This is a genomic window from Kriegella aquimaris (assembly GCF_900103215.1).
Classification (GTDB): Bacteria; Bacteroidota; Bacteroidia; order Flavobacteriales; family Flavobacteriaceae; genus Kriegella; species Kriegella aquimaris.
Genome location: NZ_FNGV01000003.1, coordinates 288357 through 346027 on the forward strand (window position 1 = coordinate 288357; position 57671 = coordinate 346027).

Annotated in this window: 45 protein-coding genes and 1 pseudogene (2 of these 46 cut by a window edge); 34 read left to right on the forward strand and 12 right to left on the reverse strand. The window is 39.4% G+C overall.

The genetic code is table 11. The features are described from left to right. Positions 1 to 835, reverse strand: partial view of a molecular chaperone DnaK gene (gene dnaK, locus BLS33_RS09075; protein ID WP_089887697.1) — the beginning only. The gene continues 1082 nt to the left of window position 1, outside the view; the window shows 835 of its 1917 coding nt (coding positions 1-835); its start codon is at positions 833 to 835; its stop codon lies beyond the left edge, outside the window. Positions 836 to 1492: 657 nt separating this feature from the next. Between dnaK and BLS33_RS09085 the strand changes: the two genes are divergently transcribed. From BLS33_RS09085 to BLS33_RS09145, 13 genes and pseudogenes are all read left to right on the forward strand, one after another. Beyond that, positions 1493 to 2692, forward strand: coding sequence for a PAS domain-containing sensor histidine kinase (locus BLS33_RS09085; RefSeq protein ID WP_089887702.1), 1200 nt, complete (start codon positions 1493 to 1495; stop codon positions 2690 to 2692). 132 nt (positions 2693 to 2824) lie between these two features. After that, a complete protein-coding gene (locus BLS33_RS09090) occupies positions 2825 to 3649 on the forward strand; it encodes a class I SAM-dependent methyltransferase (RefSeq protein ID WP_089887705.1) in 825 nt (274 codons plus the stop codon). A gap of 144 nt (positions 3650 to 3793) precedes the next feature. Next, positions 3794 to 4639: a sialate O-acetylesterase gene (locus tag BLS33_RS09095; RefSeq protein ID WP_089887708.1), complete on the forward strand. Its 846-nt coding sequence runs from the start codon at positions 3794 to 3796 to the stop codon at positions 4637 to 4639. Between the two features lie 190 nt (positions 4640 to 4829). Then, on the forward strand, positions 4830 to 5726 hold the full coding sequence (locus BLS33_RS09100) for a toll/interleukin-1 receptor domain-containing protein (protein WP_089887711.1): 897 nt from the start codon (positions 4830 to 4832) through the stop codon (positions 5724 to 5726). A 244-nt stretch (positions 5727 to 5970) separates the two neighbouring features. Then, positions 5971 to 6698: pseudogene (bla, locus tag BLS33_RS09105) on the forward strand (subclass B1 metallo-beta-lactamase). An 87-nt stretch (positions 6699 to 6785) separates the two neighbouring features. Next, a complete protein-coding gene (locus BLS33_RS09110; protein ID WP_089887715.1) occupies positions 6786 to 7625 on the forward strand; it encodes a sugar phosphate isomerase/epimerase family protein in 840 nt (279 codons plus the stop codon). Positions 7626 to 7852: 227 nt separating this feature from the next. Further along, positions 7853 to 9580: an OstA-like protein gene (locus tag BLS33_RS09115; protein WP_245731349.1), complete on the forward strand. Its 1728-nt coding sequence runs from the start codon at positions 7853 to 7855 to the stop codon at positions 9578 to 9580. A gap of 54 nt (positions 9581 to 9634) precedes the next feature. Then, a complete protein-coding gene (locus BLS33_RS09120) occupies positions 9635 to 10816 on the forward strand; it encodes an aspartate aminotransferase family protein (RefSeq protein ID WP_089887717.1) in 1182 nt (393 codons plus the stop codon). 97 nt (positions 10817 to 10913) lie between these two features. Next, positions 10914 to 12314: a tetratricopeptide repeat protein gene (locus BLS33_RS09125; protein WP_089887718.1), complete on the forward strand. Its 1401-nt coding sequence runs from the start codon at positions 10914 to 10916 to the stop codon at positions 12312 to 12314. Positions 12315 to 12340: 26 nt separating this feature from the next. After that, on the forward strand, positions 12341 to 13258 hold the full coding sequence (locus BLS33_RS09130) for a polyprenyl-phosphate transporter (protein WP_089887720.1): 918 nt from the start codon (positions 12341 to 12343) through the stop codon (positions 13256 to 13258). Positions 13259 to 13269: 11 nt separating this feature from the next. Continuing rightward, positions 13270 to 14289 (forward strand): DUF368 domain-containing protein, encoded by a 1020-nt coding sequence (locus tag BLS33_RS09135; RefSeq protein ID WP_089887722.1) that lies wholly within the window; start codon positions 13270 to 13272, stop codon positions 14287 to 14289. Then, positions 14261 to 15016 carry a shikimate dehydrogenase family protein gene (locus BLS33_RS09140; RefSeq protein ID WP_089887724.1) on the forward strand — a complete coding sequence of 252 codons (756 nt, stop codon included), beginning with the start codon at positions 14261 to 14263 and terminating at the stop codon, positions 15014 to 15016. Before BLS33_RS09135 ends, BLS33_RS09140 begins: the two co-directional genes overlap by 29 nt. A 186-nt stretch (positions 15017 to 15202) precedes the next feature. Further along, on the forward strand, positions 15203 to 17539 hold the full coding sequence (locus BLS33_RS09145; RefSeq protein WP_089888170.1) for a DUF349 domain-containing protein: 2337 nt from the start codon (positions 15203 to 15205) through the stop codon (positions 17537 to 17539). A 55-nt stretch (positions 17540 to 17594) separates the two neighbouring features. Here the strand turns inward: BLS33_RS09145 and BLS33_RS09150 are convergent, their stop codons facing one another. Next, the gene (locus BLS33_RS09150; RefSeq protein ID WP_089887726.1) at positions 17595 to 18290 is read right to left on the reverse strand and encodes a DUF975 family protein; all 696 of its coding nucleotides are present in this window, start codon (positions 18288 to 18290) and stop codon (positions 17595 to 17597) included. A 156-nt stretch (positions 18291 to 18446) separates the two neighbouring features. Here BLS33_RS09150 and BLS33_RS09155 point away from each other — a divergent pair, with 156 nt between their 5' ends. Continuing rightward, positions 18447 to 19400, forward strand: coding sequence for a helix-turn-helix domain-containing protein (locus BLS33_RS09155; RefSeq protein ID WP_143017595.1), 954 nt, complete (start codon positions 18447 to 18449; stop codon positions 19398 to 19400). Between the two features lie 83 nt (positions 19401 to 19483). On the opposite strand, the gene carB is transcribed toward BLS33_RS09155, so the two are convergent. Both carB and rpmH read right to left on the reverse strand, forming a co-directional pair. Further along, positions 19484 to 22336 (reverse strand): carbamoyl-phosphate synthase large subunit, encoded by a 2853-nt coding sequence (carB, locus tag BLS33_RS09160; protein ID WP_089887730.1) that lies wholly within the window; start codon positions 22334 to 22336, stop codon positions 19484 to 19486. 144 nt (positions 22337 to 22480) lie between these two features. Next, a complete protein-coding gene (gene rpmH, locus BLS33_RS09165) occupies positions 22481 to 22639 on the reverse strand; it encodes a 50S ribosomal protein L34 (RefSeq protein WP_089887732.1) in 159 nt (52 codons plus the stop codon). Between the two features lie 286 nt (positions 22640 to 22925). Between rpmH and BLS33_RS09170 the strand changes: the two genes are divergently transcribed. Next, positions 22926 to 23807: a DUF6263 family protein gene (locus BLS33_RS09170; protein ID WP_089887734.1), complete on the forward strand. Its 882-nt coding sequence runs from the start codon at positions 22926 to 22928 to the stop codon at positions 23805 to 23807. 5 nt (positions 23808 to 23812) lie between these two features. Next, complete coding sequence (locus tag BLS33_RS09175; protein ID WP_089887736.1) at positions 23813 to 24328, forward strand: tetratricopeptide repeat protein; 516 nt, start codon at positions 23813 to 23815, stop codon at positions 24326 to 24328. Positions 24329 to 24383: 55 nt separating this feature from the next. Here the strand turns inward: BLS33_RS09175 and cls are convergent, their stop codons facing one another. From cls to BLS33_RS09190, 3 genes are read right to left on the reverse strand one after another with little or no spacing between them, the layout of a single operon-like run. After that, positions 24384 to 25847, reverse strand: a complete 1464-nt coding sequence (gene cls, locus BLS33_RS09180; protein ID WP_089887739.1) for a cardiolipin synthase — start codon at positions 25845 to 25847, stop codon at positions 24384 to 24386. Further along, positions 25847 to 26809, reverse strand: a complete 963-nt coding sequence (locus BLS33_RS09185) for a lytic transglycosylase domain-containing protein (protein WP_089887741.1) — start codon at positions 26807 to 26809, stop codon at positions 25847 to 25849. Before BLS33_RS09185 ends, cls begins: the two co-directional genes overlap by 1 nt. Positions 26810 to 26869: 60 nt before the next feature. After that, positions 26870 to 27535, reverse strand: a complete 666-nt coding sequence (locus tag BLS33_RS09190) for an alpha/beta hydrolase (protein ID WP_089887743.1) — start codon at positions 27533 to 27535, stop codon at positions 26870 to 26872. A 171-nt stretch (positions 27536 to 27706) separates the two neighbouring features. Here BLS33_RS09190 and BLS33_RS09195 point away from each other — a divergent pair, with 171 nt between their 5' ends. Next, positions 27707 to 28000 carry a GNAT family N-acetyltransferase gene (locus tag BLS33_RS09195; protein WP_089887745.1) on the forward strand — a complete coding sequence of 98 codons (294 nt, stop codon included), beginning with the start codon at positions 27707 to 27709 and terminating at the stop codon, positions 27998 to 28000. Between the two features lie 139 nt (positions 28001 to 28139). Here the strand turns inward: BLS33_RS09195 and mtaB are convergent, their stop codons facing one another. The 3 genes from mtaB to BLS33_RS09210 all read right to left on the reverse strand — a co-directional run bounded on the left by mtaB (position 28140) and on the right by BLS33_RS09210 (position 31065). Beyond that, a complete protein-coding gene (gene mtaB, locus BLS33_RS09200) occupies positions 28140 to 29468 on the reverse strand; it encodes a tRNA (N(6)-L-threonylcarbamoyladenosine(37)-C(2))-methylthiotransferase MtaB (RefSeq protein WP_089888172.1) in 1329 nt (442 codons plus the stop codon). Positions 29469 to 29493: 25 nt separating this feature from the next. After that, a complete protein-coding gene (locus BLS33_RS09205) occupies positions 29494 to 30669 on the reverse strand; it encodes a GlmU family protein (RefSeq protein ID WP_089887747.1) in 1176 nt (391 codons plus the stop codon). 84 nt (positions 30670 to 30753) lie between these two features. Next, the gene (locus BLS33_RS09210) at positions 30754 to 31065 is read right to left on the reverse strand and encodes a type B 50S ribosomal protein L31 (protein ID WP_089888175.1); all 312 of its coding nucleotides are present in this window, start codon (positions 31063 to 31065) and stop codon (positions 30754 to 30756) included. A 184-nt stretch (positions 31066 to 31249) separates the two neighbouring features. On the opposite strand from BLS33_RS09210, the gene BLS33_RS09215 reads away from it, so the two are divergent. The 7 genes from BLS33_RS09215 (at position 31250) to BLS33_RS09245 (ending at position 38098) form a co-directional block, all read left to right on the forward strand. Next, positions 31250 to 31771, forward strand: a complete 522-nt coding sequence (locus BLS33_RS09215) for a DUF4199 domain-containing protein (RefSeq protein ID WP_089887750.1) — start codon at positions 31250 to 31252, stop codon at positions 31769 to 31771. A gap of 123 nt (positions 31772 to 31894) precedes the next feature. Beyond that, positions 31895 to 32869: a glycosyltransferase family 2 protein gene (locus BLS33_RS09220; RefSeq protein WP_089887753.1), complete on the forward strand. Its 975-nt coding sequence runs from the start codon at positions 31895 to 31897 to the stop codon at positions 32867 to 32869. A 30-nt stretch (positions 32870 to 32899) separates the two neighbouring features. Further along, complete coding sequence (locus tag BLS33_RS09225; RefSeq protein ID WP_089887755.1) at positions 32900 to 34609, forward strand: phospho-sugar mutase; 1710 nt, start codon at positions 32900 to 32902, stop codon at positions 34607 to 34609. Further along, positions 34609 to 36438 carry an ABC transporter ATP-binding protein gene (locus BLS33_RS09230; RefSeq protein ID WP_089887757.1) on the forward strand — a complete coding sequence of 610 codons (1830 nt, stop codon included), beginning with the start codon at positions 34609 to 34611 and terminating at the stop codon, positions 36436 to 36438. The genes BLS33_RS09225 and BLS33_RS09230 overlap by 1 nt, the downstream gene beginning before the upstream one ends. A 108-nt stretch (positions 36439 to 36546) precedes the next feature. Continuing rightward, positions 36547 to 37089, forward strand: coding sequence for an RNA polymerase sigma factor (locus BLS33_RS09235; RefSeq protein ID WP_089887759.1), 543 nt, complete (start codon positions 36547 to 36549; stop codon positions 37087 to 37089). A 33-nt stretch (positions 37090 to 37122) separates the two neighbouring features. Next, positions 37123 to 37647, forward strand: coding sequence for a hypothetical protein (locus tag BLS33_RS09240; protein WP_089887762.1), 525 nt, complete (start codon positions 37123 to 37125; stop codon positions 37645 to 37647). Then, positions 37640 to 38098, forward strand: a complete 459-nt coding sequence (locus BLS33_RS09245; protein WP_089887764.1) for a hypothetical protein — start codon at positions 37640 to 37642, stop codon at positions 38096 to 38098. Before BLS33_RS09240 ends, BLS33_RS09245 begins: the two co-directional genes overlap by 8 nt. Before the next feature lie 27 nt (positions 38099 to 38125). On the opposite strand, the gene BLS33_RS09250 is transcribed toward BLS33_RS09245, so the two are convergent. Next, positions 38126 to 39160 (reverse strand): WD40/YVTN/BNR-like repeat-containing protein, encoded by a 1035-nt coding sequence (locus tag BLS33_RS09250; RefSeq protein WP_089888177.1) that lies wholly within the window; start codon positions 39158 to 39160, stop codon positions 38126 to 38128. Between the two features lie 71 nt (positions 39161 to 39231). Here BLS33_RS09250 and BLS33_RS09255 point away from each other — a divergent pair, with 71 nt between their 5' ends. The 9 genes from BLS33_RS09255 to BLS33_RS09295 all read left to right on the forward strand — a co-directional run bounded on the left by BLS33_RS09255 (position 39232) and on the right by BLS33_RS09295 (position 54031). After that, positions 39232 to 40443 carry an RsmB/NOP family class I SAM-dependent RNA methyltransferase gene (locus tag BLS33_RS09255; protein ID WP_089887766.1) on the forward strand — a complete coding sequence of 404 codons (1212 nt, stop codon included), beginning with the start codon at positions 39232 to 39234 and terminating at the stop codon, positions 40441 to 40443. Positions 40444 to 40574: 131 nt separating this feature from the next. Beyond that, the gene (gene purL, locus BLS33_RS09260; protein WP_089887767.1) at positions 40575 to 44270 is read left to right on the forward strand and encodes a phosphoribosylformylglycinamidine synthase; all 3696 of its coding nucleotides are present in this window, start codon (positions 40575 to 40577) and stop codon (positions 44268 to 44270) included. Between the two features lie 19 nt (positions 44271 to 44289). Further along, positions 44290 to 45342: a hypothetical protein gene (locus tag BLS33_RS09265; protein ID WP_089887769.1), complete on the forward strand. Its 1053-nt coding sequence runs from the start codon at positions 44290 to 44292 to the stop codon at positions 45340 to 45342. Continuing rightward, positions 45343 to 45795 carry a GNAT family N-acetyltransferase gene (locus tag BLS33_RS09270; protein WP_089887771.1) on the forward strand — a complete coding sequence of 151 codons (453 nt, stop codon included), beginning with the start codon at positions 45343 to 45345 and terminating at the stop codon, positions 45793 to 45795. Between the two features lie 192 nt (positions 45796 to 45987). After that, on the forward strand, positions 45988 to 47760 hold the full coding sequence (locus BLS33_RS09275) for an AMP-dependent synthetase/ligase (protein WP_089887772.1): 1773 nt from the start codon (positions 45988 to 45990) through the stop codon (positions 47758 to 47760). A 131-nt stretch (positions 47761 to 47891) separates the two neighbouring features. Then, the gene (locus BLS33_RS09280; RefSeq protein ID WP_089887774.1) at positions 47892 to 48338 is read left to right on the forward strand and encodes a MarR family winged helix-turn-helix transcriptional regulator; all 447 of its coding nucleotides are present in this window, start codon (positions 47892 to 47894) and stop codon (positions 48336 to 48338) included. Positions 48339 to 48601: 263 nt separating this feature from the next. Beyond that, positions 48602 to 51007 (forward strand): 3-hydroxyacyl-CoA dehydrogenase/enoyl-CoA hydratase family protein, encoded by a 2406-nt coding sequence (locus tag BLS33_RS09285; RefSeq protein WP_089887775.1) that lies wholly within the window; start codon positions 48602 to 48604, stop codon positions 51005 to 51007. Positions 51008 to 51011: 4 nt separating this feature from the next. Then, positions 51012 to 52202, forward strand: coding sequence for an acetyl-CoA C-acyltransferase (locus BLS33_RS09290; RefSeq protein WP_089887778.1), 1191 nt, complete (start codon positions 51012 to 51014; stop codon positions 52200 to 52202). 17 nt (positions 52203 to 52219) lie between these two features. Then, entirely contained in the window at positions 52220 to 54031 is a 1812-nt protein-coding gene (locus BLS33_RS09295; protein WP_089887780.1) for an acyl-CoA dehydrogenase family protein, read from the forward strand. Between the two features lie 168 nt (positions 54032 to 54199). Here BLS33_RS09295 and BLS33_RS09300 read toward each other — a convergent pair whose 3' ends face one another. Further along, positions 54200 to 55999 (reverse strand): glycoside hydrolase family 15 protein, encoded by a 1800-nt coding sequence (locus tag BLS33_RS09300; RefSeq protein ID WP_089887782.1) that lies wholly within the window; start codon positions 55997 to 55999, stop codon positions 54200 to 54202. A gap of 102 nt (positions 56000 to 56101) precedes the next feature. Between BLS33_RS09300 and BLS33_RS09305 the strand changes: the two genes are divergently transcribed. Then, positions 56102 to 57671, forward strand: partial view of a bifunctional alpha,alpha-trehalose-phosphate synthase (UDP-forming)/trehalose-phosphatase gene (locus BLS33_RS09305; RefSeq protein ID WP_089887784.1) — the 5' portion only. 644 nt of this gene lie beyond the right edge of the window; the window shows 1570 of its 2214 coding nt (coding positions 1-1570); its start codon is at positions 56102 to 56104; its stop codon lies beyond the right edge, outside the window.

Genomic DNA, 57671 nt, shown 5'->3' on the forward strand with positions numbered 1-57671 from the left:
AAGGTAAATTGATTTCAGTCTGTGCCGAAGAAGACAATTCAATTTTTGCCTTTTCTGCAGCCTCACGTAAACGTTGTAATGCCATGGCATCTTTACGTAGATCAATGTCTTCGTCATTTTTGAACTCTTCTGCCAACCAATCAATAATTTTTTGATCAACATCATCACCACCCAAGTGCGTATCTCCATCGGTAGACAATACTTCAAAAACACCATCGCCCAACTCTAGAATAGATACATCATGTGTACCCCCACCAAAGTCAAAAACTACTATTTTTTGATCAGTGTTCTTTTTATCCATACCATAGGCCAAAGAAGCCGCAGTAGGTTCATTGATGATTCGTTCTACGGTAAGTCCAGCAATTTCACCTGCCTCTTTCGTAGCTTGTCGCTGTGCATCGTTAAAATAAGCTGGTACCGTAATTACCGCTCGCGTCACATCTTGGCCCAAATAATCTTCAGCAGTTTTCTTCATTTTCTGAAGGATCATCGCTGATAATTCTTGTGGAGAATACAATCTTCCGTCGATATCGACACGTGGTGTATCATTGTCACCTTTAACTACTTTATAAGGTACTCGTTCTGCCTCTTTCTTAGACTCTGAGTATTTGTTACCCATAAATCGTTTGATCGAGTAGACCGTTTTTTCTGGGTTGGTCACTGCCTGCCTTTTTGCAGGGTCACCAACCTTAATCTCACCACCATCGACAAATGCGATAACTGACGGAGTCGTTCTTTTACCTTCGGCATTCGGAATTACTACTGGCTCATTACCCTCCATCACGGAGACGCAGGAGTTGGTCGTACCCAAATCTATTCCTATTATTTTGCTCATCTGTTATGTTTTAATAAATATTAGTGCTTGTTATTTTTAAGGTCGATTACTAAATGACAAACAATATGCCAAGCGAAGAAAACTGACATGATGTCATTTTTAAACATCATTTATGAGTGATAAAATAAAATCTGTCATCAGTAAAAGCGGTAATTTGCCCATTCTCACATATAACCCACTCAATCAATTGGCGGTCATATACTTGCTTACACCCTACATAAAAAAGCTTGATAAAGCTTGACGTTTTCCCATTTTTATAGAATATAAATGGGTAGGACTTATTTTTATTCATTAGGTATGGACAAGAACGGACGACCAAAAAATAAATTTAATTCATATTTTGTCAGGTAAGATAGCTATGGTTACGAGTTCAATTTTGATATTATCGGACCGAATATTCAGAATCGCAATTTATAAATAAACAATGTCAACCATATTGTCAGCCATACAGATGCGATACATAAAACCAAGAATAAGTTTGTCAACCGTAAGTGTAATTGATTAGGTTAAGGTTTTTCATTTTTGAATAGTTAAACTTGGTGCTGATTGCCAAGCCACCAAAATAAAATTTTCGCGATAGCCTCTAATCGCGATTGTTTGTTTATTTTTAGACCATATTAAGTTCCCCCAAGACCAGGTTCTAAGCTATTTCAAATAATGAAGAATAAACCGATACGTCAGGAAACGGAAAAGAGTATTCCCCAACTTAAAAAGCAGAATAAAATGCCCCGGTCAAGTTCTTTGCAGGGCTTTGATGAGGAACGAGCCGCGCAGTACACCCATACCATTTTAAACAATATGGGCGATTCGGTATTTGTGAAAGACGATCAAAGCAGATTACTTTTAGTTAATGATGCCTTTTGTGAAATATTTGGTCTGCCCAGATCTGAAATTATAGGTAGAACGCTTGCTGAACAAGTTTCTCCGGAGGAGCGGGAGAGTTTTCTGAAAATTGATGGTCAGGTTCTTGAAGACGGAATAGAAAACATTAATGAAGAAACACTTACAGTCGGTAACCAAACGCGTATAATCTCTACGCGAAAATCGCGCTTCATAGACGGGAATGGGAATAAGTTTCTGGTCGGAGTAATACGTGATATAACCGCACATAAAAAAACGAGGAAAGATTTAGAAGAAAGCGAAGCTAAATTTAAGGAGCTCAACGCTACCAAAGACAAGTTATTTTCCATCATTGGTCATGACTTAAGAAATCCGTTCAATAATATATTGGTACTATCCGAACTATTAACAGATAGCTTAAAAATGGTAGACCCTACGACTTGCAAACAATATATCGAACTAATTAATTCTACTGCAAAGAACACACTTCTATTACTTGAAAATCTTATGGGTTGGGCACAGACCCAAACTGGACAAATCCAATACTATTCCGAAAAGATAAACTTATCAAACACAATAGAAGAAATAGTAAAACTGTCTAATTCAATCGCTGCAACCAAAAAAATATCTTTAAATCATGTCGAATCTGAAACAATAGAAATTTATTCAGATGAAAAATTATTAAAAACAGTATTGCGAAATCTTATTTCAAACGCCATAAAATTTACACACCCTGGAGGAAATATAGATATCATATTGGCATCGCAACCAAATCAAATTGAAATTTGCATCTCTGATAATGGAGTAGGAATGGATGAGGAAACTTCTAACAAGCTCTTCACCGCGAACACGAAATCAACATCAAAAGGCACTGCAAATGAAAAAGGCACTGGTTTCGGGTTAATTCTTTGTAAAGAATTTGTAGAAAAACTCGGGGGCACTATTTGGGTTGAAAGTGAACTAGATAAGGGGAGTAATTTCAAATTCACCCTGCCTTTAAAAAAAAATGACAAATAGATTTTAAAAGCCGTAAACCCATGATTATAATATTTCAATGGGCTACTGTTGCGGTCTTTTTGATAAGGATTACTTATTTCATTCCCCTTTATGAGTTAAACTGCCGCACATCACCATTCGGAAAATAGTACGATGAACCACTTGAACAAAGCCATTAAAGCACATTATTATAAAGAAGGCCTGTTTGATGAAATTGTTAAACGGCTTGAGGTACAAAATATAGATTTGGGCAAGCTCACCCGATTTGATTTAAAAGGAGTTGATGAGTTTCATGTTCGGGGAGCTGAAGTATCAAAAGAACTCGCCAATTACATCGATTTAGAAGAAGCGCATGTTCTGGACGTCGGCTGCGGCATTGGCGGACCTTCCCGTATGCTTGCCGATGAATTCAATTGTACAGTTACGGGAATCGATTTGAGTGCCGAATTTATTCGAACAGCTACCAAATTTTCCAAACTTTTAAATCTAAATGATCATACCACTTTTATTCAAGGTGATGCGTGCGAATTACCTTTTAAAGACGATGTATTTGATGTGGTATGGACACAACATGTTCAGATGAATATTCTCGATAAAAACAAATTTTACTCAGAGATTGAAAGGGTTTTAAGACCCAAAGGGCACTTTATCTACTATGATATTTTCGAGAATGAAGATAGTGAAGTAACTTACCCCATGCCCTGGGCAAATACCGAAGAACAAAGCTTTCTATTTAAAACAGAAGAATTGGAGGCTATTTTGACAAAATCAGGTTTTTTCAAAGTTAAAAATACCGACCAGACTAAAGCGGGAATAAAATTCTTTGAAAACTTAATGGCAAAAGCAAAAAATATCGGACAACCAAAAATCGGGCTGGATATTTTGATGGGAGATACCACGAAACCCAAATTATCTAATTTAATGAACCACTTAAAAAGTGGGAAGCTAAAACTGGAGAGTGGTGTCTACCGCAAATAATTAGTTAGTAAATGGTGTAATCACGAATCCGAATGCCTTGTCATCCATTAAAAAACAGCTCTAAACGATTTCTTTATATTTACATTCACGAATTAAAACTATATTTTTCTGTTTACCAATAATTGTAAGCTCACCAAACAACTTATGAAAACACAACTCTTTTTTTCAATTTTCGTTTTTTTAATCTTATCAGTTAATATCAATGGACAATCGAGGACCCAAAACTTTCCGTCGACCGTTGATTATGTCGACCAGCTACCTCAAGCTGAGAATTTATGGGTATTTCTATTAACAGGTCAATCAAACATGGCCGGCCGCGGCTTCGTTGAGCCACAAGACACAATACCCAATAAGCGAATTTTAACAATCGACAAAACAGGTCAATGGATCTATGCCAAAGAACCACTACACTTCTACGAACCCAAAATGACCGGTTTAGATTGTGGCTTATCGTTCGGTCGCCAATTGTTGGAAGCCGTACCGAGCGATGTAACTATTGCCATACTACCGTGTGCCATTGGTGGTAGTTCTATTGAACAATGGTTGAACGATGACACCCATCGAGAAGTGTCATTGTTGTCAAACTTTAAAAGCAAAGTTGCTATTGCCAAAAAACAGGGCACGATAAAGGGTATATTGTGGCACCAAGGCGAAGGCGATGCCAATGAGCAACGCATTGCGAAATATTCGGGAAATTTGGACAAACTGACACTGCAGTTTCGCCAAATTGTCGGTAATGATACCTTGCCCATAATCTTGGGCCAGTTGGGCCGTTATGCTGAACCACGCAAAAAAAGACAGCATTGGAAAAGTATAAATAAGATTATAATAGACTTTGCCAAGAAAGACGCTTACATCGGGGTTATTTCTTCCAAAGGGTTAAAAGAGAAGGGTGATAAGGTGCATTTTAACGGGGCATCACAACGAGAAATGGGCAAACGGTTTGCTACCGAATACCTAAAAACTGCCAAACCGACACACTCGAATTAAATGCGCAAACCAGCTGTAATAAATTTTAAGAACCAAAATATTTTAACTTTTTGAAGTGATTTTTTACGATCTTGTTAGTTCCGTATTACTCCCCCATAATATATTGTGAATATCACAACATCAAAAACGCCATCAACGTATTTCGATCAATGTAAAGATTAGATCAACCTAATCAAAATAACACTTGTCAATGATCTGGAAAAAAAATAAGCAAGGCAGAATTTTTATAAGCTATAGGCGATCCGATACACAGGGTTATGCCGGTCGACTATCCGATTCTCTTGAAGCCTATTTTGGAGGAAAAAGAGTTTTTAGAGACATCGAAGATATTAAGGGCGGCTCAAAATACGCCAAAGATATTGAGGATCAACTAAGTACGGCAGATGCCGTAATTGTGTTAATAGGCCCCAATTGGTTATCTGTGGCCGATGAAAATGAAGAAAGACGTATCGATGACCCAGAAGATTGGGTGGTTAAAGAAATTGTTACTGCCATCGAAAACGGAACCCGAATATTCCCCGTCCTTATCGAAGGTACTGTACTTCCTCGAGAAACAGAACTCCCGGTGTATCTGTGTCCTATTTTAGACTACAATGCAGTTACAATTTCGGATCGTAACTGGGATGCCGATGTGCTCGGACTTGGTAAAATTATCTCGTTCGAAATACCAACTGCCAATGAACGTATATTATTTCGGCTTCAGGTTTTAATTTATACGGCGTTCGCCTCATCACTCATCTTTTCAACGGGCATCATAGCCACAAATGCAATAGGCATGATGAAAGATGATCCAGGTATAAAGGAATTGATTTCACTCCCTTTCGCAGGAATACCTTTTTACGTTGTAATTTGTACCTTGATTATACTTTCATCAGTAATAGGTTTGGTCGCAAAAGAAAAACAACGGTACATAATTTACGCTATTATTACTGGGGTTCTCGGATCGGCTTTTTTCTTTTTCGGTACTTATTTTATAAAAGGTGCAGATCAACTGATTTACGAATCGATGTTTGTTTTTTTTGGTTCCATTTTAGTAACAACCCTAATGTATACCTTTTTAGGCTTGTCAGGTTTCAAACCCAAATAACCAAATAAACTCCTACTATTTAGTTTGTTATAGGTTCAAGAATTTTCCTTAAAAGACAATTATACTATTTGGAAGCTATTTTTCAAATGAAACTTGTATTTTTAAATTAACGAAACTTATTTCATCCACCTGAATAAAAAAGCATGACCTTTCCCTTAATCATATTCGGAATTATTGCTAGTGCCATCGGAGGTGCGCTGGTATATATTTTGGTAAAGAAAGCCAAAGAAAAAAAGAACAACCCTTGAAAAATATTTTTCGTTTTGTTATTCTATTGCTTTTCTTGGGATGCCAAAATAAAAAGCCTAAAGACTATATTTCAGACACACTAGAAGTTCATAAAATCTCTGAAGGGTTTATCGGCACGTTTCCTTTTTAGATACGGACAGTTTCGGCAAAGTGAGCTGTAATGGTATGATTATCGTTAACGGTGATGAAGCTGTCGTATTTGACACGCCCACTACGGCTACTGCTTCGACTGAGCTAATCGATTGGATAGTCCACAGTTTGAACTGTAAAATTATCGCAATTTTACCGACTCATTTTCATTCCGATTGTTTGGGCGGGATAGCAACTTTCCATGAACGAAATATTTCTTCCTACGCCCATAAACGTACCATTGAATATGCAAATGAAAACATTAAAAACACACCAAAGAATGAATTCGAAACCCAACTTGAACTTATGGTCGGTGGAAAAAAAATCATTGCAGAGTTTTTTGGAGAAGGCCATACCAAAGATAATATTATTGGATATTTTCCAGAGGAAAAAGTTATTTTTGGCGGATGCCTTATCAAATCGCTTAACGCTCAAAAAGGATATTTAGGAGATGCCAATGTTAAAGATTGGTCATCTACGGTGCGTAAATTGAAAGCAAAATATGGCGGTGCACGTATCGTAATTCCCGGGCACGGCAAAGTAGGGGGAATCGATTTACTCGATTATACCATTAACTTGTTCGAAGACAACTAACAACCTTTACCCCATTCAAACGCTTATTTTTACTGAAAAATAAAATAGTACTTTAGGGCGCATCATCACTATATAATTGAAAACATCATGAATCTATCAAGAAAAAATTTCATCAAAACTGTAGGGCTAGGGGCTGTGGCCGCAGGAACATCATCATTTGCTGCAATAGGTAAAACCATAAACAAGACAATCGAAGACCATGAGCTGACCATTGGGCTCGCCTCATACACCTTACGAAAATACAGTCTTGACGAGGTTATTGAAATTGTACAGCGATTGAACATTAAAGATGTAGCCTTTAAAAGTTTTCATTTGCCCTATGAATCGACCAATGAAGAACTACGACAAATCACGGCTAAAGTTAAGGCAAGAGGGCTCAATCTTTATGGTGGTGGAGTTATGTACATGAAGACACCGGAAGACGTGGAAACCTATTTCAATTATGCCAAAACTGCCGGTCTTAAAATGATTATCGGTGCACCAAAACACGATTTGCTGCCTCAGATAGAAAAGAAAGTCAAAGAAACCGACATAATACTGGCCATACATAACCACGGTCCCGAAGACGAAATATTTCCCTCTCCAAAAAGTATATACGATAAAATACAACATCTGGACCCTCGTATAGGGCTATGTATCGATACCGGGCATACCTTTCGGCTCAATCTTGATGTTGCTTCCGAAATTAAAAAATATAAAGACCGTCTTTATGACGTCCATATAAAAGATATCGATGAGCAAATACCCGAAGGAAAGAGTGTAGAAATCGGTCGCGGTAAAATGGACATTCCAAGTATTATGAAAGCCTTAAAAGAAATCAAGTATAAGGGAGTTCTGGGTGTGGAGTATGAAAAAGACGGCGACCATGCCGTTTACGGTTTGACAGAATCCGTTGGGTACCTTCGAGGCGTACTAAAATTGGTGTAAACCGGAAAAACTTTGTGTATAAAACCTACTAAACGTTGCTCAGGTTTAAATACGCGATAAGTCAATACGGGTCGAAACTTGGTTTTTGCTGATTCAAAATAAGGAAGGCTCCTTTCGGTAAATTTGACCAAAGATGTTTCCCGTGGGTTGGTAAGTGATTACTAAATCTATCCTAAAGCATAGTACGCTCCCCTAAAAAATCCTATTTTTGGGCAAAATTTGAACACTTGTTTAAACACATCCTATATATATTTTTCTTTTTCGTCACTTGCGCTACTATTGCACAAGAAGAGCCGGAGAAGACAAAGCAGATCAACATTGTATATGGAGCCAACTTCACAAAAGACGAGGAACGGTTTCCCGGCGCCTCTATTTTCAGTGAAGACGGCAGACAGGTTCAGTTTGAACATGAAGGTGCAGATTTATGGTGCGATATAGCGATTCATTACCTAAAGGAAAACAAACTTAGGGCTATAGGAAACATTCGCCTGCAACAGGGCGATTCGGTCGTACTCACAAGCGGAAAGATTGACTATGATGGTAAAACGAAATTGGCCAAGGCCTGGGAAGACGTACTGTTAAAAAACAGTCAAATGACGCTGCGTACCGACACACTTTATTTTGATAGGAACAAACAGGAATCGTACTACCAAGATTTCGGAACGGTCATTGATTCGTCGAATACTCTCACCAGTCAGATCGGACGATATTTTATGGAATTAAAAAAATACCAATTTTTAGATAGTGTACATATTCAAAACCCAAAATACACCTTAGATTCTGAGCAACTTGATTATTATACAGGTACCGATAATGCCTACATGTACGGGGCTTCAACAATAACAGGTGATACTTATAAAATATATTGTGAACGCGGCTTTTATGATACAAAGGTTGAAAGCGGCTACGGTATCAAAAATACCCGTATCGATTATAACAATAGAATTATTGAAGGCGACAGCGTTTATTTTGACAAGGCTAGTGAATTTGCCTCGGCCACCAATAATATTACCGTAACGGATACCGTAAACAATGGTATCATACGTGCCCATTATGCCGAGGTCTATAAAGCCAAGGACTCGGTTTTTGCTACCAAACGTGCGGTTTCTATTTCGCTTGTAGAGCAAGACTCGCTTTATATGCACGGCGACACCCTGATGGTAACGGGCAAGCCTGAAAATCGTATTATAAGGGCCTTTCGCAATGCCAAATTTTATAAGACCGATATGAGCGGAAAATGTGATTCCATTCATTCGGCACAAAACACCGGAATCACCCAATTGATAAGAGAGCCCATATTATGGAATGGTGTCAATCAGATGACGGGAGACAGCATCCATTTAATATCCAATCTTAAGACTGAAAAACTAGATTCTTTAAAGGTGCTGAACAATGCCTTTATTGTATCGTTGGACAGCATCAGCAATGAAGGTTACAACCAAGCGAAAGGAAAAGACCTCTTCGGACAATTCGAAGAAAATGAACTTCGTATTATTGATCTAGTAAAGAATACGGAAGTCATTTATTATATGTACGACGATGACGACGCACTTATTGGTATTAATAAGACTATCTGCAGCGCCATACGAATTACCATGGCCAACAATGATATAGAAGACCTCACTTTTTTCACCAACCCGGATGGAGATATCTTTCCTGACAAAGATCTTCCGAAAGAAAGCCGAAAATTAAAAGGATTCATTTGGCGTGGCGATGAACGCATTCTCACCAAAGACGATATTTTTGATGAAGACGACAACAACATCGAACTGGTAACCATACAAGGGATCAATAATCCTATTGATATTGATGCAGAGGAAGAAGATAGAAACAAAAATGCAGGAGACCCTGTGAACAAAATCCCCTTACCACCATCGCCAATTCCATCCGATCCTAATGACGACGCATCAAAGCCCAAGGCACGGCCGAGAGTTGAAAAGGTAAAGGCGAATTAGGGCACATCTTTCAGGTTTATAACCTTACCCGTCTATCCTAATTAATCAACAATCATGAAAAAAGACTTTCTAAAATATCAGGCACAGACGAGCCCACATCCATTGGGACTGTCCATTTCACATACCCGGGGAAGTTATATCTACGATACAGATGGTAATGCCCACTTAGATTTTGTTGCAGGTGTTTCGGCCTGTAGCCTAGGCCATTGCCATCCTAGAGTAACCGAAGCGATTAAGCATCAAGTAGACCAATATATGCACGTAATGGTCTATGGGGAATTCATACAGGAACCTGCCGTAGCCTATACAAAGCTGTTGGCTTCCCTTCTCCCCGATCAACTCGAAACCACTTATTTGGTGAACTCGGGGACCGAGGCCGTCGAGGGAGCATTGAAATTAGCGCGACGCTACACGGGAAGAACCGAAATTATATCGGCTCACAGAGCCTATCATGGAAACACATTGGGCAGTTTAAGTATTATGGGCTTTGAAGAGCGTAAAGGTGCCTTTCGCCCCCTCATCCCCGATGTTTCCTTTATACATTTTAACGCTGAAACCGATATATCAAAAATAACAGAGCGAACAGCAGCAGTAGTTCTAGAGACTATTCAAGGTGGAGCGGGTTTAATACTTCCCAACCAAGGATATCTTAAAAAAATACGAGAGCGCTGTGATGAAGTTGGCGCACTTTTGATTTTAGACGAGATACAACCCGGCTTCGGTCGAACGGGAAAACTTTTCGCCTTTGAACATTACGCCTGCATACCCGATATTCTTGTCATCGGCAAAGGTATGGCATCCGGCTTGCCCGTTGGGGCATTTGTGTCATCGGAAGAAAAAATGTCCGTTTTAATGGAAAAGCCAAAATTGGGGCACATTACTACCTTTGGCGGCAACCCTGTAATTGCAGCTGCGTGCTTGGCGACCCTGCAAGAAATCACTGAAAGTCAGTTAATGCAAGAGACCTTGGAAAAGGAAAAAATAGTTAGGCAGTTGCTAAGGCATTCCGCGATTACCGAAATAAGGGGAAAAGGATTATTGCTGGCCTTAATCATGAAAAATGAGGAAATTGCCAACTATGTGATATTAGAATGCGCAAAAAAAAGCCTGATTTTATTCTGGCTTTTATTCGAACCTAGAGCGGTTCGAATTTCTCCGCCATTGACCATATCCATTGATGAAATCAAGCAAGGCTGTGAAACGATAATCCAAGTTTTAGAACAGTACAAACAATAAGATGTTAACTAATTTGTTAATAATATAGGCACATCGTGGAAAAAAAGGCAGTCACAAAAGACTACTTTTAAGTCCATAGTGTAACCAAAAACTTTCTATGGCGTTAGAACCTAACGGAAAATCAAATCGGCCTATTGCCAAATTTGAGTCCATGCTCAAAACCGATGACGTCTACTTCTTTGACGCTGAGGATTTCGAGGATATCATTCACCATTATCTTAATCATGGAAAAATTGCGCTGGCCAAAAAAGCCATTAAAATCGGGCTACAACAGCACCCAGCATCCATAGAACTAAAACTTCTTGATGTTGAGGTACTTGTCTTTGAAAATAATTTTGAAGTAGCGGAAAACTTACTTGACGAGCTTCAGCTTTTAGATTGTAATAACGAGGAAATCTACATTCAAAGGGCCAATATTTACTCTAAAAAAGACAATCACGAAGCGGCTATTACGCTTTTGAACAAAGCTTTGGAACTGGCAGATACCAGTTTTGATATTCATTCGCTCTTGGGTATGGAATACCTATTTATAGATGATTTCAAACTTGCCAAAGAGAATTTTATGATGTGTGTTTCCTTTGATGAGCAAGATTATTCTTCGCTTTACAATGTAATCTACTGCTTTGAATTTTTGGAAGATTTTGAGGGCGCCATACACTATCTCAATGATTATCTTGAAAGAAACCCCTATTGCGAAGTCGCTTGGCACCAACTGGGGAAACAGTATTTCTCCAAGGAAATGTATCCGGAGGCATTGACTTCATTTGATTTCGCCATCATCTCTGACGATTCCTTTATTGGGGCTTACTTTGAAAAAGGAAAAGTGCTTGAAAAATTGGGCAAATATAATGAGGCCATAGAAAACTATGAGACCACCATCGCGATGGACGACCCTACCTCACATGCCTATCTGCGTCTTGGTAAATGTCATGAGAAATTAAAGAATAATGACATGGCCAAATTCTATTATTACCAAACCGTACACGAAGACCCTTTACTTGATAAGGGTTGGTTGGCCATTACGGACTTTTACTATCGAAGGGGGAATTATGAAAAGGCGTTGTTCTATATAAACAAAGCGTTGAACATTGATGGTGAAAATTCTCATTACTGGAAAAAATGTGCAAGAATTTACACAGCGCTCGAAGATTACCCCCAAGCTGATTTCTCTTATAAACAAACCGTCGAACTTGGTAATTATGAACTGGACACTTGGCTTAATTGGGCCGAAATTGCCCGACGGAACGATGATTTGGAAGCTGCGCTACAAATTTTGACACAAGGCAAAGAATTTTATCCCGAAAGTGTGAAAATTCAATTTAAAATGGCAGGCTTCTATCTATTGAAACAAGACCGAATCAACGGGAGAATCAGTTTAATCGATGCGCTCAAAAACGATATTGAAAAACTGTATCTGTTCACCGATGAGTTCCCCCAATTCGAAGTCGCAGAATGGGTGCAAAACATAATCTCAGATATTAAAAGGGCTTCCAGATAAAAAAACTATTTTTGTTTTTTTGTCTTATGAAATCTAAAAACTTTTTACATTACGCAATAGTAACCCTTAAAGGTATGGCCATGGGCGCTGCCGATGTCGTACCCGGGGTTTCAGGCGGAACCATTGCCTTTATTTCTGGCATCTACGAAGAACTCATTACTTCGATAAATAATATTGAACCTTCGCTATTCAAAGTTTGGAAAAACGAAGGTTTTAACGTTTTCTGGCGAAAATTGAACGGTAATTTTTTAGTAGCCCTCTTTCTGGGTATCGCCATCAGTATTCTTTCATTGGCCAAATTCATTAGCTGGTTACTGGTCAACGAGGCCATTTTATTATGGTCATTTTTCTTTGGTCTGGTTGTGGCCAGCATTTTTTTTGTTGGAAAGGCCATTGAAAAATGGAATATTGCTGCCGTTTTAGTACTACTGATAGGTGCTGCTTTGGCCTATTATATCACTATCCTCCCCCCTAGCGAAAATGTAGAGAGTCTTCCTTTTTTATTCCTGTCAGGAGCTTTGGCCGTTTGTGCCATGATTCTTCCAGGTATTTCAGGTGCCTTTATTTTAGTGCTCCTAGGCTCATACAAAACCATTTTAGATGCCGTTCACGAAAGAAATGTCCAAATTATCGCTACAGTTGGGCTGGGCGCCATCTTCGGTCTATTAAGTTTTGCCAAACTCCTTAAATGGATGTTCAATCACTACAAAAATATCACGTTGGCCCTTTTAACAGGGTTTATCTTGGGGTCTCTGAATAAAATTTGGCCATGGAAAGAAGTCTTGGAAACCCAAACCTTCGGCGATAAAATAATTACGGTAAAAGAGCAAAATATTTCGCCCATGGCTTTCGATGGCGACGCCCAAATCACCTATGCGATAATCGCCGCCATTATTGGCTTTTCACTTATTTTCGTCCTTGAAAGAACGGCCTCAAAAAAATAAGTCTTACACCGATGTACGAACCTAGAACACTTTCCGATAAGTTCTTCCTTGTAATCAAGGGGTTATTCATGGGAGCCGCGAACAAAGTTCCGGGTGTATCAGGTGGCATTGTTGCCTTTGTTGGCGGGTTTTATGAAGAATTTATCTATTCACTTCAAAAGGTGAACGGCAAAGCCTTTAGGCTTCTCTTAAATGGAAGATTAAGGAGTTTCTATCGCTATATAAACGGTCAATTTCTTACTTTGCTGATTTTCGGAATGTTGGTCAGTTATTTTAGCATCTCAAAACTGCTCGACTATTTTCTAGAGCAAAAAGAACTCTTTGTCTGGGCCGCTTTTTTCGGAATGATTTTGGGATCAATCTATTACATCTCCAAAGACTTTGAACATTGGAATAAAAAGACCATACCAGCAGGTGTTATCGGATTAATCGTGGGCATATCTATTAGTTTTTTGAATCCGGCCAAGGAAAATGACAATCTTTTATTCATTTTTTTATGCGGAATTATTAGTGTTTCCGGAATGACACTTCCCGGACTTTCCGGATCATTTATTCTTATCCTTTTAGGCAACTATGTTCTCCTCTTGGTCGATTCGGTAAATGCATTATACGATACATTTGCGGAAGTTTTTAGTGGCGACTTTAGTTTTATCAATAACGATGAACGTCTTGACACGCTAACCATATTGGCCGTATTTACTGCTGGTTCGGCAACGGGATTGGTTACCCTATCGCACATTCTCTCCTATGTATTGAAACACTTCAAACACATTAGCACTGCAGTGATTGTTGGGTTTATTACGGGTTCGCTGGGAGTAGTGTGGCCTTGGAAAAAAACAATTTACAAAACCAACAGTTCGGGTGAAATATTTTTAGACTCTAACGGCAAAGAGATTATAATGAACTACGAACGGTATCTTCCCGATTTCGGGAAAATGGAGACTTGGTGGGCATTTTTCTTTATTGGGATTGGAATATTAATTTTATTGGGATTGGATTGGTATGGAAAACGCAGAAAACAAAAAGGTTAGATTCGGATTGGTAGGAAGAGATATCTCCTATTCTTTTTCCAAAGGTTATTTTACACAAAAGTTTCATGACCTTAAACTCAATGACCACAGTTACGAGAACTTTGACCTAGCCAAAATCGAGGAATTTGAACATCTTATAAAAACAAATACCAATATTAAGGGTTTCAATGTAACCATACCTTACAAACAAGCGGTTATGCCTTATTTGACTGAACTGGATGAAAAAGTTAAAAAGATTGGGGCAGTAAATACCATAAAGGTGGGTGAAAAAGGACTTAAAGGATACAATACCGACGCTTACGGATTTCAAAAATCATTCGAACCCCTGTTAAAACCCCATCATCAAAAAGCACTGATTTTGGGTACTGGAGGCGCATCAAAGGCAATCGCTTTCGTACTAGGTGAATTGGGAATTACCCATACATTCGTTTCCCGAAACCCTGACAAAGATCAATTATCATATAATGATCTTACGCAAAAAATAATGGAAACTAGTACTGTGATAATTAATTGTACACCTTTGGGCACCCACCCCAATGTCACGGTAAAACCCAACATTCCTTATGAATGTATCACTTCAAATCACCTACTCTACGATTTAATCTACAACCCTTCTAAAACCGCATTTCTAGCAGCCGGAGAATCGCAAGGGGCTGCGATAGGCAATGGGCAAAGAATGTTGGAATTTCAGGCAGAAAAGGCTTGGGAAATTTGGTGTAAAGAATAATACTAGCGTTACACATAGCCCATAATTCACAATTTTTGCCACTTAAATTTAGGTTGTAAAATGCAACAGTGTAATTATCGGTGCGATTGCATATATATGTAATTGCACAGCCTATTTCCCAAATAATTTTGCCATTAATACGGTTGTTGCTATCTTACCATGTACATTTACTCGAATATTAGAAAAATGCTGGAAGAAAAAGAACAAGACCTTAAAAAAAGTGGAACGGAAGAAGCTCATTTAGAGCACACTGGGTCGAATACGGGAAGGGAGAAAAGTGAGCTTACACCAATTGAAAAAGAAGCTGTAAATGATGATGCTCCTTTAGATTCAAAAATAGCTGAGGAAAATAAAGATATTCCAACAGAAGTTGAGGTGCAGCAACCCGATACCTTGGGAAAAGGTGAGAATTCTGAAGGGAAAACCGTTGCGGAGTCTCCCTCCGAAGAGAAAACTACAATGGCAACTGAAAACTCAGAAGTAAAACCTATTAAAAAGGAAGAAAAAATTCTTGATAAAATTGAATCGCCGAAACCTGAGACCCCTGAAATAGTCGGGAAGACGGAAGAAGGAACCAGTACGGAGTCACCCTCAGAAGAGAAAACAATAGTGGCAAAGGAAAAATCCGAAGCCCAACCTAAAAAAAAGGAAGAAGACGTTCTGGATGAAATTGATGAATCAAATGCAGAAGATGCCGAAGATGCCGATAATCATCATAGGCATCGCATACCTGTATTAGATTACCATGCCATGTCGATGGAAAATTTAGTCGGGGAACTACAGCGATTGGTACGTAATGAGAAAGTACAGGCTATCAAAACCCACGTCGATGGCATAAAATATGAATTCGATCAAAAATTCCAAGAATTCTTAGAAGGAAAAAAGGAAGAGTTTATCGCCAATGGCGGCAATGAAATTGATTTTCGCTATAATTCAGTGGCCAAAAGACAATTCAAGGAAGTATATGCCGACTATCGTGAAAAACGGAACCAACATTACAAAAATCTTGAAAAAAGCCACAAAGACAATCTAGCCAAAAGATTGGCACTAATTGAATCGTTGAAAGGTCTGGTGAGTATTGAAGAAGACATGAACACCACCTATAAAAGCTTCAAAGATATTCAAGAACAATGGCGTCATGCGGGTCCGGTACCTAGTGCACACTACAATAATGTTTGGAAAACCTATCACCATCATGTGGAAATATTTTATGACTTTCTGCATCTGAATCGGGAGCTTCGCGACCTTGATTTCAAACATAATCTAGAAGAAAAGCAAAAATTAGCAGAACGTGCGGAGGCATTGGCCAACCATGAAGATCTGTCTATGGCTTTTCGCGAGCTTCAGGCATTGCACAAAATTTGGAAAGAAGACATCGGCCCTGTTGGCAAAGAACACAGAGAAGAGATATGGGACCGTTTTAGCAGTGCGACAAAAATACTTCATCAAAGACGCCAAGAATATTTCAAAGACCTTGACAAGCAATACGAACAGAATTTAGAGCACAAAAAAGAGCTCATCAATAAAATTAATGCGATAGCCGAGCATGTTGCCGACAATCACAAAGGTTTACAGCAACAAATTAAGCAGGTTCAAGAACTGCGTGAAGCTTTTTTCAATGCAGGCAGAATACCCCAAAAGGATAACGGACCAACATGGACGGCATTTAAACAGGCTACACGGAACTTTAATCAAAGTAAAAATGCCTATTATAAAAATCTAAAAAAAGAACAGCACGATAATCTAGATAAAAAAAGGGCCCTGATCAAGTTGGCCCATGAGCTGGAGAATAGTGAGGATTGGGATATGGCCACATCCGAGATGAAGCGCATACAGAGCGAATGGAAGAAAATCGGGCATGTTCCTAGAAAATATTCGGATAAAATTTGGAAAGAATTTAAAAATTCCTGCAACCATTATTTTGACCGCTTGCATGCACTTAAGAATAAGGGACACAAAGAAGAAGAGGAAAATCTGGAGAAAAAGGTCGCTTGTCTTGATGAATTGAAAGCTTTTGAACTAACGGGAAATCGTGAAAAAGACTTAGCAACTCTTAAATCTTTTATTGAAACTTGGCGATCCTATGGTCGAGTACCTTTTAACAAAAAGCACATCAACCAGAAGTTTGATAAAATTCTGGATGCCATTTTCAAAAAGCTGAAAATCAGTCAGCAAGAGGCAGAACTTTTAAAATATGGAAATAAAATTCAACGATTGGCCAATGCCGATGACGCATACGCCATTTCGAAAGAGCGTAGTTTCATTCGTAAAAAAATCGATGAGAGTAAAAATGAAGTCCGTCAGTTAGAGACCAATCTACAGTTCTTTTCAAACGCTTCGGAAGACAACCCTATGGTGCAAGAGGTAATTAAGAAAGTAGAAGGCCATAAAGATGCACTGGCAACTTGGAAGGCGAAGTTAAAAAAGTTGAATATTATGGAAAATAATCTCAACAAAGAATTTGAAGAAGCCGAAGAGACAGAAGAAGCAGATACGGGATCTTCCGAGAAAGGACAGGAATAGCTTTATTATCTCTTTTGCATTTAGTAATAAAAGAAATTACCTTCCAATAAGTTTACTATGATATTTCGGGCGGTGCTGACGAATTCTCAACCAAAGCGTCGTTCGTTTCTAAATCGATGGCATGGTAGAGGGCTGCAAAAGCCAGAGAGATTAGCATCACCGAAATGACGGCCCCCACAATAAAAAAGAGCAGCCCCGCAATAAAAACAGGAATTGCGAACAACGCCATTCCAAATATGCGCCAGCCGTGGCCTTTGGTCATTTCCCAGCTTTTCTCTACAGCAGCTATGGGATCCATATTTTTATCCATGACCAGAAAGGAAACAAATACTAACCTACAAGCGATAATAATGCCCGGCACTATAAGAAAGACAAAACCGATACCGATCAATGCGAACGTGAGTAAATTTGCAAGAATAATATTGAGGTAGTTCTTTTTAAAACCATCGAAAATTCGAACGACATCCAATTTTTCGTTTCGGATAGCGCACAGTTCGAGCAAATCGCTACCATATTTGACAACGGGTAGAAACAATAGCATATACGCAGCCGCAAAAAGCTGTAGCACAACAACCCCGGCAGAGGCATCAACAGCTTCCGTATTTTTTAAAATGGATGTCGGGCTTTCCGCAACTCCCACAATAATTGCGACAAGAAGTAAGTACAGGAAATATTTCCACATTTGCTGCCAAGCATATCGATAACTTCCTGAAAGAGTTGCATTGGGTTTCCGTTCTTTTATACGTTCCATCGTCTACGGTTTTAAATTCTGAAATTTCTATGTGTAAATGTAGTCTGACATTACAAAAGAGCATTCCAACTTTAGTAGTGATTTTTAAAATCACTACTAAGGTAGGCCTCTGTATGGGCTACATTTTTATACTTTTAGAAAACAAAATCTAGCTACTTGATCAGTCTAACATTTATTATCCTATTCATTTTCTGTCTGGCCATCGCCGTGGCAAGCCTATTAATCGGTTACAAGTTTACGAATACGTACAATGACAAATTTCATAGAAATTATTTTTACTACTTAATTACATTTTTTGCTTTTGCCTTCTATGGTGTTTTGGTGCAGATATTAATTCATGCGATACTACCATTAATTGATTCAGAAAGTGGCGTAATTGAGACGATTTTAAATTTCTTACCCGTATTGAGCACCCCATTCCTTCTTGTTTCGTGGGTAATGCTGATTAAAATGGGCTATTCTTTGGTTGAAGTCAAGGAGAGAAGAAAAGAACTTAACATTCACCTTACTGTTTTTATACTGCTGCTCTTTTTGATGGGATGCCTCTACTTTCTTTTCGATTCCAATACTAATGCATACCCCGAAAAAATCGTTTATATTGAAATCGGGTTAATGACTGTTATAGAGTTGTCATATATGTTCTTTTTCGCTAGAACAGTCTTACAGTATTCAAAAAAGAAAAACATATCGAAGAATAAAATAGCGAAAAATTTTATGCTCTTTTTAGTTCTGGGAAGTTTGGTAAGAGGAGTTGTGCTTCTTTTTATGTTCACCGAATCCTGGTCGTGGATTCTTATTCCTTTGGTATTAATCTATTTTCTTTCAAATTTTGTTCCCTTACTGTATTTATATCGCAAAGCAGATATCGCATTTATACCCATTTACGCGGAATACCCCAATGAAGAGAAAAAAGTTCTGTTATTCGAAAAATATCAAATTACAAAACGGGAAAAAGAAATTATAGAGCAAATGTGCCAGGGAAAAACAAACCAACAAATAGCAGATACCCTATTTATAAGCCTTCAGACCGTAAAAGATCACACGCATCGAATCTATACGAAAATCGGTATTAGTAGTCGACTGAAACTCGTACAGATGATAAATGGCTGATTCAAACTAGTACATTCAATTATCTTTTTCAAATAATGGGAAAAGGCGTTGAATGGGGGAATAGCCATTCAACGCCCTCCTTTTTATTTGCTCAAATACATCTTTCTACGGGTATACAAATCGTAAAACTGATCATCTTTCAAGCTATCAATAAATAAGATACTCTCTCCGGTACTTTTCATTTCCGGACCCAAGTTTTTGTTTACATTCGGAAACTTATTAAAAGAGAATACCGGTTGCTTAATGGCAAAACCTTCCAATTCCGGCTTAAATGTAAAGTCTTTCACCTTTTTCTCGCCCAGCATTACTTTTGTCGCATAATTCACATAAGGTTCTTTATACGCCTTTGCAATAAAAGGTACCGTTCTCGACGCTCTTGGATTCGCTTCGATGATATAGACCATATCATCCTTAATCGCAAACTGTATGTTGATCAAACCTACCGTATTCAATGCCAAGGCAATTTTCTTGGTATGGTCTTTAATCTGCTGCATTACAAATTCGCCTAGATTAAATGGTGGCAAAGTGGCATTGGAATCCCCTGAGTGAATACCACAAGGCTCTATATGCTCCATAATACCGATAATATAGACATCTTCCCCATCACAAATAGCATCGGCCTCCGCTTCAATGGCACCATCTAAATAATGATCTAAAAGTAATTTGTTATTTGGAATCTTGCGGAGTAAATCGACTACGTGTTCTTCCAGTTCTTCTTTATTGATAACGATCTTCATACCTTGCCCTCCTAAAACATAGGATGGTCTTACTAACAACGGAAAATCTAATTTATCAGCAAGGGCTAAGGCTTCGTCGGCAGTTTCTGCAACTCCAAATTCAGGAAAAGGAATGTTATTCTCTTTCAACAATTCAGAAAAACTACCTCTATCTTCGGCCAAATCAAGAGATTGAAAACTTGTCCCTATGATTTTTATGCCATACTTGTCAAGCTTCTCGGCGAGTTTTAAGGCTGTTTGTCCGCCTAACTGAACAATTACCCCCTCGGGCTTCTCATGCCGTATGATATCGTAGATATGTTCCCAAAAAACGGGTTCAAAATAGAGTTTATCGGCCGTATCAAAATCGGTGGAAACCGTTTCGGGGTTACAATTTATCATTATGGTCTCGTAACCGCATTCGGCAGCCGCTAAAACACCATGTACACAACAGTAATCAAACTCTATCCCCTGCCCTATTCTATTGGGTCCAGATCCCAGAACGACAATCTTTTTCTTATCGGTGACAATGCTATCATTTTCAACATAGCGCTCGCCATCGGCTGTTTCAATTTCAGCTTCAAAAGTTGAATAGTAATAAGGAGTCATGGCCTTAAACTCGGCGGCGCAAGTATCTACAAGCTTATAAACACGGTTGATATTCATCTCGACCCGTTTGTTGTAAACCTCACTCTCCCAACAATCAAGCATGTGGGCAATCTGTCGATCGGCAAAACCTTTTTGTTTGGCCTCCAACATCAATTCTTTTGAAAGTGACGCTATGGTATAGGTTGAAATTTCCTTTTCAAGGTGGTATAATTCTTCGTATTGTTTCAAGAACCACATATCAATTTTGGTAATATCATGAATTCTGCTAAGCGGAATTCCCATCTGTATGGCGTCATAAATAACAAAGACCCTGTCCCAACTCGGAATGGTCAATTTACTGATAATCTGGTCATAGTCCGTATAACCTTTTCCATCGGCACCCAGTCCGTTTCTTTTGATTTCCAAAGATTGTGTTGCTTTATGCAATGCTTCCTGAAAAGAACGGCCAATACCCATCACTTCACCTACAGACTTCATTTGAAGTCCTAAAGTACGGTCTGAGCCTTCAAATTTATCAAAGTTCCAGCGTGGAATTTTCACGATTACATAATCTAAAGTCGGCTCAAATAAAGCAGATGTCGATTTGGTAATTTGATTATCCAATTCATCCAAATGATATCCGATGGCCAATTTTGAGGCTATTTTAGCAATAGGATATCCTGTGGCTTTGGAAGCCAATGCAGAGGATCTTGAAACCCTTGGATTGATTTCGATCGCAATAATGTCTTCCTTTTCATCAGGACTCACTGCAAACTGCACATTACATCCCCCTGCAAAATCACCAATACTCCGCATCATATGAATAGCCATATCCCGCATCTTCTGATAGGTTCTATCGGATAAGGTCATCGCGGGAGCAACTGTAATGGAATCTCCGGTATGTATACCCATCGGATCCATATTTTCAATGGTACAGATAATAACCACGTTGTCGTTCTTATCGCGTAAGAGTTCCAACTCATATTCTTTCCACCCCATTAGCGCTTTGTCGATCATCACCTCGTGAATAGGTGATATTTCAAGACCACGGCTCAACAATTCATCAAAATCTTCCGGTTTATAAACGATGGAGGCGCCAGCACCTCCTAAGGTGTATGAAGCACGTATAACCAAGGGAAAACCAAATTCCTGCGCAATCTCCTTTCCTTTCAAGAAAGACGTTGCCGTAGCCTGTGGAGCCATCCCTATGCCTATCTTCAACATCAGCTCACGAAACTTCTCACGATCTTCGGTAATGTTGATCGCGTCGATATCAACACCAATTATTTCTACATCAAAATCCTTCCAAATACCCTTTTCATCCGCCTCAATACAAAGGTTCAATGCCGTTTGTCCGCCCATAGTCGGCAATACCGCATCAATTTGTGGATGCTCTTTCAGTATCTCTACAATCGATTTAGTAGTCAATGGTTTTAGGTATACATGATCGGCCATGGTAGGATCAGTCATGATGGTAGCAGGGTTACTATTTATCAAAACAGTTTCGATCCCATCTTCGCGTAGACTACGAAGTGCTTGAGAACCTGAATAATCGAATTCACAGGCCTGACCTATAACAATTGGACCTGAACCTATAATCAAAATGGACTTTAAATCTTTTCTTTTTGGCATTCTTTACGTACTATATTATGGTATTGATTTTAAACTTGTTAAGCCGGCATACCAACATCAATTTGGCCAGCGGCACTCAGAAACGAGCAAAAAAAAGGTGTTACTTCCGAAAAAGTAACACCGTTATTTTGAATGATCTAATCATTATTTCTTATGTCTCGGCTCTGAAGATACAGATAATTTCTTTCTTCCTTTTGCCCTTCTTCTTGATAGCACTTTTCTGCCATTGACGGTTGCCATGCGTTCTCTAAAACCATGTTTATTCTTCCTCTTTCTTTTTGATGGCTGATATGTCCTTTTCATCCTTGAAAACCTTTAAGGTGCTTAAATTAAAAATTAGTCTGATTTTTACAAAATCTGGGCGCAAATATACGAAGAGTTTTTGCTTTGACAAACCTAATCAAAAAAATGTTCTAGATTGTTTTTATTACTTTTGCCGCCGAAGTACAATCGAGTCAGAATTAGCGGGTAGATTTTCTCACTAAATTAATTGATACATGCGCGTAAATGATTGTTCTAACTATCAAAACCTAAAGCACTTGTCAAGAAGAACGACGGGTAAAAACATATTAAAAACCACTACAAGTACATGAAGCAAGCTTTGACACTTTTCGTCATGATTACCTTAAACTACGCTGTTTTTGGCCAATTGACGTTGGAATACAAGCTAAATAAAGGTGATATTTTTACCATAAAACAAAATGCCCAACAGATTATCACACAAAATTTAGACGGCGCGACCCATGAATTGACCAATACCATTAATGGAGTTTTACAGTTAAAGGTACTAAATCAAGAGGAAGACAATTACAACATGGAGCTCATCTTCAAAGACCTAAACCTAAAAATCAATTCCAGCATACAAGGGGAGTTAATGAATGTGAACGCAAAAGAGGTTACTGCCGAGGATGTGCAGTCACAAATTTTTAATACCCTTCTCGACAATCCCGTTCAAATGACGCTCTCTAAAACAGGCGATATACTGGAGGTTCGTGGTGGCGATAGTCTCGTTCTAAAAATGGCCAATGCTTCTGGGCTTACCGATGCATTTTCGCTGAATATGATGAAAAAATCGCTTGAAAAGGAATTTGGTTCTGAAGCTCTTTCCAATAGCTACAAGCAGCTTACCTATATTTATCCCTCAAAAAAAATAAAAGTAGGCGATACCTGGGAGAATGAATATTTGGGAAAATTGAGTGCGAAAAATAGTTGGACGTTAAAATCGCTTACCGACTCGACTGCAAGCATATCAGGGAAGGCCGAAATCACTATGGATATCAAAGAACCAACAACTACGATGAAGCTTACCGGAAAACAAGAGACTGAAATCACAGCGGACAAGACTTCCGGTTTTATTCAAAAAATGAAAGTGGAAGGTGAATCGGAAGGCACATCGACCATTGTACAAATGGGAGACCAAGAAATACCCACACATATAAAATCAACAATCACCTACGAATTAATAAACTAACAATTATGTTCAATAAAATTTTCAAGCTAATCATAGCCGGACTTATTCTAGCTTATTCGGGATACCAATTTGTCGAGGGAAATATTGGTAATGGAATATTTTTAATATTGCTCTCCCTTATTTTTATTTTCCTTTATTTTAGAAACGAGATGATTTTACTAGCCTTTCTTAGAATGCGAAAGCAAGATTTGGAAGGTACACAAAAATGGCTCGATAAAATAAAGAATCCTGAAGCTGCTTTGGTCAAAAAACAGCAAGGGTACTTCAATTACCTTCACGGCATCATACACTCTCAAAAAAATCTTACCCAAGCTGAAAAGTACTTCAAAAGGGCCCTAAAGCTAGGTTTGACGATGGATTATGACGTAGCCATGGCCAAATTAAGCCTTGCCGGTATCGCAATGCAGAAACGACGTAAACGCGAGGCGACGACCCTTTTAAATGAGGCAAAAAAATTGGATAAGAACAATATGCTTACCGAGCAAATCAAAATGATGCAGCAACAAATGAAAAAAATCTAAAGCATGAGGCCCAAAGCCCGCTGCTTTCGTTTTTTGAATATAGATATACTCATTATTACAATAAGGGCGCCCAAAGTCTACTAAACGACTCCACAAGCTTACGTTTTAGACCACGTTCCTTCCACCTTTCTAAATCAACCAAATCGCATTCGGTCAAATCAGATTGAAAAATCGCTTCCATCTGTTGATTGATGTCTGCATCGTAGAGCAATGCATTTATTTCAAAATTAAGGGCAAAACTGCGATAATCGAGATTTGCGGTACCAATAATACTAAGCATATCATCGATAACCATTGTTTTGGCATGAACAAACCCTTTCGTATATCGATAAATTCGTATTCCCGACTCAAGACATTGCTCTATGTAAGAATCAGAGGCGTACTGGGCGGCCCATGAATCGGATTCATAAGGAATGATTACACGTACATCTACCCCACTGCGCGCAGACGTGGTCAAAGCCGTTAATATGGCATCGTTTGGCATAAAGTAGGGCGTGGTGATATAAACCCGCTCCCGAGCCGAATTAATGGCGCAGAACATGGCCTCCATTATATTGGCCCAATCGGTGTCAGGACCGCTGGCAGCCATCTGTACCGCAACAGGGCGCTCATTTTCAGGTGGTGTTTTAGGAAAAAGTTTTTCCTCAATTTTCATCTCGTCATTCGAGGCAAAATTCCAACTTAAAAGAAAAGAAGATTGTAAAGAGCCAACAGCGCCTCCTTCTAAACGCAAATGGGTATCTCTCCAAAAACGTTCGTTTTTAAAGGTGTTGTCGTATTTTTTATCCAAATTTATACCACCGACATAACCAATGGCCCCATCAATGACCACAATCTTTCGATGATCCCTATAATTCAATTTACTGGTAGAATTGGAAAAAAGAACAGGCATAAAAGGAAAGTGATTTACACCGCTGGCAGTTAGTTTCTTTTTGTTCTTAGAAGATATATCGCTTCCTACATCATCATAGACCAACCGAACAACAACTCCCTCTTTGGCTTTTTCACATAGAATATCAATAATTTCAGTACCCAACTCATCGTCAAAAAGCACAAAATACTCTAAATGAATATGATTTTTAGCCGCTTTCAAATCGACTCTCAATCGTTCGAATTTCTGTTCTCCGTTGACTAAAATCTCAGCGCTATTATCGAAGGTGATTACGGCTTTTTCATTGTTTTTCAACAACTTATAGATTTTAAAAATGCCTTCTCCGAATTCTTCAGCAAAATCATCTCTTTCTTTTTGGTCTAAACGGAAGTTTTTGCGCCAAGTTCTGATTTTGTCGTTGTCTAAAATATATTTCTTTTCGAATATTTTTGACTTCCTGTAATCTTGACCGAAGAAATAATAGACAAGCATACCTAAAAACGGTAGCACCGCCAAGGCAAAAAGGAAAGAAAGTGTTTTTACCGGGTTCTTATTCTTTAAAAGAATTAGTGCGGAAAAAAAGATGACCAGAATATAATTGATTCCTATCAGAAACAACCATATGTTCTGTTCAACAAACCCCCACATTACGTGCCGATTCTATAATAACCCTTGTTAGGTATTTCGATTGTGTATTTCTTCTTTGAACCATTGTTCAAGTGAGGTTCACGCAACCAAGGATTGTGCCTTTTAAGAATTTTGTAGTTGATTTCATACTTCTGGGCAAAATCTGCAAAACTAAATACCGGTTCGTCGATTTCAACTTTAAATGTGGGAACGGCGGTATACATATCTTCTTTACCGATATCGAATCCGTATTTTTCAGGATTGGATAAAATTTCTTTAATGGCCATTATCCTAAAAACATATCTACCGGTCTCTTGCCCCAATAATAGATCGTAATACCCTTCCACCTGCTGTATTCCCAAGTATTTGTTGATTGCACCAGGACCGGCATTATAAGATGCGGCGGCCAAGGTCCAACTGCCATATTTTTCTTTCCATTTATTCAAATATCTGCAGGCAACTTCAGTAGATTTCTCTAAGTGGTATCGCTCATCTACATTACTATTTACTTCAAGGCCATACTCTTTTCCAGTTCCTTTCATGATTTGCCAAAACCCGGCTGCTCCGGCATGAGACACTACATTTTGAAGTCCACTTTCAGCTACAGCCAAATACTTAAAGTCATCGGGAACCCCATTTTTTGCCAGAATCGGCTCTATTATTGGAAAATATTTGTTCGCTCTCTTAATCAATAGCACCGCATTCGATTGCCAATAGGTATTGACAAGAAACTCTCTATCGATTCGCTCCATAATCTCAGGGTCGTCTTGTGGAACCACTTCACCAGCAAAATTTAAATTTTCTGGAATTTCTATTGCCGAAATTCGGTATCCCTCCGCTACATTTTTATCTCCGTCATTTTCGACAACCTCATTCTTAATATCAATTTGGCTACTGTCTGCACTGCCCTGTACAGCGAAAATTAATGTACTTGTAACCAAAACGACACCTAAAAGCATCAGAATATTCTTTAAAAATTTCATGTCTGTAGATTTATTTACAATTCAAAGATAGTGAAGAAACACTTCACTTGAATAACTGTCTTATTGCAAAATAATTGTGGGAAGGTTTTCATTAAACCATTTTGCCCGATTAATAATCATTGTATGCGTACCATTTTTTACCGAAATACAATCTTTTATATTGGCCATAGGAAAAACGGGATCCTTTTCTCCATGAATATGAACAAGTTGTTTTAAGGGCTTTTCCGACTGTTTCCAATTTACGATTTGGTGAATGGACCAATCAATATAATATTTGTCTTTTACCGATAAGTATTCTTCGTATAACTTTAAACGTTTGTTCACCGTTTCGCCAAAAGCATATTTCGCCAAAAGTTCCATATTGTTCACCAAACCAGTAGGTAGCAACTTATGAATGTTTGTATACTTTGCAAAAATCATGCGTTTTGGCAACTCCGATTCGAACTTGACACTTGATATAACAATCAATTTTTTCACTGCGATGTGTTTGGCCATTTCTTGCACCAACATCCCCCCGAATGAAACACCTATGAGCACTGGGTTTTTGTGAACAACATTTTTGTTCATTTCTAAGGCATACTCTGCCAAGGTCATATTCTTTCTAGGAATTGACCATTCAAGAAAGTGCATTTCGAACTTTTCCTCTGGTAATTTAATGTTTTTAAAAATCGATGAATTGGCAGCCATTCCCGGCATAAAATATACATGTACTCTATCATTGGTCATAATGGCCGCTATTTGTATTTTATTGGGAAATATCCTTTTTTTTCACTACTTTTGTCAACTAGCTTGCGGATAATGTATACAATTACTATTCTTTCTATAAAAGTATCATAAAATTGCGATTGAGAACATCGTAATTTTTTTGTTTAAAGCCAATATTAAAATCAAACAAATATGAATGAAGTTGAAATTAACGACAACAGTTTTCTGCGCCAATTTGAAACAAGGGTTGACGGACACCTTGCTAAGATTGAATATTCTTCTCAAGAACGCAAAGTTTTTTTGACAAAATTGGTTGTTCCGGAAGAAATTACTCAAGATGGGTTTAAGGAGGATTTTATTAAATCGGTCCTTCATCACATTCAAGATCAAAATCTACGCGTAGTACCAACGAGTCCTCAAATCGCGGGATTTTTGAGAAAAAACAGACAATACAAAGAGATGCTTCCCGTCGGCATCAGAATCTAAAAAAAAATCAAACCCTAACAAATGTTAGGGTTTTTTTTGCTTTCTTTCTTCGAAATATATTTTGATTGCCTAAAAGTTATAACGTTACAAAAACCATTGTTTCGTTATTTTTTCTATTGCAACACGTGGGAATAAAACTTTACACCTCAACATCCATTTTAACAAAATCGAAACGCACAACGCCATCTTCATCAATTTCGGTAAGTATAATTTCATGTAAGGTATTTGTCAATTTCGGATTCCAAGGCGCTTTTACCTTTACGTAGTTCTCGGTAAATCCATGAATATACCCTTCTTTGTTTTCACCTTCAAAGAGAGCGGTTCTCGTGGTACCAATTTGACTTTCATAAAAAGCTCTGCGCTTTTTTACCGACAAACCTCTCAGCATTCTACTGCGCTTATTTCTCACATTTTTCGGAACAACGCCGTCCATACTGGCCGCTGTAGTATTATCACGTTCAGAATAGGTAAATACATGAAGATAGGAAATATCGAGCTCGTTAAGAAAATGATAGGTTTTCAAGAAATGATCTTCGGTTTCCCCTGGGAAGCCGACGATAACATCAACTCCGATGCACGCATTTGGCATTACCTCTTTTATCTTATTCACCCTGTCAATATAGAGATGTGTCAAGTAACGTCTGCGCATCAACTTCAAAATCTCATCGCTACCACTTTGTAGCGGAATGTGAAAATGGGGCACGAAAGAATTACTTTGTGCCACAAAATCAATGGTCTCGTTTCTTAATAGGTTGGGTTCAATAGATGATATTCTAAGTCTATGAATGCCTTTTACCTTATCTAAAGCCCGAACCAGGTCTAAGAAGGTATGTTCATGTTTTTTATTTCCAAACTCCCCTTTACCATAATCACCGATATTCACGCCTGTCAAGACAATTTCCTTGATACCTTTTGCCGATATTTCAGCGGCATTATTTAAGACGTTTTGAAGGGTATCACTACGGGAAATCCCCCTTGCCAAAGGAATGGTACAGTACGTACATTTATAATCACAACCATCTTGTACTTTTAGAAAAGCTCGTGTTCGATCTCCGATGGCGTAGCTTCCCACATAAAAATCAGCTTCCACTATTTCACAAGAATGTATTTCACCAAAATCGTTTTTGGTCAAATCATTGATATAGTCGGTAATCTTAAATTTCTCGGTAGCACCGAGTACGAGGTCAACGCCATCGACTGCCGCCAAGTCTTCTGGCTTTAATTGGGCATAGCACCCAATAGCCGCAACAAAAGCATCGGCATTTTTCTTTTGGGCCTGCTTTACGATGGTCTTAAAACGCTTATCGGCGTTCTCTGTAACCGAACAGGTATTGATTACATACATATCGGCCGGTTCAGAAAAATCGACACGCTCGAAACCCTCTTCCACAAAACTTCGTGCTATGGTAGAAGTTTCCGAGAAGTTGAGTTTACAACCTAATGTGTAGAACGCTACTTTTTTCTTTATTTGCTGTTTCACCGGTTATTGCCTTTTAGTAATTACGCCACTTTTTAGTAAACTCGTATACATGTTCTAAAATACGGGCTTCCTTATCATCAAATTCGACCCCTCTGCGGGCCATCATCACCTTGGCAGCCTCAAAAGCTTTGGAAGGAGCATATGCCGAAAATCCCGAAGCTCCTCCCCAACTAAAACTAGGCACAAAATTTCGAGGAAAACCGGGTACATAAATATTACAGTTTACGCCTATGACCGTGCCAGTATTGAACATGGTATTAATAGCACTTTTACTATGATCCCCCATCATAAGTCCACAAAACTGCAACCCCGTTTGCTCAAAGCTTTCGGTAGCATAATTCCATAAACGTACTTTGGCGTAATTGTTCTTTAGATTTGAATTATTTGAATCGGCACCAATATTACACCACTCCCCTAATACGGCATTACCTAAATAACCTTCGTGCCCTTTGCTCGAATATCCGAAAATAACGGCGTTACTTATTTCTCCGCAAACTTTACTATGGGGACCAATGGTCGTAGCTCCGTATATTTTAGCGCCCATTTTTACCACCGCATTATTACAAAGTGCAAAATTGCCGCGAATTAAGTTGCCCTCCCAAACTTCAGAATCCTTTCCCAAGTAAATAGGACCATCGGTAGCATTGAGAATACTGTACTCAACAGTTGCACCTTCCTCAGCAAATATTATATCAGGATTAATGAGCGTATTGGTCGCTGAAATAGGGGCGCTCTTCCGTCCTCTCGTTACAAACTCAAAATCAGCCTTTAAAGCTTCTTCATTTTTGGAAAAGATATCCCAAGTATTTACAATCCGAATTAGATCGTCTTCAAATTCAAGTTCTTCGAATGCTGAGAAATCAAAATCTTTCGGTACACTCTTGGCGGAAAAAGCCAACACTTCTTTGCTACAATAAGCGACTTGACCTTCGCGTAGATTTTGGATAAGTTCAACTGCTTTGGCCGTTGGTAAGAATGAAGGGTTGATGAATATGTTCGAATCTTCCAATATCAATGGATATTTTTCGGAAAGATACGCTTCGGTAAATGTGGAAGTTTTGACACCTAAATGCTTCTCCCATTTTTCGCGAATAGTCAAAATTCCCACTCTGATATCGGCAACAGGCCTTGTAAAGGTAAAGGGTAAAAGATTGTTTCTAACCTTTCCGTCAAAAAGGATGTAGTTCATCTTGTAGTCAGATTTGGAACAAAATTAAAAAAATAACGCCCCCGAGGTCATCGGAGGCGCAATTTAATATTTTAAGAGGAAATCTTACTCTCCCTTTGCTTCTGTATCCTGAGCCTTTTCTTCTTCCTTTTTTGCAGCAGGGGCAGGCTTCTTGAATTTTTGATACTTGTTCTTAAACTTATCGATACGACCGGCAGTATCCAAGAATTTGGCCTTTCCAGTATAGAAAGGATGTGAAGTTCTCGAAATTTCCAATTTTACCAATGGATATTCAACACCATCGACCTCTAAAGTCTCTTTGGTATTCGCTGTTGACTTGGTAAGGAATACTTCGTCGTTAGACATATCCTTAAATGCTACCAGTCTATAATTTTCTGGGTGAATCCCTTTTTTCATTGTAACAAAATTTAACGCACCCATTCCGACAGGCACTCATTTTAAGGCTGCAAATTTAATTATTTTTATTTAAACGGCAATCTAAAATCATAAAAAGAAAATGAAAAACTTATAGCATTCAAATGTAACAAACTAACTTTGAAACCAACTAACTAATAGTAACAACCTAAAAACAAGTTTAAAGATGGAAGAAATTCAACCAAAAACAGGAAAATACGCCTTAAACTTTGGCCTACTGCTAGGAGGGGCATATGTCTTATTTTCAGTAATGCTCCTTTCCATGGATATGCATTACGAACAGAGTTTGGCCATACAAGGTGTGAACATCGCTTTGGCCGTCGCTGCAATCGCACTGGGTATCGTACAATTCAAAAAAGCGAACGAAGGTTATCTCAAAATTTCGGAAGCACTTAAGCTAGGAGCAGGTATCGCTCTAGTTGCAGGTATTATCGGACTCATTTATTTCTTTTTGCTCTCAAATGTCATCGAACCCGATTATATGGACAAAGTGTACGAAATCGGCAAACAAAAGGCCATGGCCGACAACCCGAAACTTACTGAAGAACAAATGGATAAAGGCATTGCCATGCAAAAAGACTTTGCTTGGATCACTTACCCAATAATGCTATTGATGCAGATTATTATAGGATTGGTAATCGGATTAATCACTGGCCTTATCGCCAAAAAACAGAAACCTGATTATTAATATGCGTACTTTTGAACAGATTTTAACCCCATTCCTTATATTTGATTTTGAGGAGAAAATGTGATTGACGAACATTAGGTCATTTGGCCCTGCCGAATGTAGTGCTCATTTCAGAAGTATTTCATGCAACTATCAATAGTAATTCCATTACTTAACGAAGAAGAATCTTTACAAGAATTATACGATTGGATCGCAAACGTAATGCGGTCCAATCAATTTTCATATGAAATTCTATTTATCGATGATGGCAGTACTGATGGCTCGTGGCAACTTATCTCGAGACTTGCAGAACTAGACCCCAATGTAAAAGGCATTCGATTTCAACGAAATTTCGGAAAATCACAAGCCCTACATGCTGGTTTCAAGTCGGCTCAAGGAGATGTTATCATTACCATGGATGCCGATTTACAAGACAATCCCGAAGAGATTCCGGAATTGTACAAAATGATAACGACCGACGGTTTCGACTTAATTTCCGGCTGGAAGAAAAAGCGTTACGATTCGGTACTTTCTAAAAATATGCCATCGAAACTTTTCAATTGGGCCGCACGAAAAACTTCCGGGGTAAGACTACATGATTTCAATTGTGGGTTGAAAGCCTTTAACCACGACGTAATTAAGAATATCGAGGTTTCAGGCGAGATGCATCGCTATATCCCCGTTTTGGCAAAAAATGCAGGATTCTCCAATATTGGGGAGAAAATCGTTCAACATCAGGCCAGAAAACACGGTAAAACCAAATTCGGAATGGAACGATTTATCAACGGATTTTTAGATTTAATCACGATTTGGTTCGTTTCCAAGTTTGGGAAACGCCCCATGCACTTGTTCGGGGCATTGGGAGTACTTATGTTTATTATCGGTCTTGGATTTGCAGTATATTTGGGCATTGACAAGCTTTTTATTAACCCTACGGGTAGACTCATAACAGAACGGCCACAGTTTTTTATCGCTCTCACCGCTATGATTATAGGTACCCAATTGTTTTTATCGGGTTTTTTAGGAGAAATATTGGTACGTTCGCGAAAAAACGAATCACGTTATATTATATCCGAAGAAATGAATCTAGAACCAAAAGAAAAACAATATTCTTCATAAATTTAAATTTTAAAATAATTCACGCTATATATGGATGCCATACTAAACACTGCCAAAAGCTGGTTGACCGATTTTTTTGATCCAGCAGTTAAAAAAGAAGTTCAAGAGTTAATAGACAATGATACGGAAGAGCTTAAAGATCGTTTCTATAAGAATATGGAATTCGGTACGGGAGGTATGCGCGGTATCATGGGTGTTGGCACCAACAGAATTAACAAATACACCTTAGGAAAAAGCACTCAGGGCTTAAGCAACTACCTAAAAAAAACATACGCCGACCAACAATTGCAAGTGGTCATCGCCTATGATTGCAGACATAACAGCGATACACTGGCCAGAACCGTGGCAGAGGTATTTGCTGCCAATGGCATAAAAGTTTTCTTGTTTTCAGAATTACGAACTACCCCCGAACTTTCATTTGCGGTAAGGCATTTAAACTGCCATGCAGGTATTGTTTTAACTGCATCGCACAATCCGCCGGAATATAATGGCTATAAGGTTTATTGGACCGATGGTGGACAAATTGTACCACCGCAGGATGGTGAGATTATTTCAGAGATTAACGCACTTTCTTTCGAGGACATCAATTTCAATTCGAACGATGCCTTAATAGAGTTAATAGATAAAGACGTAGATGAAGCATTTATAGAAGCTTCTGTTGCAAACGGAAACTTTAATGCCAAGGGTAAAGATGATTTTAAAATCGTTTTCACCTCACTGCACGGCACATCAATTACCGCTATTCCAGAAGTGTTGAGTCGAGCCGGATATAAAAATGTTACCGTCATTGAAGCACAAGCAAAACCTGATGGCGCATTCCCCACGGTAGTATCGCCTAATCCTGAAGAGCCTGAAGCCTTATCTATGGCTGTAAAAAAAGCCGAGGAAATCAATGCCGATATGGTGGTGGGCACCGACCCGGATAGTGACCGGTTGGGCATTGCCGTACGCAACTTAGAAGGAGAAATGGAAATTGTCAATGGCAACCAAGCGATGATCCTAATGACTAAGTTTTTGTTGGAAAAACAAAAGGAAAAAGGTTTTAAGGGCAACGAGTTCGTTGCGACCACCATTGTATCCACCCCTATGATGGAAGTAATGGCCAAGGCCTATGGTGTCGAATTCAAAACGGCACTTACCGGATTTAAATGGATTGGTAAAATGATTAAAGACTTTCCCGAATCTAGTTTTATCGGTGGAGGTGAAGAAAGTTTTGGGTATATGGTAGGTGACTTTGTTCGTGATAAAGATGCCGTAACCTCTACCCTATTGGCATGTGAAATAGCCGCACAGGCCAAGGCCAATGGCAGCTCCTTTTACCAAGATCTCATTGATTGCTACGTGCAATACGGTTACTTTAAGGAAAAGCTGATTTCCTTAACAAAAAAAGGGATGTCAGGTGCCGAAGAAATCAAACAAATGTTGGTAGATTTCAAAGAAAACCCTGTGGTTTCGGTGGCAGGCTCAAAAGTAAAATGGATTGAAGATTACAACACTTCTATCGCTAAAAATGTGATGACCGGTGAAGAAAAGGTTATCGACATACCGAAAAGTAACGTTTTGATCTATGAAACCGAAGACGGCACCCGAATCGCGGCGAGACCCAGTGGTACCGAGCCTAAGGTTAAATTTTACATAAGCACCAATGCCAAATTGGAAAAAGCGGAAGATTTTAAAAAGGTTTCAAAAGAACTTGATGCTAAAATCGACCGTATTCTCAGTGAACTGAAATTGGGTTAATGAATTACTTTAAAAAAATTCTTCGTTTTGCGAAGCCTTACAAACTATACGCTTTTTTAAATATTATTTCGAACATTCTCTATGCCCTTTTCTCAACATTGGCAATGATTTCTTTGTTTCCTATGTTAACCGTTCTTTTCAACCAGACCGAACCGGTTTATGTAAAACCAGTCTGGAATGGAATCTCACAAGGCAAAGAATATCTAATGGAATACCTAAATTTCTTTGTGACCGAAAGAAGCCAAGATGGTAATGCCGGTGATACGCTAATGCTTATGGTCATATTAATCATTAGTATGTTCTTTCTAAAGAACGTATTTGGTTATCTCGCCATGTACTTCATCACTTTTTTGCGCAACGGAGTATTGAAAGACCTAAGAAACGAACTATACGACAAGACAATCGAGTTGCCCATTTCATATTATTCCGAGAAAAGAAAGGGTGATACTATTGCGCGCATTACCTCTGACGTTTTAGAAATCCAACATTCTTTCTTGTCTATATTAGAACTCATAGTTAGAGAACCGTTGACAATAGCTTTTACGATTATAGCCATGTTGTCCATTAGTCCGAAACTGACGTTGTTCGTGTTTTTATTTCTTCCCCTTTCAGGATTTCTGATTTCGTTGATCGGTAAATCACTTAAGCGAAAATCAGATAAAGTTCAGCGAGAGCAAGGTCATTTTTTATCCATTTTAGAGGAAACTTTAGGTGGTCTACGCGTTATAAAAGCTTTTAACGCCGAAACTAGATTTTCAAAAACGTTTCAAAATTCGACCAAACGGTTTTATAATTTTTCAAACAGTTTGCTCAACAGGCAAAATCTGGCATCGCCTACTAGCGAATTCTTTGGCATCGCCGCAATCGGTGTAATACTATGGTATGGCGGGCAAATGGTGCTCGTAGAACAAACATTGGAACCTGGGCTCTTCATTACCTATATGACACTTTCCTATCAGATTTTGACACCTGCAAAAGCGATTAGCAAAGCATCATACAGCGTAAAAAAAGGAAATGCCGCAGCAGAGCGGGTGCTTGAAATACTCGAAACTGAAAGTCCTATAGTCGAGAAGGAAAATGCAATGGTAAAGACCGATTTTGTCTCTGGCATTTCCATCGAAAATATTTCCTTTAAGTATGAAGATGATTTGGTTTTGAAAAATTTCAGTTTGAATGTCCCCAAAGGTGAAACAGTTGCCTTAGTCGGCCAATCAGGAAGTGGCAAGAGTACCATTGCCAATCTAGTCACGCGCTTTTACGATGTTACCGAGGGAGATATTAAAATCGACGGTATCAATATAAAAGAGTTTACAAAAAAGTCATTACGAGGTCTTATGGGCCTAGTTACCCAAGACTCGATATTGTTTAACGACACGGTTGCACAGAACATCTCTTTGGGAAAAGAGAATGCCTCTCGGGAAGAAATTATAGAAGCGGCCAAGATTGCCAATGCACACGATTTTATCAGCGAATTGCCACAAGGTTACGATACCAATATTGGGGATAGTGGCAACAAATTAAGTGGTGGGCAAAAGCAGCGCCTATCGATTGCACGAGCGGTATTGAAAAATCCGCCAATTATGATATTGGATGAAGCAACTTCGGCCTTGGATACCGAAAGTGAGCGATTGGTTCAAGACGCCTTGGAAAAAATGATGAAAAGCAGAACATCAATTGTTATTGCCCATCGCTTATCGACCATTCAAAATGCCCACACCATTGTTGTGCTCCAAAAAGGAGAAATTGTAGAAAAGGGCACTCATGCCGAATTACTTGCTAAAAAAGGAGCATATAAAAAACTCGTCGAAATGCAGTCCCTGGCTTCCTAAAACTAGCAAGAGCACCTACAACCTAATCATCATGCATTTGAAATTTTCAGTTGTCGCTTAAACCTTTTTGCCTAACTTTAGTCAAAGAGATAACTTAAGCAAGACCTATTGATTGCCGAAAAAACTTTAGTAGAAGAACTACAATCGAAGGAAACCCAATCACGGGCGTTCGAAGTGTTGGTTGATACCTATAAACAAAGGTTATATTGGCATATACGTCGAATTGTACTCAACCATGACGATGCTGATGACGTATTGCAGAATACGTTCATAAAAGTGTACAAGAATATAGGCGGATTTAAAGGAGATAGTAAATTGTTTTCTTGGATGTACCGAATCGCCACCAACGAAGCCCTAAGTTTTCTTAAGAGTAAATCAAAAAAGCTAGGAATTAGCGATGGGGAACTGCAAGACAATATGATCAATAACCTTCAGGCCGATGTGTATTTCGAGGGAGATGATATTCAATTAAATTTACAAAAGGCGATTGCCACGCTTCCTGAAAAGCAAAAATTGGTCTTCAATATGAAATATTTTGAAGAACTCAAATATGAAAAAATGTCGGAGATCTTGGGAACTTCAGTGGGTGCCTTAAAAGCCTCGTATCATTTGGCAGTAAAGAAAATCGAAGAATATCTAAAGGACGATTAAACCTTTCAAGACATTGATAGTCAAACAAAAAGAATGAATAAAGATAACCAAAATAACGATTTCAAAACCCCGGAAGGCTATTTCGAAAGCTTTACCGAACGGCTTATGGGCAGGTTATCCGATAACCCTTCCGCCCATAACGACCTTATTCCTAAAAAAGATGGGTTTGAAGTTCCCGAAGGTTATTTCGAAGGGGTTAACCAAAAAATTCTTGAAAAATTAAATTATTCCGAAACAAAAGTAGTTCAACTGAAACCTTTTAAAAAGTATTATATGGCCGCAGCTGCTGTGGCAGCGATAGTAACCTTGGCTTTTATATTTAATTGGAGCGCATCGAAAGAACTCAGTTTCGACAATATTGCAGATTCAGATCTCGAAAATTATTTTGAGAATACCGATTTAGGGTTTTCGACCTACGAACTTGCCGAGCTGATTCCCGTCGATGAATTAGAATACAGTGATATGCTTGAGGGTCACCTTGACCAAGAAAATGTTTTGGATTACCTGAATGACAATATTGATGATTTTGAGGCACTAAATCTTGAAAACAATGAATAGACTAAAAAAAATATCAACACTAGCCATTTTACTTACCGCATCAGTATTCTATGGTCAAAGGGAAAAGCAAGACTGGGATAAGATCAAGGCATTAAAAGTGGCCTTTATTACCGAACAGTTAAGTCTCACCAGCGAAGAGGCGCAATCATTTTGGCCGCTTTACAATGAATATGAATCAAACCGATACGCATTACGGAGAAAAGAGCATGATCAAATACGCGATAAAATAAAAGATGCCTCGAACCTCTCTGAGAAAGCTGCTTCCGACTTATTGGATCAGTATCTAAGTTTTGAGGAAGAAGAAGAAGAACTTGACAAAATATTCCTTAAAAAAGCAGCTAAGATAATTTCTGCAAAAAAATCATTGATGTTAATTCGTTCCGAAGAAGATTTTAAAAAGCAATTAATTAGACGTTTCCATCAAAAAAAAGGTGATGGTCGGGGGAGATAATGACACCCTGTGCGATATAACACTTCATTACTCGGTTCTGAAAGTCAATTTGGCAATCTTATTTTTTCCGCCGGCGTAGGCCACGGAGTCATTTAAGAACCGAAGTGTAAAAAAGCCTTCATCGGAAAGTTGTTGCCAACTACTCCCCATATCAGAAGAATATGAAATTCCTGTAAAACCTAAGGCTACGATACCCTTACCTTGGGTATTGGGTACAAATTGAACGCAACTCTTATAATTCGGGCTCTGACCATCGGAGATCAATTGCCAAGTTCTTCCCCCATCTTTTGTAATGGCCTTATTCGCCTTATTTTTTTCGGGTTGGGTATAGTCCCCTCCTACGACAATCCCCAAGTTTTCATCCCAAAAATCTATAGAATAGATTCCTTGGGTCTGGCTAGCTTTTACTATTGGGGTTTCAAGAACCTCCCAATTTATTCCCTTATCGGGCGAAAAATAAATACGGCTGTTAGTCGTGGCTATCCAAGTCTTTTCACCTACCGTTTTGATATTGGTATTGCTTGAGGCAAAAGCACCCTCCCCTTCTCCGCTTTTTGGTAAGCGCGAACATGGTATTTTTTTCCATGAATTTCCGCCATCCCTAGTAATAATAATCGATAGACACCCATTCATACTGTCACCCATTGCTATTCCCTCTTTATCATTCCAAAAAGTCATGGCATCATAAAAAACCGCATCATCTTCTTCTTTATAGACCAGTTCCATTTCCCCCGTGTCCCCTGTCTTGTAGAGTAAGGCCGGATTGGCGATGGATAGCATAAAAAAATCTGTCGAAGTATGCCCAACAGCCCGAAATTCAGGAATGCCGGTATGGTATTTTTGAATATTTAGCCTCAATTTTCCCGTAGCGAGGTCAATAGTCCCGAACGCGCCTTTGTTTGCGGCAAAAGCAAGACTATTTCCCATTATTTCTATAGCCCTTACACTAAGAGAGTCTTCGAAAAGGGTTTCTACATGTACCGAGGTAAACGGTTCTTTTTTCTTATCCACGGCACAAGAAACAACAGCTAAAAGAATCAGGGCAATCAAGAAGTAGCGCATACGTATAAATTTGTTCAAAAATAAAGGGATTCCATAGCAATACCATACCTTTGCACCCTTAATTTTTTTTAATGAAATTACATAGAAACTTAGTATTTGCCGTAGTCGATGCATTGAACTTGATTTTCAATGAGGGAGAATATGCCGATAAGGTCGTACAAAAAGTATTAAAATTTGATAAGCGCTGGGGTGCCCGCGACCGAGGATTTATTGCTGAAACAACCTACGAAATGGTGCGCTACAAAAGATTATACACTGAAATCGCAGAGGTAAAGGCTCCCTTTAGCAGGCCTGACCTGTTTCGCATGTGGGCCGTTTGGGCGGTATTAAAAGGAATAAAACTCCCCGATTGGAAACAAATAGAACCAACCCCCGAGCGGCGCATCAAAGGTAAGTTCGATGAACTTTCTAAAATTAGAAAATTTAGGGAATCTGTTCCCGATTGGATCGATGAAGTTTGCGAAAAAGCTTTGGGCGATAAATTATGGACAAAGGAAATAGCGGCCCTAAACGTACCCGCTTCAGTTGTTTTGCGTACCAACACTTTGAAGATCACAAAGGAACAATTGCGCAAAACGCTTTTAGAAGAGGGCATAGTTGCAGAACCCGTGAAAGGTTATCCCTTGGCTTTGCAGTTACCTGAACGGGCCAATGTTTTTGTTACCCAAGCCTTTAAAAACGGATTTTTTGAGGTACAAGATGGCTCTTCACAATTAGTGGCCGAACTTTTAGATGTAAAGCCTGGCCAACGCGTTGTAGACACCTGTGCCGGTGCAGGAGGTAAATCACTTCACCTAGCGGCCCTTATGGAAAACAAAGGTCAGTTGATCGCTATGGATATTTACGCTAGTAAATTGAAAGAATTAAAGCGTCGAGCCCGAAGAAATGGCGCCCACAATATCGAACCTAGGGAAATTGATTCCACAAAAGTATTCAAAAAGTTATATGGTACCGCTGATCGGGTACTTATCGACGCCCCATGTACGGGCCTCGGCGTTATTCGAAGAAATCCTGATACGAAATGGAAATTACAGCCCGATTTTCTTGAAAAAATCACTAAGACTCAACAAGAAATTTTGCGTAATTATAGTAAAATAGTCAAACCAGGCGGGAAAATGGTATACGCCACCTGCTCTATCCTTCCACAAGAAAACAGCGATCAAGTGGTCGCTTTTCTGGCTTCGGAAGAGGGAAAAGATTTTAAGTTGGTCGAGCAAAAGAAAATTTACGCCTCCAAAAGCGGTTTTGATGGATTTTATATGGCCTTATTTCAGAAAAATTAGGCTTAAACACCGGATAAGCTTTAAGAGGATTATCAACAATTCAGACATAAACATGTTAATTATTCTACAAAAAAGATTGACCAAAAAGGCGTAAATTTGCGCTTTCTTAAACCTAGTAATTCAAAAAGTCAATGATTCACTTTTTCGGGGATGCAGATACCAAAGTTTTTGCAGTACAAACGAGCCAAGAACTTTCTAAAATAGATACAGAAAAATTAACCTGGTTGTTTGGCAACCAACCCAAGATAAATGCGGCGTCACTTGACGCCTTTTTTATTGGACCACGGGCAGCCATGATAACTCCTTGGAGTACAAATGCTACCGAAATTACACAGAATATGGGTGTTTCTGGCATTATACGAATTGAAGAGTTCAAAGCAGCAAATCACGATTTGTCCAGGTTTGATCCGATGCTTTCTCAAAAGTACGACAGACTTTCCCAAGATATTTTTAGCATAGCCATTACTCCTGAGCCCATACTCAAAATTGAGGATATTGCGGCTTACAATTCGCAAGAAGGATTGGCACTAAATGACGAAGAAGTTCTCTATTTGGAAAAACTATCTGAAAAAATTGGCAGAAAATTGACCGATTCAGAAGTATTCGGTTTCAGTCAAGTGAACTCTGAACATTGTCGCCATAAGATATTCAACGGTACTTTCGTAATCGACGGAAAAGAAATGCCCTCGTCACTTTTTAAATTGATTAAAAAGACTTCACAAGAAAATCCACACAATATTGTATCGGCCTACAAAGATAATGTCGCTTTTGTAAAAGGTCCTAAAGTGGTACAATTTGCACCCAAAACTGCCGACAAACCCGATTTTTACCAAGAAAAAGAATTTGACTCGGTCATTTCATTAAAGGCCGAGACCCATAATTTTCCGACTACGGTGGAACCTTTTAATGGTGCGGCAACCGGGTCGGGCGGTGAAATTCGTGATCGTTTGGCTGGCGGAAAAGGCTCTTTGCCACTCGCTGGAACTGCTGTCTACATGACGGCATATTCCCGCTTAGAGAAAGACCGTCCGTGGGAAAAACAGATGAACGCCCGTGAATGGCTCTATCAAACTCCTATTGACATTTTGATAAAAGCGTCAAATGGGGCATCTGACTTCGGAAATAAATTCGGGCAACCGCTAATTGCGGGTTCGGTACTTACATTTGAGCACAATGAAGTGAAAGATAATGCACCAGCAACTAAGCCACAAGCACGCAGATTGGGTTACGACAAGGTCATCATGCAAGCCGGTGGTATCGGTTATGGTAAAACGGAGCAAGCCTTAAAAGACACTCCGCAAAGCGGTGATAAAATTGTAATCCTTGGTGGCGACAACTATCGGATTGGTATGGGCGGAGCGGCCGTTTCCAGTGCAGACACTGGTGAATTCAGTTCTGCGATTGAATTGAACGCCGTACAACGTTCAAATCCTGAAATGCAAAAACGGGCGGCCAATGCCGTTCGAGGTATGGTCGAAAGTGAAACAAATCCGATTGTGTCCATTCATGATCATGGAGCGGGTGGTCACCTCAACTGCCTCTCTGAATTGGTAGAAGATACAGGTGGAAAAATAGATCTTGACAAATTACCAGTGGGCGATCCTACGCTCTCTGCCAAGGAAATAATCGGTAACGAATCTCAAGAACGAATGGGGCTCGTAATCGGAAAAAAAGATGTGGATCTACTACACCGTATCGCAGACAGGGAAAGGTCTCCGATGTACGAGGTAGGCGATGTAACAGGCGACCATAGATTTACTTTTGAGTCAAAAAGCACGGGTGACAAACCCATGGATTTGGATTTGGAAGATATGTTCGGAAGTTCCCCAAAAACTATCATGACCGATAGAACCATCCAGAGGGATTATAAGAACCCCGAATACACCTTGGAGTTCTTCCACGACTATCTGGAACAAGTCTTACAACTCGAAGCCGTAGCTTGTAAAGACTGGCTTACCAATAAAGTAGACCGCTGTGTCGGCGGTCGGGTCTCCAAGCAGCAATGTGCCGGACCTTTGCAACTTCCATTAAACAATTGTGGAGTGATGGCGTTGGATTTTAAAGGAAAAGAAGGAATTGCCACCAGCATTGGCCACTCCCCTATTTCTGGACTAATCGATCCTGCTGCTGGAAGCAAAAACAGTATTGCCGAAGCCTTGACCAATATCATCTGGGCGCCTTTAAAAGACGGTTTACAATCGGTATCCCTTTCCGCGAACTGGATGTGGCCCTGTAAAAATGAAGGGGAAGACGCAAGACTCTATGAGGCTGTTCAGGCCGTTTCAGATTTCTCAATCGAACTTGGCGTCAATGTACCTACCGGAAAGGACTCGCTTTCGATGAAACAGAAATACAAAGACGGCGATGTAATCTCTCCAGGAACCGTTATTATTTCTGCTGCCGGAAATTGCAATGACATTACAAAGGTCGTAGAACCCGTATTTCAGAAAGACGGTGGTCTCATTTATTACATCAACTTGTCTAAAGACGCTTATAAATTAGGAGGCTCTTCTTTTTCACAAGTCCGCAATTCAATTGGCCAAGAAACACCAACGATTACCGATGCGGGATATTTCAAATCAGTTTTCAATACTGTTCAGAATTTGATAAAAGACGGAGCAATCGTTGCGGGTCATGATGTCGCATCTGGCGGACTAATAACTACGTTGCTGGAGTCATGCTTTGCAGATATCGATTTGGGCGCATCACTTGATCTAACAACTTTAGGGGAAGAAGATACGATCAAACTATTATTCTCCGAAAATACCGGTATTGTCTTTCAAGGCAAAAACGAGTCCATTGAATCGACGTTAGCAAATGCCCATATAGATTTCCACAAAATAGGAAAGGTAGTTGCCGAAAGCACTTTGACCATTAAAAACGGCAGTATGGAAATGGGTTTGAACATCGCATCACTAAGGGACGTTTGGTTTAAAACTTCCTATTTGTTGGATGATAAACAAACAGCAAAAGGCCTGGCAAAAGCACGATACGAAAATTACAAGGAGCAACCGCTTACCTATACATTTCCAAAAAACTTTGGCAGTGAACGTCCTGCCTATCCTGTACAAAAAGAAAGACCCAAGGCGGCTATCTTAAGGGAAAAAGGAAGTAATTCGGAACGTGAAATGGCAAATGCCATGTATTTGGCAGGTTTCGATGTCAAAGATGTACATATGACCGATCTTATTTCGGGCCGTGAGACATTAGAAGATATTCAGTTTATCGGCGCCGTCGGCGGGTTTTCAAATTCCGATGTTTTAGGAAGTGCCAAAGGTTGGGCAGGAGCTTTTAAGTATAACGAAAAGGCAAATACCGCTTTAAAAAACTTTTTTGCACGGCCTGATACCTTGTCCATCGGCATTTGTAACGGTTGCCAATTGTTTATGGAATTGGACCTTATCAATCCGGAGCATTCAGCACATGGAAAAATGACCTATAACGATTCGAACAAGCACGAAAGCAATTTTACCTCGGTCAAAATCCAAGAAAACAATTCGATAATGCTTTCCAGTTTGGCAGGTACCACTTTAGGGGTATGGATTTCGCATGGGGAAGGTAAATTTCGCTTGCCCCTTTCCGAAGAAAATTATGAGATTGTGGCGAAATACGGTTATGAAGGTTATCCTGCCAACCCGAATGGAAGTGCTTTCAACACTGCGATGCTATGCGATAAGACAGGGCGGCATTTAGTAACGATGCCCCATATTGAACGTTCTATCTTCCCATGGAATTGGGCATATTATCCAAAAGGCAACAGCGATAGTGTTTCACCATGGTTAGAGGCTTTTATCAATGCTAAAAAATGGGTTACAAGTATTAGATGACAATTTAAAATATTAGGCAATGAGAAGTTTGAAATTGTTTTTGGTTTTTTTAATAGGGACAAATTTGGCTTTTAACCAAGTTGGAAATGATACTACAAAATCGAACACAATCTCGATGAACGAGTGGGACTACGAAGATAAAATTGCCGTTATTGAAAACCAAGAAACTAAATTTCTAACAGAAAAGAATGAACTTTTAGAAGCTGCTCTGATTTCTAATAGCAATATATTTGACGGAATTACGGTGTTTTTTGGTTTAATTACAATCTTACTTACCATTTTGGCAATTTCAATTCCTTTTTTCAATTATTTCTATGTCATAAAACCAAATAGAGAATTGAAAAGTAGACTTGAAGAACTCGAAATCGAAATACCTGGAACAATTGAAAAAAACTTTGCCTCGTTCTATAGAAACTATGAAAAAAGTAAATTCAAAGGGTTTCTAAAAAAATTGAAAGAAGATGGCGATTATAAAGAATTGGCTGATTTCGTTGATGCGAATCATCCGTTTTACAAAGATTTTGAACAAGAAGACCAGCGTACAATTGTTGAGTTCCTGAAGGGTAATCCGGAAATCGACTCTTCAAGCCTGCCCGCATTAAATAGAATTTTAATGGATAGGCCTAGTGAAATTTCTACTTTATTTTTTAAAAATACATTTGAGATTGAAAACAATCAAAATTACAAATTTGCCTTAGAGTATCTAGTTGACGAAGGGAGTTCGGAGCATTTTAATTTTTTGAAAAAGGAGATTAAAAATTCATCAAATGGTCATTGTTATATGTTGGATATTTTAGAGTTTTCACAATACTATTATTTGAACAAATTCCATGATATTTCTAAAGGAGATATCGGGATCAAAATTGTAAAAAAATATTTTGACAATGAAGAAATCTGCGAATCGCTTAAGGAAATAGATTTTCCTAAAAGTAGAGAAAGCAAATATAGTTTTGTCGATGATGTATTGGTTAAAACTAAATATGAAGATAATCCCTTCTTAACTGCAACTCTCTATTTTAAATTGTTCCTCGTAAATAAATTGACTAAGCCAACTTCATTTCTTCGTATTTAAATGACCATCCGCCCTGTAACTAAAAAAGACCTTCCCGCTATCGTTGAAATGCTGGCCAATGACAAATTAGGGCGTCTGAGGGAAGTTTATCAAACCCCTTTGCCCAAAGTGTACTACGAAGCCTATGAGCGCATTATAGCCGATAAAAACCAAGAACTGCTGACCGTTGAAAATGAGGAACAAGAGCCTATTGCCACTTTTCAGTTGAGTTTCATTCCTTACCTCACCTATCAAGGCGGTATACGGTGTCAAGTAGAAAATGTAAGGGTCAGGGATGACTATACCGGAAAGGGTATCGGCAGGCAAATGTTCGAGTGGATTATAAACAGAGCCAAGAAAAAAGGCGCTCACGTCGTGCAATTAACATCTGACAAACAGCGCCCAGATGCGATTCGCTTTTATGAAAAGTTAGGCTTTTCAGCTTCCCATGAAGGAATGAAGCTTCATCTATAGCACTTCCTTTCTGTTTATTCTTTCGGTTAAAAGTTATTTTACGAAACCGTAATTCAATACAATCATCGCCACTATTGTTAGTTTCACACCTCGGCATTTCTATATCTACAACAATTAACACGGTATTTTAACAAAGTCATTTTAAAATCCATCTGCTTTTCATATTTTGCAAGAACGTATCAAAACCCGATTATGCAAAATATCACTCGTCTTTTCGATTTCCCATACTATCAATTGGAGAAATATAATTTGGAAAAATCCCTCGTTACCAAATACGATGGAAAATGGATCGCTACATCAACACAGGAATATGTCGATAAGGCCAATGCAATAAGTCGGGCGCTGTTAAGACTAGGGGTCAGACCAAATGATAAAATTGCCCTGATATCATTGACCAATAGAACCGAGTGGAACATAATGGACATTGGTATATTGCAACTGGGTGCCCAAAATGTCCCAATATATCCTACAATTTCTAAAGATGATTATGCCTATGTACTCAATCATTCCGAAGCAAAATATTGCTTTGTATCGTGTGCAGAAGTCTACGAAAAAGTTATGGCTGTAAAAGAACAGGTTCCTACATTGAAAGATGTATATTCCTTTGATCAGTTGCCCGATTGCAAAAATTGGAATGAAATACTTGAAATGGGTACCGACCCATCCAACCAAAATGAAGTTGAGGCACTTAAAGAAAAAGTAAAACCTGAAGATCTGGCAACCTTAATATATACCTCTGGCACGACGGGAAAACCAAAAGGTGTTATGCTATCTCACAGCAATGTTGTCAGTAATGCACTTGAAAGCGCTAAAAGATTGTCCCTTAATTACGGTGAAACCAAATGTCTAAGCTTTTTACCCGTTTGTCATATTTATGAGCGTATGATGATATACCTCTATCAATATGCCGGTGTCACGATATATTTCGCCGAGTCGATGGATAAGATTAGCGAAAACCTGAAAGAAACGGCACCACATGTGATGACCGCCGTACCGCGCTTGTTGGAAAAAGTTTACGATAAGATTTTGTCGAAGGGTGCAGACCTATCCGGTATTAAAAAGAAATTGTTCTTTTGGGCGGTCGAATTAGGATTAAAATATGAACCCTATGGACAAAATGGCTGGTGGTATGAACAAAAACTGGCATTGGCGCGTAAACTTATTTTCAACAAATGGAAAGAAGGTCTTGGTGGAAATCTTTCGTTAATTTCCTCAGGGAGTGCCGCATTGCAACCGAGATTGGCCCGTATATTCAATGCAGCGGAATTCGGGGTGATGGAGGGCTACGGTCTCACCGAGACTTCACCAGTTGTTTCGGTAAACGATATGCGCGATGGCGGATTCCGTATCGGCACCGTCGGAAAACTTCTAGACCGAACCGAGGTCAAAATAGCCGATGATGGAGAAATTTGTGTAAAAGGCCCTCAAGTGATGATTGGCTACTATAAAGATCCAGAAAAAACAAGTGAAGTACTGGTAGGTGGGTATTTTCATACGGGGGATATCGGGGAGATCGATGCGGACGGATTTCTTAAGATAACCGACCGAAAAAAAGAGATGTTCAAAACTTCCGGAGGGAAGTACGTAGCACCGCAATTGCTTGAAAACCGTTTTAAGCAATCGCGCTTTATAGAACAAATAATGGTTATTGGAGAAGGAGAAAAAATGCCGGCAGCCTTTATTCAACCAGATTTTGAATTTCTAAGGAGTTGGGCCCAACGCCACCAAATTCAATATTCATCCGATGAGGATCTTATAAAGAATCCAAAAGTACACGAGCGATATCAAGAAGAGGTAGACGCCGCGAACGACAGCTTCGCCAAATGGGAAAAAGTTAAACAGTTTAGACTGACGCCAGACGTGTGGAGCGTTGAGGGCCGACACCTGACGCCCACTATGAAACTTAAACGTAAGGTTATCAAAGAAATCTACATCGAATTATATAATGACATTTATAATCATTAAATTTAATTTGCATCTGGCCTAAGTTCGAATTCCAACGAAAGAAATTATAAAATAAATCCCCCATTTTTTTTAAAATATATTATGCATGCATAATATATTTTCTTATATTTGAAGGTGAATAACCACTTTTAATGAAAGAGACAACCATAGATTATGCATTGCGAGCTACATGGCAGGCAGTTGCTCGTATGTACAATGAACAGGCTAAAAATTATGGATCGACCATGGCCGTCGGTTTTACCCTATTGAGTATAGACCCCAAAACGGGTACTCCATCAACTGCCTTGGGACCGAAAATGGGCATGGAAGCTACCAGCCTGTCACGAATATTAAAAAGAATGGAAGAGCAAGAACTTATTGAGCGGAAACCGAACCCCAAAGATGGTAGGGGTGTGCTCATACATTTGACTGATTTCGGCCTAGAAAAAAGAAATGATTCAAAAGCGGCAGTACTCCGTTTCAATGAAGCTGTTAGAGACAATGTTAACTCTGAACAACTAGAGCACTTTTATGAAGTTATGGAGGTTATTACGCAACTGATAAGTGAGAAAAAAATATACAATGAAATCAACGAGTAGCTCGCCGGTTATATGATTAAGATGTTACTCGGTATTATGAACGCTCACCAATTGGTTTGCGTCAAATTATAGAAAAAAGAACAATTATGAAAGCAATTTTTGAATATATCAAAATCGTTTGTAAAAGAGGGTTTGAGTTTCTTTTCAACGTTCAATCTCCCCGAATAATTCCGATAAGAGTTTTAAGCAAACAAAATCCTTGGGATTAGTATTGTAAATTTCTTAGCATTTTAAACCTAACAATCTAAAATACGATAGAATCAATGAACAAGCATATTAAAAAAGTAGCGGTAATAGGTTCCGGTATCATGGGCAGCGGCATAGCCTGTCACTTTGCCAATATTGGAGTTGAAGTGTTGCTATTGGATATTGTGCCCAGAGAACTCAACGACAAAGAAATAGCAAAGGGGCTTACACTCGAAGACAAAGCGGTACGTAACCGCTTGGTAAATGATTCGTTGGCAATGGCATTAAAATCAAAGCCCTCCCCTATTTATCATCAGAAATTCGCCAATCGTATTACTACGGGAAACTTGGAAGACGATATTTCGAAAATCGCAGAGGTAGATTGGATCATTGAAGTTGTTGTAGAGCGGTTAGACATTAAGAAAAAGGTTTTTGAGAATCTTGAGAAGTATCGTACCAAAGGAACTTTGATTACGTCAAACACCTCAGGTATTCCCATAAAGTTTATGTCGGAGGGAAGAAGCGAAGATTTTCAAAAGCATTTTTGCGGTACCCATTTTTTCAACCCGGCCCGTTATTTAAAATTGTTTGAAATCATACCAGGACCAAAAACAGCTCCTGAAGTCTTGGATTTTCTGAATGGTTACGGAGAGCAGTTTTTGGGAAAGACATCGGTTGTCGCCAAAGACACCCCCGCTTTCATAGGAAATCGTATAGGTATTTTCAGTATTCAGAGCCTTTTCCATATGGTGAAAGACTTGAACATGACGGTCGAGGAAGTCGATAAGTTGACAGGTCCGGTTATCGGTCGACCAAAATCGGCTACTTTCAGAACGGTAGACGTGGTGGGCTTAGACACTTTAGTACATGTAGCCAATGGTATCTACGAAAATTGCAAGGACGATGAACGTATTGAATTGTTTAAACTTCCCAGTTTTATCGATACCATGATGGACAATAAGTGGTTGGGGAGCAAAACAGGACAAGGGTTTTATAAAAAGTCAAAAGATAAGGACGGTAAGACAGAAATTTTGACTTTAGATTTGGACACTATGGACTATCGTTCCAAGAAAAGTGCCAAATTTGATACGTTAGAACTTACCAAGACCGTTGACAAAGTTATTGATCGTTTTACCGTACTTGTAAATGGTAAAGACAAGGCAGGTGAATTTTACCGAAAGAGTTTCGGGCAATTATTCGCATATGTATCACACAGAATTCCTGAAATTACCGACGAGCTTTACAAAATCGACGATGCCATGAAAGCTGGCTTTGGATGGGAGCATGGACCTTTTCAGATTTGGGATGCCATTGGACTGGAAAAAGGATTGGAACTCGTCAAAGCAGAAGGATTACAAGTAGCCGATTGGGTGAATGAAATGAAATCCGCTGGTACATCAACTTTTTATACCGTGAAAGATGGGGCGACGTTTTATTACGATATCCCGAAGAAATCCATGGAAAAAGTTCCTGGACAGGATGCCTTCATTATTTTGGACAATATTAGAAAATCCAACGAAGTATTTAAGAACAAAGAAGTTGTGATTGAAGATTTGGGTGACGGTATATTGAATATCGAATTCCAATCAAAAATGAATACCATAGGTGCAGATGTATTGATCGGCCTAAACAAAGCCATTGACCTTGCCGAAAAAGATTTTCAAGGACTGGTCGTAGGCAACCAAGGAGCCAACTTTTCGGTGGGCGCCAATATCGGCATGATATTTATGATGGCCGTGGAACAAGAGTATGATGAACTCAATCATTCCATTAAAATGTTTCAAGACACTATGATGCGAATGCGCTATTCGGCAATCCCTACCATATCTGCCCCCCATGGCATGTGCTTAGGAGGTGGTTGTGAGCTGTCATTGCACGCTGACAAAGTGGTCGCAGCTGCTGAAACCTATATCGGACTAGTTGAATTTGGGGTTGGTGTAATCCCTGGTGGTGGCGGTTCCAAAGAATTTGCCGTTAGGGCTCAAGACACGTTCAAAAAGAACGATGTCGAACTTAATGTTCTTCAAGAGTATTTCTTGACCATCGGAATGGCAAAAGTATCTACTTCGGCTCACGAGGCTTATGATTTAGGAATCCTACAACACGGCAAAGATATTGTCGTCATCAATAAAGACCGACAAATAGCGACCGCAAAGGCCCATGCCAAATTGATGGCAGAAGCGGGTTATACCCAACCCCCTAAGCGTAAAGACATTAAGGTCTTGGGGAAACAGGCGCTGGGTATGTTCTTAGTAGGAACAGATGCAATGGAAGCTAGCCACTACATTAGTGAACACGATAAGAAAATAGCCAATAAACTAGCTTACGTCATGGCCGGTGGAGATTTATCGGAACCCACTTTAGTCAATGAGCAATATTTACTGGACTTGGAACGTGAGGCTTTTTTATCACTCTGTACCGAAAGAAAAACATTGGAGCGTATTCAACATATGTTAAAAACAGGTAAACCGCTAAGAAATTAAAAACATGAAAACTGCATATATAGTTAAAGCATATCGAACGGCCGTAGGAAAAGCACCTAAAGGTGTATTCCGTTTTAAACGCACCGATGAACTCGCAGCGGAGACCATCGATTATATGATGAAAGAGCTGCCCGATTTCGACAAAAAACGAATCGATGATGTTATCGTGGGTAATGCCATGCCCGAAGGAGCGCAAGGCCTGAACATGGCTCGACTTATTTCATTAATGGGATTGGACATTGTTGATGTCCCCGGGGTAACGGTCAATCGTTTTTGTTCTTCAGGAATTGAAACTATTGGTATCGCAACAGCAAAAATTCAGTCCGGAATGGCCGATTGTATCATCGCTGGAGGAGCAGAAAGTATGAGTGCGGTTCCTATGACAGGTTACAAAACGGAATTGAATTATGATTTGGCGCATGAAGGCCATGAAGATTATTACTGGGGAATGGGCAATACTGCCGAAGCCGTAGCCAACGAATTTAACGTATCACGTGAAGATCAAGACGAGTTTGCTTACAACTCACACATGAAAGCCCTAAAAGCACAAGCTGAAGACCGTTTTCAAGACCAAATTGTACCTATTGAGGTAGAACAAACCTATGTCGATGAAAATGGAAAAAGGGCTACAAGAAACTACACAGTGACCAAAGACGAAGGACCAAGAAAAGGGACCTCGATTGAAGTATTGAACAAGTTGAGACCCGTGTTCGCGGCCGGAGGGAGTGTTACTGCAGGTAATTCGTCACAAATGAGCGATGGTGCAGCATTTGTGATGGTTATGAGCGAAGATATGGTCAAAGAACTAAAACTGGAGCCAATTGCGCGATTGGTCAATTATGCGGCTGCAGGGGTGCCTCCAAGAATTATGGGGATTGGACCGGTAAAAGCTGTTCCGAAGGTATTAAAGCAAGCGGGCTTAAACCAAGATGATGTCGAGTTGATTGAACTGAACGAGGCTTTCGCATCGCAGTCTATTGCCGTAATTCGTGAGTTGAAACTAAACCCAGATATTGTAAATGTAAATGGTGGGGCCATTGCTTTAGGGCATCCATTGGGTTGCACTGGTGCTAAACTATCCGTTCAGCTTTTTGATGAAATGCGGAAACGAAACATGCAAGGAAAATACGGTATGGTCACTATGTGCGTTGGTACAGGGCAAGGAGCCGCTGGTATCTATGAATTTTTGAATTAGAATAATAAATTATCAACATGAGTACAGAAACTACGAATAAGGATATTCTGCGCGGAGGGCAGTTCCTTGTAAAAGAGACCAAATGTGAAGACATTTTTACTTTGGAAGACCTATCCGAAGAGCAAAAAATGATGCGTGACAGTACCAAAGAATTCGTAGACCGTGAACTTTGGGCACATTGGGAGCGCTTTGAGAAGAAAGACTACGCCTATACGGAAGAGTGTATGAGTAAGGCAGGTGAACTCGGTCTATTGAGTGTCGCCGTACCCGAGTCTTATGGCGGTATGGGAATGGGTTTTGTTTCTACGATGTTGGTCTGTGATTATATATCTGGAGCCACGGGCTCTTTTAGTACGGCTTTTGGTGCACATACAGGAATCGGCACCATGCCGATAACATTGTACGGAAATGAAAAGCAAAAGCAAAAATATGTCCCCAAACTCGCCATGGGCGAATGGTTTGGTGCCTATTGTTTGACAGAGCCAGGTGCTGGTTCCGATGCCAATTCGGGCAAAACCAAGGCCGTATTATCGGAAGATGGCAAATATTATAGCATTACCGGTCAAAAGATGTGGATTTCAAATGCGGGATTCTGCAATATGTTTATCGTCTTTGCCAGAATAGAAGACGATAAGTACATTACTGGATTTATTGTAGAAAACGATTCGGAAAACGGAATTACATTTGGCGAGGAAGAAAAGAAATTGGGTATACACTCCTCCTCTACTCGGCAGGTGTTTTTTAATGACACCAAAGTTCCGGTCGAAAATATGCTTTCAGAAAGAGGCAATGGTTTCAAAATCGCGATGAACGCTCTAAACATTGGCCGTATAAAGTTAGCTGCAGCCTGTTTGGAAGCGCAACGAAGGGTAATCAATGAGGCGGTAAACTATGCCAATGAACGCATACAGTTTAAAACGCCGATTATCAATTTTGGGGCGGTAAAGTCTAAAATTGCTCAAATGGCCACCAATGCATATGCTGGTGAATCTGCATGTTATCGTGCTGCAAAAAATATAGAAGATAGGATTGCGATTCGCGAAGCAGAGGGAAATTCACATCAAGAAGCAGAATTAAAAGGTGTTGAAGAATATGCCATAGAATGCTCTATTTTAAAAGTTGCCGTATCCGAAGACGCACAAAGCACAACGGATGAAGGCATTCAGATTTTTGGTGGTATGGGATTCAGTGCCGACGCACCCATGGAGAAAGCATGGCGAGATGCACGAATTGCACGAATTTATGAAGGTACCAATGAAATCAACCGTATGTTGGCAGTGGGCATGCTGGTCAAAAAGGCCATGAAAGGACATGTCGACTTATTAGGACCCGCTACCGCCGTAGGTGAGGAGTTGATGGGAATACCATCTTTCGACACTCCCGATTTTTCTGAACTTTTTGCTGAAGAAAAGGATCTTATTTCGCGATTGAAAAAGGTATTCTTAATGGTGGCCGGTAGTGCCGTTCAGAAGTATGGACCCGAACTCGAGCAACACCAACAGCTGATGTTGGCCGCAGCCGACATTCTAATCGAAGTCTATATGGCCGAATCGACCGTTCTAAGAACCGAAAAAAATGCGAAGCGTTTTGGAGAAGAATCGCAAGCCGTTCAAATCGCCATGTCGAAACTTTACCTATACGATGCGGTCGATACCGTTATACAAAAAGGAAAAGAGGCGATTATCTCTTTTGCAGAAGGAGATGAGCAACGTATGATGTTAATGGGTCTGAAACGATTTACAAAATACACGAACAACCCAAATGTGGTGAAGCTACGCGAAGAAATTGCGGATAAGGTTGCTTCAGATAATAAGTACACATTCGATTAATTAAAGAATGTCTAACTCAGAGTAACTATTCTGTCTCGACAGAAAAAAACCGCCCTTACATTGGGCGGTTTTTATTTATATGCATATTATATTGATCAAAAATTGTATGGCCCCATCCACATTTGAAAAGATGGGTTTATCCTCTCCTCTCTTCGTTCGAACCAATCCCTATCGCAATGATTCCAATATCGTCTCTTCGCTATTCTTTTTAGAAAAATTAATGGCACATTCGATCAAGGCCAAATGTGAATAGGCTTGAGGAAAATTCCCTAAAAGTCTTTTGGTCTTAAAATCGATATCTTCACTAAAGAGGCCTAAATGATTACTGTAGCTTAAAAGTTTATCAAAATGGGCCATTGCCTTTTCTTCCTCTCCTATCTTGAAAAGACTGTTGATGAACCAGAAGGTGCAAATTGTAAAAGAAGAAGAGGGCAAACCGAAATCATCTTCGTTCTTATAACGGTAAAGAAGTCCGTCATTGCTCAATTCCCGTTCTATCGCCTTTACAGTACCAACGAACTTAGGATCCTTAGCAGGTATAAAGCCATAAGATTGCATTAAAAGTACCGAGGCATCCAGATGTGACGAGCCGTAAGACTGCACAAAAGCATTGACCTCTGGGTTCCATGCATTGTCATGAATATCCGCTTTTATCTCTTGCTCAAGTTTGGTCCATTTTTCAAGTTTATGGGTTTTCTTAAAAATTCGTGCCACCTTAATAGCCCTATCCAATGCCACCCAGCATAATACCTTCGAAAAAGTAAAGTGGCGGTCTTCGGTACGAAACTCCCAAATACCCTTATCTGCTTCTTTCCAATGCTTTGATACAATCCAAACAATACCTTTGGTAATCGTCCATAATTCTTCGCCATTTTCAATATCGGTACTGAACTTCATCAACTGTTCGTAGATTACATCCATTAAAATACCGTAAATATCGTTCTGTTTTTGGGCATAGGCCGCATTACCTACACGCACCGGTTTCGAGCCTTTATAACCGCTTAAATGCGCTAGTGTCTCTTCGGTCAGTTTTTTCTCCTTATTGATCCCATACATGATTTGCAGCTTTTCATCTTTATCGGGAACAAGGTCGATAATAAATTGCAAGTAGCGTCTGGCCACATTTTTATGGCCAAGTTCCGATATGACCTTGACCACCATTGACGCATCACGTATCCAACAGAAACGATAGTCCCAATTTCGTACTTCCCCAATGGTTTCGGGCAATGAAGTCGTAGGGGCGGCCAATACAGCGCCTGTTTTGTCGTAACTCAACAGTTTCAGCGTAATTGCGCTTCGCCTTATTTCGGCATTATATTTTCGATAGGCAGGCGTTTTATTGCTCCAATTGAGCCAATATACCTTGGTACGCTCCATTTCAAGGTATATTTTTTTGGTCGAAGGCAAAAATATCTTTTCGTTATAACCAAGCAGGAAATAGCCATCGTCATCCAGCTCGATTTCACGTCCTTCCATAACGGCATTCTTGTTAAAAGAGGTATATAGAAAAATCGTGTCGAATTTTTCCGCTTGGGTCAGGCTCGCTACGAAATTATGTTTGATATAGGAGTTTGTTTCTCCTAAGGCATATTCCAACTTCGGATTATAAAGAATACGAAACTTGGGCTTGCCCGAAATATACTTCACATATCTAATAATCTCCGGTGGGGAATGATGACCACCTATCTCTTTGTGGTAACGCGGCATGAAATCACAAATTTCAAAAGTATTCTCGCCATCGGAGAACTTCGTAATCAATAGTGCGGTATTCTTTTTATAGCGTTGGGTAATCGAATAAGAATCATCAACGAGAATTTCAAAACTTCCACCAATCTCTTCGTCCAATAACTTGGCAAAAACAGAGGACGAATCGAATTCGGGCAAACAGCACCATTCAATCCCACCAGTTTTTGAAATTAATGCCGCACTTCTACAATTCCCTATAATACCGTAGTCTAAATTATCCATTTAATAAAAATCTTAACGCAATTACTTTTACAATTGTTTTTACCCTTTGTTTTAACGAAATTTAGAGAAATAATATTCAAAACCAAGTAAAATCTACTATTTATGGGCAAAACTATCATAATCTCAAATAGACTCCCCGTTCAATTACAAATTAGCAATGGCAGCATCACCGCAGTGCCAAGTGTTGGCGGGTTGGCGACCGGGATGAAATCGGTTCATTCAGGAAGTGATAGTGTGTGGATCGGGTGGAGCGGACTTACCGACGAGGAGATTCCCGAAGAATTGGTTCCAAAAATTGATAAGGCCCTTGCGGAACATGGTTCTTCTAAAGTAAATTTGACTAAAGAAGAAGTTGAAGGCTTCTATTTTGGTTTTAGTAATCGAACCATTTGGCCGCTTTTTCATTATTTCTTGGAGTACTCCGAGTTTGAACTGGATAGCTGGACCACCTACAAGGCAGTAAACCAGAAATTTGCCGATGCCATTTTGGAAAAGGCCGAAGATGATGATATTATTTGGGTACATGACTATCAATTGATGCTAGTACCCCAAATGGTTCGGGAAAAACGCCCTAATATTTCGATAGGCTTCTTTTTGCACATACCTTTTCCTTCTTTTGAAATTTTTCGAACCTTGCCCTGGCGTGAAGAAATTCTCAGGGGATTATTGGGTTCAGACCTTATCGGTTTCCACATCTATGATTATGAACGACACTTTCTAAGTTCAGTTCGAAGGCTTTTGGGCCTTGAAGTGAGTTTTAACGAAATCTATCTCGATAATAGGGTCATCAAGGTCGATTCTTTCCCCATGGGTATTGATTATAAAAAATTCAGCGATGCCGCAAAAGAGCACTCCCAAAAGCCTGCCTCACAGCAATCTGAACTACAACAACGTCTGAACACCCATAAACAATCCGATCCCGAAGCAAAGTTTTTTTTATCGATAGACCGGTTAGATTATTCTAAAGGAATCGCAAAAAGATTGTATGCCTTTGAATATTTTTTAAATAAGTACCCGCAGTACAAAGAAAAGGTCAGACTGATTATTTTGGCCGTTCCCTCACGTTCCAATGTACCACAGTATCAATTATTGAAAAGAGAAATCGACGAACTGGTAGGGCGTATCAACGGTGAATTTTCTACGGTAAGCTGGACACCCATTTGGTATTTCTACCGATCCATGCCGTTCGACAACCTCATTGATCTCTATACCTCGAGCGATATCGCTTGGCTTACCCCTTTACGCGATGGTATGAACCTCGTCGCCAAAGAATACATTGCCACCCGTACAGATAAGACCGGAGTACTTATTTTAAGTGAAATGGCCGGATCTGCAAATGAAATGAACGAGGCACTTTTAATAAACCCGAACAACTTCGAACAAATCGCCGATGCATTATACGAAGCCATTAATATGCCCAAGGAAGAACAACAAGCAAGAAACGAGCTTCTGCAAAATCGGCTCGAGCGATACAATGTGGAAAAATGGGCCAATAGTTTTATGACTTCGTTGAAAGCACAAAAGGAAAGGGATGCTGAGAATATCTCAAAAAGATTGACGGACAACCGATTGAATTCCATTTTAGAAGATTATTCAAAAGCCAAGAAAAGACTATTGTTTCTTGACTATGATGGCACCTTGGCAGGGTTTCACAACGACCCCCAGAAAGCGA

What these genes read in the sequence shown, in the direction of transcription:
- BLS33_RS09085 (WP_089887702.1), top strand. Translation starts at nt 1,493, where the DNA reads ATGAAGAATAAACCGATACGTCAGGAAACGGAAAAGAGTATTCCCCAA.
- BLS33_RS09090 (WP_089887705.1), top strand. Translation starts at nt 2,825, where the DNA reads ATGAACCACTTGAACAAAGCCATTAAAGCACATTATTATAAAGAAGGC.
- BLS33_RS09095 (WP_089887708.1), top strand. Translation starts at nt 3,794, where the DNA reads ATGAAAACACAACTCTTTTTTTCAATTTTCGTTTTTTTAATCTTATCA.
- BLS33_RS09100 (WP_089887711.1), top strand. Translation starts at nt 4,830, where the DNA reads ATGATCTGGAAAAAAAATAAGCAAGGCAGAATTTTTATAAGCTATAGG.
- BLS33_RS09110 (WP_089887715.1), top strand. Translation starts at nt 6,786, where the DNA reads ATGAATCTATCAAGAAAAAATTTCATCAAAACTGTAGGGCTAGGGGCT.
- BLS33_RS09120 (WP_089887717.1), top strand. Translation starts at nt 9,635, where the DNA reads ATGAAAAAAGACTTTCTAAAATATCAGGCACAGACGAGCCCACATCCA.
- BLS33_RS09125 (WP_089887718.1), top strand. Translation starts at nt 10,914, where the DNA reads ATGGCGTTAGAACCTAACGGAAAATCAAATCGGCCTATTGCCAAATTT.
- BLS33_RS09130 (WP_089887720.1), top strand. Translation starts at nt 12,341, where the DNA reads ATGAAATCTAAAAACTTTTTACATTACGCAATAGTAACCCTTAAAGGT.
- BLS33_RS09135 (WP_089887722.1), top strand. Translation starts at nt 13,270, where the DNA reads ATGTACGAACCTAGAACACTTTCCGATAAGTTCTTCCTTGTAATCAAG.
- BLS33_RS09140 (WP_089887724.1), top strand. Translation starts at nt 14,261, where the DNA reads ATGGAAAACGCAGAAAACAAAAAGGTTAGATTCGGATTGGTAGGAAGA.
- BLS33_RS09145 (WP_089888170.1), top strand. Translation starts at nt 15,203, where the DNA reads ATGCTGGAAGAAAAAGAACAAGACCTTAAAAAAAGTGGAACGGAAGAA.
- BLS33_RS09150 (WP_089887726.1), bottom strand. Translation starts at nt 18,290, where the DNA reads ATGGAACGTATAAAAGAACGGAAACCCAATGCAACTCTTTCAGGAAGT.
- carB (WP_089887730.1), bottom strand. Translation starts at nt 22,336, where the DNA reads ATGCCAAAAAGAAAAGATTTAAAGTCCATTTTGATTATAGGTTCAGGT.
- rpmH (WP_089887732.1), bottom strand. Translation starts at nt 22,639, where the DNA reads ATGAAAAGGACATATCAGCCATCAAAAAGAAAGAGGAAGAATAAACAT.
- BLS33_RS09170 (WP_089887734.1), top strand. Translation starts at nt 22,926, where the DNA reads ATGAAGCAAGCTTTGACACTTTTCGTCATGATTACCTTAAACTACGCT.
- BLS33_RS09175 (WP_089887736.1), top strand. Translation starts at nt 23,813, where the DNA reads ATGTTCAATAAAATTTTCAAGCTAATCATAGCCGGACTTATTCTAGCT.
- cls (WP_089887739.1), bottom strand. Translation starts at nt 25,847, where the DNA reads ATGTGGGGGTTTGTTGAACAGAACATATGGTTGTTTCTGATAGGAATC.
- BLS33_RS09185 (WP_089887741.1), bottom strand. Translation starts at nt 26,809, where the DNA reads ATGAAATTTTTAAAGAATATTCTGATGCTTTTAGGTGTCGTTTTGGTT.
- BLS33_RS09190 (WP_089887743.1), bottom strand. Translation starts at nt 27,535, where the DNA reads ATGACCAATGATAGAGTACATGTATATTTTATGCCGGGAATGGCTGCC.
- BLS33_RS09195 (WP_089887745.1), top strand. Translation starts at nt 27,707, where the DNA reads ATGAATGAAGTTGAAATTAACGACAACAGTTTTCTGCGCCAATTTGAA.
- BLS33_RS09205 (WP_089887747.1), bottom strand. Translation starts at nt 30,669, where the DNA reads ATGAACTACATCCTTTTTGACGGAAAGGTTAGAAACAATCTTTTACCC.
- BLS33_RS09210 (WP_089888175.1), bottom strand. Translation starts at nt 31,065, where the DNA reads ATGAAAAAAGGGATTCACCCAGAAAATTATAGACTGGTAGCATTTAAG.
- BLS33_RS09215 (WP_089887750.1), top strand. Translation starts at nt 31,250, where the DNA reads ATGGAAGAAATTCAACCAAAAACAGGAAAATACGCCTTAAACTTTGGC.
- BLS33_RS09220 (WP_089887753.1), top strand. Translation starts at nt 31,895, where the DNA reads ATGCAACTATCAATAGTAATTCCATTACTTAACGAAGAAGAATCTTTA.
- BLS33_RS09225 (WP_089887755.1), top strand. Translation starts at nt 32,900, where the DNA reads ATGGATGCCATACTAAACACTGCCAAAAGCTGGTTGACCGATTTTTTT.
- BLS33_RS09230 (WP_089887757.1), top strand. Translation starts at nt 34,609, where the DNA reads ATGAATTACTTTAAAAAAATTCTTCGTTTTGCGAAGCCTTACAAACTA.
- BLS33_RS09240 (WP_089887762.1), top strand. Translation starts at nt 37,123, where the DNA reads ATGAATAAAGATAACCAAAATAACGATTTCAAAACCCCGGAAGGCTAT.
- BLS33_RS09245 (WP_089887764.1), top strand. Translation starts at nt 37,640, where the DNA reads ATGAATAGACTAAAAAAAATATCAACACTAGCCATTTTACTTACCGCA.
- BLS33_RS09250 (WP_089888177.1), bottom strand. Translation starts at nt 39,160, where the DNA reads ATGCGCTACTTCTTGATTGCCCTGATTCTTTTAGCTGTTGTTTCTTGT.
- BLS33_RS09255 (WP_089887766.1), top strand. Translation starts at nt 39,232, where the DNA reads ATGAAATTACATAGAAACTTAGTATTTGCCGTAGTCGATGCATTGAAC.
- purL (WP_089887767.1), top strand. Translation starts at nt 40,575, where the DNA reads ATGATTCACTTTTTCGGGGATGCAGATACCAAAGTTTTTGCAGTACAA.
- BLS33_RS09265 (WP_089887769.1), top strand. Translation starts at nt 44,290, where the DNA reads ATGAGAAGTTTGAAATTGTTTTTGGTTTTTTTAATAGGGACAAATTTG.
- BLS33_RS09270 (WP_089887771.1), top strand. Translation starts at nt 45,343, where the DNA reads ATGACCATCCGCCCTGTAACTAAAAAAGACCTTCCCGCTATCGTTGAA.
- BLS33_RS09275 (WP_089887772.1), top strand. Translation starts at nt 45,988, where the DNA reads ATGCAAAATATCACTCGTCTTTTCGATTTCCCATACTATCAATTGGAG.
- BLS33_RS09280 (WP_089887774.1), top strand. Translation starts at nt 47,892, where the DNA reads ATGAAAGAGACAACCATAGATTATGCATTGCGAGCTACATGGCAGGCA.
- BLS33_RS09285 (WP_089887775.1), top strand. Translation starts at nt 48,602, where the DNA reads ATGAACAAGCATATTAAAAAAGTAGCGGTAATAGGTTCCGGTATCATG.
- BLS33_RS09290 (WP_089887778.1), top strand. Translation starts at nt 51,012, where the DNA reads ATGAAAACTGCATATATAGTTAAAGCATATCGAACGGCCGTAGGAAAA.
- BLS33_RS09295 (WP_089887780.1), top strand. Translation starts at nt 52,220, where the DNA reads ATGAGTACAGAAACTACGAATAAGGATATTCTGCGCGGAGGGCAGTTC.
- BLS33_RS09300 (WP_089887782.1), bottom strand. Translation starts at nt 55,999, where the DNA reads ATGGATAATTTAGACTACGGTATTATAGGGAATTGTAGAAGTGCGGCA.